Consider the following 51,170-nt stretch of genomic DNA (forward strand, 5'->3'; position numbering starts at 1 on the left):
AGAGCATTGGAATCATCGTCAAGCTTCAAACAGGAAACCCCGATCTGGAAACAGGTCGGGGTTTTTTCTTGGTGGCTCCCCATCGCGCAGGAGCGGCGTGCCAAGAGGCGGTGGGTTGATGTTGGCCCTGGGGCTGGCTGCGGGAAGACTTTTGTAGCCGTTAGCGCAGCCCCCTCGTTCAGGCGCTGCAATGATGACACTGGAAGTCGTGTCAGGGCGAAGCCGTCAGAGCAGCGGGCTCATGAAGAACATCAACCGTTCCAGCACCCGGGCTGGCTTTTTGCGCTGGCCCCAGCGTTCTGGTTCGAGGCGCTCGCTGACGGTTTCGTAGCTGCTCAGGAGCTGACCTACTTCTTCGCAGCTATCCGGTGCAAAGAGAGCGACAGTGAGCTCGAAGTTGAGCTGGAAGCTGCGGATATCCAGATTGACGCTGCCCACCAGGGCCAGTTTGTTGTCCATGAGCATGGCTTTGGTATGCAGGAGGCCGCCATCGAATAAGAGGATCTGCACACCCGATTCCAGCAGAACATCGAAATAGGATCGGCTAGCCCAGCCCACCATCAGCGAGTCGTTCTTGCGGGGCACCAGCAGCTTTACTTCCACGCCGCGTTCTGCCGCCTGGCAGAGCGCCTCGAGCACCGATTCAGAAGGGACGAAATACGGTGTGCTGATCACGATACTTTCGTTGGCTCGATAGATACTGACCAGTACGGTCTGGTTTATCAGATCCCCGAGGCCTGGGCCGGAAGGGATGATCGACAACCAATGCCGGGGCTCACCACGCTCCTCCTTCATCAGGGGGAATTCCCGTTCTCCGGTCTCGACCTCCCAATCCCAGGCGAAAACCTTTGCCAGTCCGGCAGCCGCCTCACCCTCCAGCCGCAGCATCATGTCGATCCACTGGCCGACGCGGGCTTCCCGTTTGAAGTACGCCGGGTCGGCGATATTCATCGAGCCGGTGTAAGCGATGCAGTCGTCTATGACCAGCAATTTGCGGTGCATGCGCAGATCGATCCTTTGCACCAGGGCGCGGAAGAGGCGCACGGGGAGGGCGGCGACCACTTTTATGCCAGCGGCCCTCATGGCCTGACATGAGCGCGACCGGAAAAAGCGTCGGCTGCCGGCGTGATCTATCAGAAGCTTGATCTTGACGCCGCGGCGTGCGGCATTGATCAGTTCATCGGTCAGCAATTCGACGTAACCGCCCGGATGCCAGATATAAGTCTCCAGGTTGACGCTGCGGCGGGCGTGGCGGACGTCTTGGAGCATCCTCTCGAATATCTGCTGAGGAGTGCAGAGCACTTCCAGGTCACCATAGTTGAGCGCACCTATGCCCACCTGGGTATCCATCAGCCGATTGATGGCAAGACCCAGCTCACCCCCCGGCAACGCTCCTGCGTAACCCTGAAACTGGGTCGTCAGATTATTGAGATAGGGTTCCAGCATCTGTCCGGACCGGGAGGCGCGCTTTCGTCCCAGGTTGAGTTCGCCGAACAGGATGTACAGGATTGCTCCGATGAAGGGAACGATATAGATGATCAGCAGCCACGCCAGCGTGACGCTGACAGGCCGCCGTCGTGCAATGATGCGAATGGTGACCGCTGCGATGACCAGCCAGTAGAGGCCCGCGTAGATCCAACCGACGACACTGTGCAGATATTCCATCGCAACCTGCTTTATCGGGTTATAGGCAGTTGTCCGGCTTTGGCAGGCCGGCAAGTTTGCTTGCCAGTTTGGCCGGGCTGCCCGGAAATAGCGAGAGCAGGTACATGCTGCTGCCTTTTTCCTTTCCCAGCTCCTGAGCTACATATTTCACCAGTGGTCGCATGGCCGGCGACAGTTGAAACTGAGAGTGGAACTGACGCAGGAGATATAAAATTTCCAGATGCGCCGCGCTCAATTCCAGTCCCTCGCTCCGGGCGAGATGGTGCGCCACTGCTTCCGACCAGTCGGACAGGTGAACCAGAAACCCCTCGGCGTCGAGTTCTATGTGTTTGCCGTCGATCTGCAGGATACTCACCAGCTCACCACCTTGTGATGCTCGACCGTGAGCTCGACCATCATTGCATAATTGATGATCGTTGCTCTGGTCGGAACATCGTCCAGAGCAAGGCCCCGGGCCTGGAGGTCGACGTCGAGAGCATAGAGTCTGACAGTAGCAGGCAGGTATTCCAGCGCGCTGCGGCTGGATGTACCGGGAAACAGCCCATAAACGGCATCTTCTATCAGCAGAAGGCTCTGGCCCGCATTGATGGTGCGCAGGCAACTGGCAAAGCAGGATTGCGCGTGGGGGGAATGGCGCAGGATATGCAGCATCGGTCAGCCCTCTTCAGAGAGACAGCACCTGATCGTAATGCTCGATCAGGCCGGCAAGTTCGGCATTGTTCATCACGCGGGCGTCCAGGATGCACTGACTGACCTGGAGGCCCCGCTCCCCGAGGGAGTGCTGGCAGACCAATATGTCTTCCACTCCGTAGAGCGAAAGCGCCTGCAGGTTGGCAGCCAGCGACTTCTGGTCGATCAGGGCTGCGTCCTGCCCTTTGAGCAGTTGAAAGACCCCGTCATCCATGAACAGAATGCCGCAGGGCACTCCGAAGGCAGCGGCAGAAAGTACCACGTCGAGTGCTTCACGGGCCTGCCTCCGGGTGGGCGGGTGGCGGCTGATGACCAACAGGCTTTTCATGTCAGGTTCCGAATGTGATCGCACGGTCAGCGGTCTGCAGCGCGTCGACCCATTGCCCCAGGCCAGAGAACTCCCAGGGGGCGTCGGTATTGGCAACCGGGCGATCCCAGCGATCGGCCTCGGCCTTGTTCAGGATACCGCGGCGCAGCGCGGCGGCAATGCAGACCACGGCATCAAGCTGATGCTCTGCGATGAATTCTCGCCACTCCGCGCTGATGTCCTTCTCGTCCTGGGGCTGGACGCCCAGGGCCGAAGCCAGCTGCACGGCATCCCGATAAAAGAATAAACGGCTTATCCGGTGGCCGGAGGCGAGTACGGCCCGGGCAAATTCCAGGGCACTGCGAGCAGCGGGGTCTTGTGGTCCCGCCAACAGGGCAATGGCAAAATTCATGGGGTTGGCAATTCACCAGAGAGAAACAAGGAGGCTCGCCAATGGCGAGCCTCCGGATTATAGCCGATGAGGCCGGTTCAGTCGCTGCTGAACACACCCAGCAGCTGCAACAGGCTGAGGAAGAGGTTGTAGATGGAAACGAACAGGGTGACTGTGGCCAGAATATAGTTGTCTTCACCGCCATGGATGATGGCACTGGTCTGATACAGAATCACAGCGGAGGAAAACAGTACGAAGCCGGCCGAAATGGCCAGCTGAAGCCCGCTCATCTGGACGAAGAAGCTGGCAACCACAGCGCAGAGCAGGACGACGAAACCGGCCATGATGAAACCGGACAGGAAGCTGAAGTCCTTGCGGGTCATGATCGCATAGGCCGACAGACCGAAAAACACCAAGGCGGTCATGCCGAGCGCCATGGAGACGATCTGGCCGCCATTGGGCAGCCCGAGGTACATGTTGAGCAGCGGCCCAAGTGTGTAGCCCATGAAGCCGGTGAGGGCGAAGGTCAGTACGAGCCCCATGCCGGAGTTGCGAGTCTTGTGGATACCGAACAACAGTCCGTAGAACCCGACGAGGGTGAGGATCAGGCCGGGGTGGGGGAGCCGCAGGCTCATGGAAATGAAGGCCACCACGGCGCTGAAGGCCAGGGTCATGGCCAGCAACGAGTAGGTGTTGCGAAACAGTTTGCTTACTTCCGCCTCGTTTACGCCGGCCTGCTGCAGGCTTTGATGACGATCTTGCATTTGCATGGTTGGTCGCTCCAATGGTGTTTCACGCGGATGTTATTGATTTCCGATCATACTAGCTAAGACGCATCAAGCAAAACAGCCAAGGGCGAAAAACGTTACCTGATGCGTCTTTTGTGATTGACTGCGGTGAAGTTTCCGGTAGTATTGCCCGCCGTGGAGGGTTGGCAGAGCGGTTGAATGCACCGGTCTTGAAAACCGGCAAGGGTTAACGCCCTTCCAGGGTTCGAATCCCTGATCCTCCGCCAACTTCTCGCACCGGTAGTCTGGCGCTGCCGGTGCGCAACCAATCCGCACTTCACCCCTAGATGTCGGTCCAAACTCAGGTATCCATCCCATTCGAGGAGATCCCCATGCGACCGACTTTTCTGTTGATTCCCTTTTTCGCACTGTTGCTTGCCGGTTGTGGACCGGATGCCGACGATCGGATTGACGAGCCCGATGCCATGCCGCCTTCGGCAGAGCCGGAGAATACTGTTCCCCGTGAAGGCAATCTGCATGATCCGGAAACTGATCCGGCGCCCGGTACACAGGGTTAGATGCTGTCACAACCGCACGTTTACCGAGAGTTGAATGCAGAGCGCCCCGGCTTGCCGGGGCGCTCTGCATAATGCTTACTGAGGGTCAGAAGCGGTGGGTCAACTGGACGCCAAGGCCGTGGGCGCTGTTCTCATACTGGGCGTTGTATTCCGCTGTGGGGAAGTTCCCGGCCTGTTCCACACGCCCCTTGCTTTCGTCTACATAGGCGTAGGCGACGTCCAGGGTCCAGTCCGGATCAATGTTCCAACCCAGGCCAAGTGAGTAGATCTTGCGGTTGCTGACCGGGATGCGCACGGTACGATGTGCATTGCTGGTCGGAGATGCATCCATGGCGAAACCGCTGCGCAGGACCACCGCAGGGGCAACCTGATAGGAAACTCCGACCGCATGAGCCCAGGAGTTTTCCCAGTTCAACGGCTCCAGCGGGTTTGGCTGAGGGCCTTCATGAACAACCTCCAGTTCTTTCAGGCGACTCCAGCGTGTCCAGGTTGAGCCTGCGTACAGTGTCCATTTGTCATTGGCGCGGTAGGTGATGGAAGTGTCCACCGACTCTGGCATGGTGATATCGACGGTGCCGTCATGTCGACCTTCGTAGCCGAACCCCTGTGGAAAGTCGGAGTAGGAGATATGACCTTCCAGCTCGTAGTCCACTTTGGAGCGGTAGCTCAGGCCCCAGGTGAGGCGCTCGGTTACGTCAACCAGCACGCCCAGGTTGAAACCATAAGCAATATCGTCGCCCTTGATTCGGACATAGGAATCCGGGAGGCCGAGACTTGTGGTCGGATTGCTCGTCAGTTTGCCATCGATCTTGTTAATGGTAGGACCGAAGCCGACGGAAACTCGATCATTGATGCGGTAGCTCAGGGTGGGCTGCAGGGTGGTTACCTGTACCTTGCTGTATAAACCATGGTCCCGACCCTGAAACGACTTTTCGTAATCGCTGATCACACCGAACGGCACATACAGGCCCAGTCCAAAATGCCATTTCTCGTCCAGTGGTCGTACATAATAGGCGAAGGGTACTTGTGCGTCCGGTGCAATATTGCCCTTGTTTGTTCCTGGCGCAGCATTATCAGGAGAGGCTTCGATATCCGTCTCGGGCCAGATGGCAGCAACACCACCGCTGATCTCCGCGCGCTGCAGGCGTGACATGCCGGCAGGGTTGCCGAATACGGTGCTGGCGTCCTGGGCGGAAGAGGAGCGGCCGGCGAAGGAGGTGCCCATGCCGCTGACGCTTTGTTCGTTGACCGCGAGGCCGTTGGCCATGATTTGTCCAGAGGCCATGGCGACGGCTACTGCCAGTGAGCCCTTGAACCAGGTGCGTTTGATCATCGGTACTGTTCCTACTTGTTTTAACAGAGGCGCGAAACTATCAGGATTTGTCTGGCTGCGCCACGACTCAGGATCGCTGAAGTGGCCATAATTACATTTAAAAACCTAAACTTGCGAAAACTGCTCAGCGACCGATCAGTCGGCAATCGACCATGAAGACTCTGAGAGGGTTTAGAGGCGCGACAACCGTCCGCGGTTCAATCGGCGCCAGGTCGAGAGGCGATTGTTCAGTTCAGCGAGTGACTGGGTTCCTTCTCTGGCAAGGCGGTTTAGAAGGATGAGGAGAATTTCCGCAGTGGTCTGCGCATCGGCTGCCGCGTTGTGGCGCTCACTGTTGGTCAGCCGGAAATAACGCTGCCAATCATCGAGCGTGTGGCACTCCTGAGCCGCTTCCGGAAACAGCATGGGCGCCAGCTCCGCTACGTCAAGGTAGCGATGCTCCAGACGCAGCCTTAACTCTTCCTGAGCGCAGCGGGCGAGCATCCGCTGCTCGAAGCGGGCATGAAAGGCAACCATAACGCAGGGGCCAGCCCAGTTGAGAAAGGTTCGAAGCGCCACCGCTGCGGGGACGCCGCGCTGCATCCGCTGCGGGCTGATTTCATGCAGCACGGTCGCTTCGTTTGCCCGCAGGTGAGCCCGGTACAGGGTGCATTCAAACTGGTCCCCCATACGCAGCGCTCCGTTTTCGATGGCGACCGCACCGATGGATAGAATCTCGTCGCGATGGATATCCAGACCGGTCGTTTCAAGGTCCACCACCACCAGACGGGCCTTAACCACAGGACAGCTATCCAGCGCCTGGGGTGACGGCAGCGCCGAGTGTCCCCCGGCTTTTTGTCGAAATAGCCGATGGATCTTCACAGTTGATATCGCATGGCAAGACTGGCCTGCAGTCGGCGAGCCTGGCGCAAAGACTCTCGCAATATGCGCCTGTCCAGCTGGTTCAGTGTCGCCGGGTCGAGGCGGTTGCTATAGGGCAACTGTTGCTCTTCCTGCAATTGGTGCTGTTGCATGCGCAACAGCTGGATGAATTGGTAAGCCTCATCGTAGGCTTCAGCATCCAGTCTGCCGATCAGTTGACGGTTGCGCAGTTCGTCGAGTCGCTGCAGCGTGCCGGTGGCCTGTACTCCATTGGCAAGCGCAAGAACCCGTACCGCATCCACAAAGGGGGCCAGCCCCTGGATTTTGAGATCCAGAGTATGGCGGTGCTGTCCACTGCCTGGCATGACGAACTCGCGGAAAAAGCCCACCGGCGGACGGTTGCCCAGCGCGTTACGGGCCAGCAGATGCTGGAAATCCGGGGCGTCGGCAATCATCGCCAGCACGTCCTCGAACAGGCTGCTGGCGGCGGACGTGTCACCCCATACGGCTCGCAGATCGAAAAAAATGGACGATGCCAGCAGATTCCCCGGGGTGGCCGAGCGGATGCACTGGGCAAAGCGCCTGTGCCATTCGCGGCGGGACAGACACAGCTGTGGATTGCTCGCCATGATGTTGCCGGGGCAGAGGGCAAAGCCGCATTCGGCCAGTGTCTGATTGATCCTGCGCGCCAGCGGCAGCAGTTGCTGACGAATAGACTCGGCCTGCCGATCATCCTCCGCCTCGAACAGGATGCCATTGTCCTGATCGGTATGCAGCGTCTGTTCGCCCCGCGCCTCGCTGCCGAAGCACAGCCAGGTAAAGGGCGGTATCTGCGGATCGCCATGCGAACGCAGGCACAGCTCGATCACCCTGCAGACCGTCTGATCATTCAGCAAGGTGATGATATGGGTCAGCTGACTGGCTGATGCGCCGTGGGCGAGCATGCTGTCGACCAGCCGGTGTATCTCGCGGCGCAGTCTGACCAGCTCGGTGACGTCCGGACTGTTGGCTATGGCCCTTGCCAAATGGACCAGATCGACCCGTTGCAGCGCGAAGAGGTCCCGTTCCGAGACCACGCCAAGCAGTCGCTCTCCCTCCATCACGCATATATGGCCGATATGTTCTCGGGTCATCGCCATGGCGGCGTCAAAGGCGCTGGCGGTGGACGGCAGACAATAGGGGGCGGGCGTCATCACCCTGTCGATGGAAGCCTGCAGGTCGATGGCGCCCTCAGCAACCAGCCGACGCAGATCACGCAGGGTGAATATCCCCAGTGGCATCGCCGCTGTGCTGGTGATCACGACGCTGCCAACGGAGGCTTCGTGCATGTGCCTGACAGCCTGCTGGATGGGCGTATCCGGTGAGGCGGTTACCGGTTGGCGGATGGCGATGGCGCCCAGCGACTCGTCCAGTGACAGGGAACCAAGGGTCTGCCGGGCTTCGCGCTGGGCCTGTTTGTTGACCAGGTCAAGCAGGCTGCTTACCCCGCGCAGCGCAAAGTCGCGGAACGGAGGGGAGAGATTGACCAATTGGAGGAAGTCGGCGCGGGAGAGCATCAGGCAGAAAGTGTCTTCCGCTGCCTTATGCTCGGTGCGTGTAGCCCGCCCGCCTATCAGCGCGGCCAGCGGAAAGCACTCTCCCGTGCTTATCTCGAACGTGGTGTCCGGCTCCGGTTGCCCGGCTATCAGGCGCTCCCCGCGCACCAGACCCTGCTTGACGATATGGAAGAACTCTACCGGCCCGTCAGTGGGACGGATAATGGCGTCACCTCGGGCGAAGAAACGCAGCTGGCACCGCTCCACCATCCAGGCCAGGTGGCCGGGCTCCATGAGATCGAATGGCGAATGTGCGAACAGGAAATTCATGGTGCCATGAATGTTCTGTTTCACCGCGGTTCGACCAAGCTGATCAGACGACTGTTCTTTGCGCATTTGGCACCTCTCAAGCAGTTCAGCCCAATTCCGCGTGGTCGCCAATGAGACCTAGGTGGAATAGGTCAGTTCTGAAAGCGCGGACAGCGCGTCCGCTCCGGCGTCCGCCCGGCCAGTCATGGTGTGATCCGTTTCGCAAAACTCCATCTATTTGCTATCGTGATGCCGTCACCTGTTAATGCAGACGGTATCCTATCGCCCGTTGCGCTTACGAAAGGGGTTTGATTTGATCAAGGTATTGGTGGTTGATGATCACGACCTGGTACGCATGGGCATATCCAGGATGCTCAGTGATGTGGCCGGGTTGACGATAATAGGCGAAGCCAGCAGCGGCGAAGAAGCCATCAGTCAGGCCCGGGAACTGAAACCTGATGTGATATTGATGGATGTACGCATGCCGGGCATCGGCGGTCTGGAAGCTACCCGGAAACTGCTCCAGTATGACCGCAACATCAAGGTGATAGCGGTTACGGTGTGTGACGAAGAACCCTTTCCGAGCCGGCTGATGCAGGCGGGCGCTGTCGGCTACGTAAACAAGGGGGCGCCGTTGGACGAAATGGTCAATGCCATCCGCAAGGTGGCCGCCGGCCAGCGCCATATCAGTCCCGACATCGCTCAGCTGCTGCTCACCCGGATGTACGGTTCCGGCCAGGAAGGCCCTTTTGATTCTCTTTCCGAGCGCGAAATGCAGATTGCATTAATGATCGTGGGGTGCGAAAAGGTCCAGAGCATCTCGGAGAAACTGCACCTGAGCCCCAAGACCGTGAACACCTACCGCTACCGGATTTTCGAGAAGCTCGGCATCAGCAGCGACGTGGAGCTGACGCTGCTGGCTGTGCGTCACGGCATGATTGACGCCTCATCCGACCAGGCATGACCACGATCCCCTTCGATGCCACTGCTTTCCTCAAGGCGGTAACCAGCAAGCCGGGCGTCTACCGGATGTTCGATGCGGACGGCCAGTTGCTGTATGTAGGCAAGGCCAAGAATCTCAGGAAGCGTCTTTCCAGCTACTTTCGCAAGACCGGACTGAGTCCCAAGACAGCAGCGCTGGTAACACGCGTCCGGCATATTGATACCACCATCACTGCCAACGAGACCGAGGCACTGCTGTTCGAGCAGAGCCTGATCAAGACAGCGCGCCCACCGTACAACATTCTGCTGCGAGACGATAAGTCCTACCCCTACGTCTACCTTTCAAGCCAGGCCCCCTATCCGCGGCTGGGTCTGCACCGAGGCGCGAAGAAGGCCAAGGGGCGTTATTTCGGTCCCTACCCAAGCGCCGGCGCTATCCGCGAGAGCCTCGGCCTGCTGCAGAAGACCTTCAAGGTTCGCCAGTGCGAGGACAGCTACTTCCGGAATCGGCTGCGGCCCTGCCTGCAATATCAGATCAAGCGATGCAAGGCACCCTGCGTAGGATTTGTCAGCGAAGAGGAATATGCCGAAGATGTGCGGCACTCGGTCATGTTCCTCGAGGGCCGCAGCAGCGCCCTTACCGACGAACTGACCCGCGCCATGGAGGCAGCAGCCCAGAACCTCGAGTTCGAGCGTGCTGCGGAACTGCGCGACCAGATCGGCCAGTTGCGGCGGGTCCAGGACCAGCAGAACATTGATACCGAGCATGGCAACGTGGACGTGGTGGCCGCTGCCGTCATGCCTGGCGGTGCCTGTGTCCATGTCATCATGGTCAGGCAGGGCAGGGTGCTGGGCAGCCGCAACCATTTCCCCCGCGTCCCGATTGAACAGACACCCGGCGAGGTGCTCGCAGCCTTTCTTCCGCAGTATTACCTGGGAGGGGCGGAGCGCGAGTTGCCAGGAGAGATCATCGTCAACGCCGTCCACGACGACCTGCCGGTCATCGCCGACGCCCTTGCCCAGGCGCGTGGTTTCTCCGTCACCTTCAGCCATAACGTCCGGGGCACCCGCAGCCGCTGGCAGGGTATGGCGGTGGCCAATGCCGAGCAGGCGCTGGTCTCCATGCTCAGCAACCGGCAGAACATCCAGGCGCGCTTCGAAGCACTTCAGGAAGCCCTCGGCCTGGATGAAATGCCAACACGGCTGGAGTGCTACGACATCAGCCATACCAGCGGGGAGTCCACGGTGGCGTCCTGTGTGGTATTCGGCCCGGAAGGACCACTGAAAAGCGATTATCGGCGGTACAACATCGAAGATGTGACAGCCGGAGATGACTACGCCGCAATGCATCAGGTGCTGATGCGTCGCTTCACCCGACTGAAGGAAGGCGAGGGCAAGATGCCGGATATCCTGCTGGTGGATGGCGGCAAGGGGCAGATGAAGATGGCCCGGGAAGTTCTGCAGGAACTGGCCATCCATGACCTGACCCTGCTTGGAGTGGCAAAGGGCGTGACCCGAAAGGCCGGCCTGGAGACCCTCTATCTGAACGACCCGCATCATGAGCTGGTGCTTCCCGGGCACTCCCCGGCCCTGCACCTCATCCAGCATATCCGCGATGAGGCTCACCGCTTTGCGATTACCGGCCACCGTCAGCGTCGAAGCAAGACCCGCACCACTTCGCCATTGGAAGGGATCCCCGGCGTGGGCCCCACACGTCGCCGTGAGCTGCTCAGGCACTTCGCGGGTCTGCAGGAGCTGATGCGGGCGAGCGAAGCGGAAATAGCCAAAGTGCCGGGCATCAGCAAAAAACTGGCCGAACAGATATATACTGCCCTGCATAGCGACTAGAATGCTGTCACCGTCCATGTCATAGAGCCGTCATGAACATACCGAATATGCTTACCCTGATGCGGGTCGCCCTGATCCCCATCTTCATTCTTCTTTACTACCTGCCATTTCACTGGAGCTATCTTGCCGCCGCCGTCGTCTTCACCCTGGCCAGCGTTACCGACTGGCTGGACGGCTACCTGGCCAGAAAATGGCAGCAGAGCACGCCATTCGGTGCCTTTCTCGACCCGGTAGCCGACAAGTTGATGGTGGCGGTGGCACTGGTACTGCTGGTGCAGAGCCACGCGAACTTCTGGGTCACCGCCCCGGCGGTGGTGATCATCGGGCGTGAGATCGTGATTTCCGCGCTGCGTGAATGGATGGCGGAGATGGGCGCTCGCGCCCAGGTGGCGGTATCCAGTCTGGGCAAGTACAAGACCGCTGCGCAGATGGTTGCCCTGATCGTACTCCTGGCCAACCCGGCTGCACCTGCCAGCGCCTGGGTGATCCTCGGATATGTGCTGTTGGCCGTTTCCGCTGTGCTTACGCTGTGGTCGATGGTCAATTACCTGAGCGCTGCCTGGCCCCATTTACGCCCGGAAGGCACTGAAACCAACGATCGATAAACTTTTTCGAATCAATGACTTGACAGGGCGCCGGAGAAAGATAGAATGGGCGCCGTTCCAAAGCGGGAATAGCTCAGTTGGTAGAGCGCAACCTTGCCAAGGTTGAGGTCGCGAGTTCGAGCCTCGTTTCCCGCTCCAATTTCGTCCGGCTGCGTTCGCAGCCAGACAGCCCCCTTTAGAGGCCGGGTGGCAGAGTGGTCATGCAGCGGATTGCAAATCCGTCAACGCCGGTTCGATTCCGACCTCGGCCTCCATTTTCAAGCAGCAAGCCCAGCCAGCCCGGATGGCGAAACTGGTAGACGCAAGGGACTTAAAATCCCTCGAAGGGTAACCTTCGTGCCGGTTCGACCCCGGCTCCGGGCACCATTCTAGAGCAGTTTGTAAGCTTACCTCACAGCATCATCATTTCCGCACATTTTGATCTTTTCCGCACATTCTATTTTGTCGGTGTGATTTTCTTCCCTTTCCGGTTGCGCACATAGTGCTCTGTCATAGTTACCGTGGTGTGTCCGAGCTGATCCCGAGCCTGGACGATGTCACCGCTGGACTCGGCCTTGTCGGTAGCCGCCTTGGCTCGTAAATCACGCAGCTGGAACGCACTTTTTGGCACGCCTGCATCCTCACGTGCTTTATCAAATCGCGTCCGTAACATGCTGTACGACATCGGCTCGCCTTCTGCTGTCACGATCAGTCGAGTGGATCGGACAACATGGGTGGCCTTGCGCGCTCTGATCCTCTTGATCAGCGCCGCTAAATCGCCCATCAGCTCGATGCGCCGCTTTGCCGAGGTCTTTCCCTGCTTGATCCAGATTTGCCCATCCCTGATATCTCGTTCGTCCATCAAGCGCACGTCCGTTACACGCTGACCGGTCAGATAGGCCAAATCCATTGCATCCTGGAGGCCGACCTCCGCTTTGTCATACACTGCCTTGTAAAGCGAGTCCTCAATGTACACATCCCGGCCAGCTTCTTTGTTTCCCTTCACGCCGGCACACGGGTTAGCCAAGGCCGTATAGCCCATCTCCCTGGCAAAGTTCCAGATTGCTGACAGCAGTGCTTTTTCCCGATTTGCACGTACCGGCGCCGAGCTGCGCCATCTCAGATACTGGCGCACGTGCTGGGGCTGGATCGCATCGAGCGGGGCGGGCGGGTCATTGAAGAATGCCAGAAGGTTTTTCAGTTCGCGCAGGTTGTCCTTCTGGGTTGCCGGGGATTTAGTGGGCAGCACCTCCACCAGGTACCGGTCAGCGACGTACTTGAAAGTGATTACCTCTTGCACTCGGGCGTCGGCGGTCCGGTCACGCTCGAACTCTGCGTATTTCATGATCGCGAGCCCGTAGTCACTGCCCAGCGGTATTTCTTTCCGGTTTTTGCGTCCACCGGTGTCGTAGTAATAGTAGGTTTTATCGCCCCGCCTCCGAACCCTGAAGCGGGGAATTTTCCCGATACGCATAGATTTCCCTCTGTTCTAAGATGCCTTCCTCGGCCTCCACGCAAGCGGCTCCCCTTGGTCGGCGTGCCCTTGGATGACCGCTGCCTTCGTTACGCTCGGCCATCCGTTGCGCTTGATCGTGTGCCGAACTCCGTTCCGGCGCAAATTTTCCAGCTGACCGGCTTTGGTTCTTGCCCCGGTCAACTCACAGACTTCTTCATGAGTCAGGAACATGATTGCCTCCCGGCTTATAGGGTGATGCTCAAAATGATGAGTGTGGATGATCAGGGCAGCGCGCTATCTCGGCGCAGCTCGTCTTGCTCGAGCATGTCGCCATGAAATGCGCCTTCGCCCACTTCCTCCATGGCCAGGTGCAAGCTCACCAGCGCTGCCCGCAGGGACTTCAGCGCTGCCGTCTGCTGCTTCAGACGCTGGCGCAGCTCCTTGTTTCGGGCCTTCAGCTCGGTGACTTCGGGGCTGTCTGTGAAAAGGTCAGTTGTCATGGCTGGGCTCCTGCTTCCCGATAAATCCGATATATCCGTTCAGAATGCCTTCCTTGATCGCCTCGAACTCCCAGCAGTGGATCTGCGCATCGACGAAAACTCGCAGGCCCTTGGGGTAGTCGTGCTTTTTCCTGGATATGAACGCCTCGGCAGCCTCCCGTGTGAAGTGGGAGTTGATGTGTTCCCACGATTCGGCAAATCCTGTAACCGTGTGGTCCTCCAGCTCGCCAAGCACGCCCCACTGATCATGCTCGGCGAGGTCAAGAAAGTTGCAATCCTCAGCATCCAGTGCGGCCAGGTCGAGAGTGGCCTGCTGCTCGCTATCAGCGTCATCCCAGTACGCCTTCGGGTTGAACCACTCGTCATCCTCCCAGATGACTACGAGATTATCTGTGTAGTCCCTATCGATGCCGTAGACGATCCGGCGAGCCTGAACAGTGAAGATGGCGCTGGCAGTGCAATGCTCCTGAACGCCATCACCTTTGCAGGTGTGATGCAGGCGCTTTACGAAGTCGGCCCAGGTCGCCGCAGTGATTGGTTCTCCAGTAGCTAGGCTCATACCCCGCCTCCTTGGTTGCGATGGGCGGCGAGGGCTTCGCGCGCCGCTTCACATAGATCTGCGCAAAGTCTGCTGCGACTCCCATTCAATTCCGGGTCACAGCCTGGATTGCAGGGCTTCCAGAACGGCAGAGGCCCGGCATCTTCCACCAGCCCCGCCACGTCCGGCGCGGGCTGCTGCTCTGCTGCAACCTTCTGGAGTTTCATTAGCTTCGGGTACAGGTGACGCCATGCCTCGAAGGCAAAAGTGCGCTCGTAGTCACCGCCACCGGCCCGGCAGAACTGCCCATGCTGTTCCCACCATGCACGGAACTCGGCGGCGAACAGCTCATCGGGTACGGGCGTGAGTGAATAATCAGCAGGTGCCTGCTGCTCTGCGGGCTGCGGGGCGGCTATCGCCTGGTCGAGCAGGGCGTAAATTTCTGGTGGGCAGTTACGCTTCACGTTCCGGCGCAAAGTCCGGACTTGAGAAGGGTGCAAAGGCCGGCCCGCCACCGGCTCCCCCTGCACAGCGGGTGCGGCCAGTTCCAGCAGCTCGAATGCCGCCTCATATATCCAGTCGGGCAAATCGTCCCGGTCCGGCTCGATCCGGGCGCCGTTGCGCAGGAAGATCTCGCGGATCTGCGGGCGGCCAACCTTTTTGCTGGCCTCGGCAATATGGTTATTCATGACTCGCTACCTCGTCTGGATACTCGAAAAAGCATGGCGTGGCGGGATGTCTCACCGGCGTCTCCGTGATCCGCTGGGCATCGATCGCGTGCTGGTGGATCTGCCGGGCCATGTCCAGCAGCTCGGTTTTCGTCAGGTAGTCGTCCGGCCCTGGCAGGTTGCCCAGGTTCGTTACGGCCTGGCCGTCCTGCAGGGTGTGCAGGGCTGTGATGGTTCTGGTCATGCTGCCTTCCTCACTGGTTTGGCCCAGGGATTGTTGGCTGCCGCGATGGCTGCCATGGGCGGCGGGCTGACGCTGTTGCCGCACATATGGACCTGCTCGGTTTTGGTGAACCGGCGGCCGTCGTGACCGCGGTCGATGATGTAGTTCGATGGGAAGCCTTGGGCGGCGTACAGCTCATGGGGCTGCAGCATCCGCAGGCAGATATCGACGATCACGTATGGGTCGCCGCCGATCCAGACGGTGACCAGAGCCAGGCGGTCGCGGGTGGTGATAGTGTCGAGCGGCTGCTCGACGCTTCGGGCGTCTCCATTGCCGTAGTAGTTGATCATGAATGCCGCGCAGCGCAGGGCGCCTTCCTGCTGCTCCTGCGACAGCTTGAGCTCTACCAGCGCCGATTTGCCCCCGCCGCCGGCGGTAACGGTGGGTGCGGGCTCATCGATACCCTGGCCGACGCTGGCGCCGAACTGGCGAGACAGGAACGCGGTGACCAACTGCTGCTGGCTACCGGTGTTCGTGACGGTCGTCATGGGTTCATCCATGCCCTTAGAGTGCGTGGTGTTGAAGCCGCCGTTGGCCTGGGCAAGGAAAGCAGTGGCTACCGAATGGCCGCCGCTACCCCCGGCGGTAACCGTGCCGATTGGCTGATCTGCAGCTTTGCTGCCTCGGCCCCAGCGCTGGACCCCTCCGGGTCGGCCTTCACCATGCGAAGCACTGACCATGACCGGAGAGGCCAGCGCAAACGAGCCGCCCCGCGGCCACGCCGTGATGGTGTTCAGCGGCGCATCCGTGGTATGCACCGCCTCGCGGGACCAGTTTGCGATCGGCACAATGAACGGCTGGGCCCGCTCGATCACCTCGCGTTGAATGCCCCGGGCAATCCTTCGCATGGTGGCTTCTGCCAGCGGCCGCTTGCGCCCAAAAATGCTTTGGCTGGGCACGCTCCAGTCAATGCACTCCGCAGCGGTGCGGTACGGCTGCTGGCCTTTGGTCGGCTTCGCTGCATGGGTCGGCTCAGGCCAGACAATCGGCTGACCGTCACGCCGCGCCACCAGGAATAACCGCTCCCGACTGGTCGGGGCGCCGTAGTCACAGGCTTTCAGCAGGCGATACTCGACCTCGTAGCCCAGCGCCTTCAGCTCAGCCAGGAAGCGCCTCCAAGTAGAACCCCGGCGCTTGGGATCTGGTATCAGAAACTGCTGTTCACGCGGCACGCGCTCGCCAGGAGCCGCCACGGTGCCGTCCAACTTCACTACCCGCCGGGTCAACTTGCAGCGCTTCGCGATGAGAGGGCCCCAGCTCCGGATCTGCTTCACGTTCTCCAAGCTGATGATCCGCGGCTTGCCAATGCCGGCCCACTTGATCGTCACCCAGGACAGGTCACGGATCTCTTTTTTGCGGGGCTGACCGCCGGCGGCCTGGCTGTGGTGTGTGCAATCTGGACTGGCGTGGAACCAGCCCAAGCGCCGGCCGGCCAGCACCTGGACGGGGTCGACCTCCCACACATCCGTTTGCAGGTGCAGGGCGCCGGGGTGATTCGCTTGGTGCATGCTGATCGCCGCCGGGTTGTGGTTGATAGCGATGTGTACCGGCCGGCCCAGGCCCATCTCGAGCCCGGTGCTGGCACCGCCGCCACCGGCAAACAGGTCGACGTTTATCTCTTCGTCGATTTCAGACAAGGGGAGGCCGTACTGCCCGCGGAACAGCAGGGCAGGGGTGTTCATTGATGTCATTGGGGCAGTCCTCAAAACAGAGCTGGCCATTCACTGGCACTGCAGATATCGTTTTGAAACTGGCGCGGGGCCAGCAAAAGAAAGAGGGATGCGAAATGTCAGTAGATCTATCTAACGGGCGGTTCGATGTTTACGCCGGAAGAGGTCCGCTAGAGCGATGGGTTGGACGCATCGATCACGATGAGTTTGTCCGTGACGCCGCAGGCGGCCTCATATACCGCACAGACGGCGATGAGTTTTACGATATGAAGGGGACATATGTCGGTGAGATTGAGAAAGTCGAAGAAAATTTCATGGTTGTATCGAGAGGCCCCTCGGGTGTGACATGTCTCTTTGTGATCCGTCCTGAATAACACCTGCTGATTGATGGTGAATACGCCCACCCTGGCTTTCTTCGCCATCAGCCATGCTCTCACTCAAAACTACGCGGCAGGGAGTGCATATGGGACGCACGTTCGTTGGGAATTATCGTGGGCATGAATTCAGCATCCTGTGTAAGGACTGGCCGAACGGCTGGGTAGTGGAGGTGGGGTTTCAAATACCGGGAATCCCTACGCGTCGTTTCGACGATGAGCTTTTCCTCAGTTATGACGAGGCTAGAGCGTATGCGGAGCGCGAAGCCAAGGCGTTGATTGACGATCTCATTGACAACGGGGCAATCCAGGCTTTGTAGCGTCCACGAAAAGCTTATTGCTTTATGTGCTTGTCTAGGGCAAATCATGGGCAGAGAAGCTCGCGAGCTGAGCGTTGCTTCTCCCTGAATTCCAATCTGCTGGCATGCTCTAGACCTGCCACCAATCATCAGCAAAACAAGGAGGCGTAGCGGTGAACCGTGAGCGAATCGAAAAGAACAAAGAGTTGATGGCTGCCATCCGAGCCGCCATGGATGCAATAGAAGAGCATGACCGACAGTTTGAGAGCGACAGCCTCCCTCCCTCGGGTGACGATTACTGGCGTAAACGGCTCGAGCTGGGTAGAGAGCTCTCAAAAGCCCACCACAAATGGCAGGCGCACGTAGAAGAATCTGCTAAATGACGCCAAATGCAGACGGCCTGCGGGCCGCCTGCGCTCTCTACCGGCATGCTCAGGAAAGTGCTGGAGCACCCAAGGTGCCAGCCGAAACTTGGATCCGTGATAACGGATAACGGGCGCGTTGATGGTCATGGTTGCCTCAGAGAATGCTGGCCAGTTGCCCAGTCATAAGCTACTTTCAAGAGACCGGCATGAAGCCGGCAATAATGTAAGCCCAGCCGGGCAGGGAGATAGGTATGAAGGTATTGCTGATTGCTTTATCGCTGATGATGGTGAGCTCGACGGCGTTGGCCCACGGCGGCGGGTGCCGTAAGAGCTCGCCTCCGGGCCAGTGCTGCCACATGGATAACAGTAAAGGCACTGTTCACTGTCACTGATTGGGTGAAGGGGCGGCCCTCAGGCCGCCTTCTCGAGCTCCCAAGCCCCCACCGCATCCAGCAGGGCGTCCATGTGGCGCTCATCAATATCGACAAGGTTCGGCACCAGCAGCCAGGCCATATCAACCACGTGCCGGGGATTGCAGCTCGCCCTGAACCGCTCGACGTGAAAGTCCATCACCGACACCTTCCTGCCGTCCGGTTGCTCGATCAGGTAGCGCTCATCTATGCCGCCGAGCTGACTGCTGGAGTAGATATCCGGCACTTTAACTGTCTCGAACTGGATATAGCGCTTTCCCATCTGGTCCCTGCACAGGGCAATCGGGAATAATGTCCAGCCCCTCAGCGGGGCGTACATGAGCGCGTCAACCGTGGCAGCGCCGGGGGTGATCGGCTGCATGGTTTTCCAGTTGATCAGGCCTTGCTGGGTCGGCGTGTGGATGATCGAAATGCGCTGGGTGCGAAACAGCGACTGGATGGCTTTGAGGCCATGCGGTTTGAATTTGATCTTCACTCCCACTCCTCCCGCAGTTCCGCATTGTTGCGTGCCTGACGTGTACCTCTGCGAGACTGCAGAGGTATCTCAATGCCGTGCTCCTGCCCGATCTTGTCCACCGTGCCGGCCGCTACGCCGATGGTTTTCGCGATGTGGGACCGAATCACGCCAAGCTCGGCGAGCTGTCTGACCTTGGGTGCCAGTGCTGCCCGGTTGGCTTGGTGCTTTGCAGCCCGGGCCGCGCTCAGTCGATCCGCTACATCCTTCTTTGATGGCTTTGTTCTGGCGCGCTTGCGTTCTGGCTTGGGCGGCAGATCACCATTCAGCTTGGCCTGCCATCTGGCCTCGTCTTCCTCGGTCCACGTCATGTTCTTGATGGGTGCCAGGCTATTGCCCAGCTTCTGGATTTTTCCGCCATCAGAAAGGTATGCGTTCACGGCGCGGGCAATGGCTTCCCGCTCCGCCGCTTTGTGCTCGGATAAAGGGGTCATAATTCATTCCGTGACATACTGGCGTGACAGGTCAGGGCAGGGCGACCAGCTCCTGCAGCGCCGCGTCATCCAGGCGGTCGGCTGCGTGGATTAACCTGGTCACCAGATCCTGCTCTTCTTCGATATCCACCCGCTGCATGGTGCGCAGCAGGCGTTCATCTGTGGCGTGGTAAAGGTCGAGGGTTATGCGGCGGGACAGCAGGAGGGCTTCGCGCTCCTCCTGCCTGAGCTTGTCCCGGGCCCGCTGTTCGCGTTTTCGCTGGGCTGGGGATTTGGCCATGCTACCCCTCCGTCACTTGCTCAAACTCGCCATCGAACACGAACTCGTTGTCCTGCGGAATGCCAGCCTCTGCTGCCTCGTCAAGCACAACTGCTCGTTGAATCTCCACCGACACAGGCAGGTATTTGAACAGGCGGCGAATGGCGGTTTTCTTAGCCATCTCTTCCCAGTGACTTACCCAAGGGCCAGACTTTCCTGCCTTGCTCTGGGCTCTCACTGCCTCAACCTGGGCATGACTCATGACCTCGAACTGAACGCCGCCACCCTGCAGCCGAGCAACGGCGTAGACGTGCGTAATGGGGCCTGCATCCTCGCCTTCGTAGGGCTTGTGCGTCAGGTCTTCATGCAGACCAAGCTGGTAGTCGAACTCGTCATGCTGGCGCACGGTGCGGGCCGTCAGGCTGATGATCTGGCCGGATCGGCGGGCAAGGTCGATCATGCCGCGGTACCCGATGATCAGTTGTACCTGTTTTCCGTAGGGCAGCAGATAGGCGTGGCCGAGTGAGTTGCCCGGCTCGAGCCCTAGCTGGGCGCACTGGATGACCGAGCCGAGAAAGCTCTGCTGGTCACACTGCACCAGGGCAGGGGTTTTGCGGATCTCGGTAGTGATGATGCGAGCCATCCGCTCGGCTGTCATGTGCTTCGGCAGGGCGGCTGCGAGCTGCGCCTTCATCTTGGGACTGGAAAGCATGACCGCCAGATTGTCTGCAGGGGAGCGCGGCTTGACCTGCTTTCCAGTGGCTTCCATGTCCTTCTGTGAAAAGGGTGCTACGTTCTCGGTGCTCATCTCAGCTCCTTTGCCCAGTAGGGCAAACTCAATGTTTCCAGGCCAGACCACTCGCCCGTGCGGATGCACTCGGCATAGGTGGCCATGTCCTGCAGGTAGGTATCCCGGCCAACAGCTTTCGCTTGTTGATCCAGGGTGAAAATGCGAACGGGGTATTTGCCGCAGTCGATACTGGTGCTGACCACCAGAAATACGAATGCGGAGGGCTGCTCGCCAAAGTGAGCTTCGTATCCGTCGCAGTAGAAAGGGTCTTGGACGTGGTAGCGGTAGTCGTAGACAGACCGGGCAAACCGGTCCATATCGGCTGTTGTCTTCACGTCAGCGATCCAGCCCAGCGAGGGGATGGTTTTGTCCGGCCTGCATCGCGCCAGAAGGCCGGTGCTTTGCTCTTTCCAGTAGATGCTGGCCTCGGCATCACCTTCAGCCTCAACGAGCCATCTGGCGTGCGGGTGGGCCATCACGCTTTCACGAATCAGCTGAACCTTGCGACCTTCGTCTGCCGTGAGGATCGTTTGCCCGGTAACGCTAGCCTCGAACTCTTCCCACTGCTGCTTGCCGGCCTTGGTGCGCCGGTCACACTCAGGGGCAATCACGTACTGCTCGCCGAACCGGTGCGGCTCCAGAAGAATCGCGTGCACCGCGTCGCCGATATTCAGCGCGGACTTCTTTTCTTCGTCTTCTGGGGCTGCCTTGCTCCACTGGAACAAGGCAGGGCTTTTATTGATCAGGTCGAGCTGGGATTTCGATATGCCTGGACCTTTGTGATAATCGTCATTGCTCAGGTCCTGGTAATAACCGGGCTCCATTTCACACCTCGGAAGCAATAGCCAGGGCCGCGATGATGCCGCCCCAGAGAATGAGAAAAATGGTCAGTTCGTGGCAGAAGCGGCGGAGGGTCATGATCTGGGCACCCCCTCCGGAGCATCAACGGCACTGCCTGTATCCGGGTCGTGCAGGACCAGAATCCGCGTACCGCCGCGCCGGATCATTGTGGCTGGGGCCATGCCGGCATTTACGACGTGGAACAGGCTCGGTTTGCCCTGCCACTCGGACAGAAGAACCAGCTCCCGGGCGAGCTGCCGCAGATACTCTTTGCGGTCTGCTTTCTCCTTCTCGATGCTTTCCAGAAGGGGCGGGTCTGTTGTCTCGATGTAGCCGTTGCCGTCGCACGTCGGGCAATCAATGGCGCCATCACAGTTAGGGCATCCGCAGTCGCAATCCCGGCTGCCGTCACCGTGGCAGTCGGGGCACTCATATTCCTGCGGGTCTGGCTCATCGCCGCTCAGCAAGAACTCGCATGCCTTCCTGCCAGCCTCTGCGATCCGGTCTTCGCGCCATTGCTCGAATGGTTTGATGATCATGGCTCCCTCCCTATCTTCCGAGCCTTCGCCGTAGCGATGTGGTTCATATGCCCGGTCTCGATGATGTCCAGCAGATCCCGAGCCAGCGCCTTGAGGTCGGCAATCTCTCGCCGCCGGGCCGTATCCAGCAGCGCTGAGTACCGGTCATGGCGGATCTGATCAATGTGGCTCAGCAGCAGCTGAACTGTTGTTTTGGCCGCGGGATCGCATTTGATGTGCGGCAGGTCGGTGGTCAGGCTGCGGATGATGTCGTCTGCTTGGGCGATCTGGTCTAGCTGGTCGTCGGTGGTGGACGGGACAGGATTCCTCATCACACACCCCTCAGCCACACAGCGGCGGCTCCGATCATCAGGCCCAGGCCGATGGCAATGCTCAGCGCCACGTAGGCGCCCAGAGCAATGCCAGCGATGGTTGTCAGGTTCTTCGTCACAGCCTGCCCTCCTTCTTCATGTCGGCTTTCCATGCCTCGCCCAGGGTCTCGCCGGCGATCTGTTCCAGCGCCTTCCTGAACGGCTTGGCGGCGTCCCGGGTATTCAGGTCCAGGCTCACCGAGCACTGGCGCAGGAACTCGAACACGACCTCGGAATCGACCAGGTCATAGATGCGCTCGCTGGCCACCTGCTTGAACTGCTCGTACCTGACCAGGTCGGTGTCCTGGCCATTGAGAAGGTCGATTTCCTCGAAGTAGAAGTCGGGCTCTTCCGGCGGGTCTTCCGGCGGCAGCATGTTGTCGTAGGCCAGCTGGGCCGACCGCAATGCAATAGCGTTCTGCACGTGTGAATACATGGTCGTGTCCTCATGGAGTAGCCACTGGTGAATGCCCGCACGCCAATACGTTTGCCTCCGTATGTTGACGAGCAACAAGGCGCGAGAAGCCGGGCATTCCCGGTGGCTGCTGAGAAAAGAAAGGGGGAAGAGGCCCGTGACGTGGGCTAGGCGCATCGAATCGCCCCGGTGATGAGCCGGGAAAGGGGTCTCACGAAACCCTGGCTACGGATTACCCCTGGTGCGCCTTGCCCCGCCGTGAAGAAGGGCGTGCCGTGTTAGGTGCCGGCGGCTAACAGTCAGAGGGGGCCGCATCCGTTGGAGCGGTACTGCTGGGTAAAGGGTGCCGGTTACGGCTCCGGCGCGGAGGGGAGAGCTGCTATCTGTCCAGCGGGGCCCACTGGCGGAACACCGCGGGCGTGGTGAAGGTTCCCCCGGCCTTCTCAAGACAGATCGTGTCGAAAAGCTCTGGGGCCGTTTGCAATCGGTAACCCGGCGAAACCTTCGGCATTTCCTCCGCCTCAAACTTCGCTATTCGGTCGGCGATGTCTTGCTGTGTCGGGTATTTGCCAACGCCCATGCCGATAGTTACTTCGGCGCGCTTATCGTCATCCTCGGTGTGAATCAGATGAACCACGATATCGAACTGGGCCGGTCCGTGAACCGGGCTTAGGGAGCTCATGTTGTCGTCCTCGCTGTTTTGTCTTCCCGGATGGCCCTGTCGCCAAGGCCATCGAGGAAAACTTGCCCATACCAAACCGCCTGGGTGGGGCGGGGCGCATTGCTTGCCGGGTCATTCGCTCGGTTCGGTCATACCAACCTCGTCAGCCGTCACAGTTGTCTGTGCGTGGGCAGGCTACATGCCTGTCTGATCGCCGGTCGCCGGTAGAGGCAATGCGGTCTGTTTCATGCGCTTTTACATTCAGCCGCGCATGGCCGGAAGCTGGGGCCTACTGCCGGCGCGCTGCCGGTATCAGCCCGTTTCATTCCCCAAGTTGTGCAAGAACGGTCCGGTTGCCCGGTAGCGCGGTGTTCTGCGCTGTTGGGAGTAAATATAGGCATACCTGTAATCTCTGTCAACAGGTATTCCTATAAAAATATAGGCGAGGTGCTTAGAGGGATTGCGTAGTTGCTGATATACGCCCCGGCAGATGCGGATAGCGCGCGGAACGTGGCGCTTTGATATGCTTGAGGCTTCACAAGAATATGGAGAAGGTCATGAGTAAGGGGGCAATGGGATTCTGGGTAGGCGTGTCATGGGTAATGGCGATTGCCACTGTTTTTGCGGCGCTGCTTCTATGTATTGGATACGGTGTTATAGAGGTTCAGGGGCGGTACATCACCAAAACTGTGGTGAACTGGCCTCTGGTGGCTGGGTGTGCGATAAGCGCTGCATATGCGGTGATGTTTGCCGTAGCTATGAGCATGATGAGAATCTCCGCGCTGAATACTCGGGCAATGTTCCAGCGGATCTTGGAGCAGGAAGCGAGGGCTGCAGAGGAGCTGAGTCCGGGCCAGGATCCCGGCGCTGAATAGCCATATGGCCCAGCGGCTGCTTGTGGCGCGGAAAGAGGGCAGCGTGCTGACACTGGCCCGAGATAGCGCTCATCTGTGACCCTGTTCCGCGCCCATCGCGGACTGATTCGCAAATCGGGAAGGGGGCGCGGAGGAACTACGCGCTGGCTGGTACGCTCTGGAAATCGTTATTTCTGGAGGCTGACATGAAAAATGATCTTCGACTGATCGCGGCTTGGCTCACCATTCCGGTACTGCTGGGGGTCGGCTCTACTGTCTGGCTTATGGGGATGCCCGAAGAGCAGCTGGCCGGGCCGATCTTCCACTTGGCATTCGGCGCGCTTCAGCTGGGGATGTGTCTGACCTGCGTTGCGGGGACGGTGGTGGTCATGAAGCTGCTGAGACAGCGGAGGGAAGGGCGGGCGTAAAAAAGCCCGCTCGGGGCGGGCGTTCGGGAGTGCGACTCTGGCTATCCACCAGGAATGAAGCGTGCCGCAGTAAATGCGATTCCAGCAAGAACACCGGCAACTGCGATGAATTTCCACGTCTGCTCATTCACCGCTTTGTAAACGTCAACCTTCAAATCGGCGATATCGCTTTTGGTCGCCATCACGCCACCAATACCGTCGAGCTTGGTTTCGACGCGAGCAAGTCTCTCCCGAATCTCCGGGATAGCTTTCTCCAGCTCTTGAACGCGTTTTTCCAAGTCGTCACCTCCGGGTGGCTGGCCTCCAGTATGGCCACTATTCGCCTTCCTGTCACCCCAGCTGCCGCGGATCACATTATTGCTCATTCTTGGTTCCCTCCGGCTTCGCCCTCCTATACCTTTCGATGGCAAATACGTTTAAAAACTCCATGTGCGAACACTGATCGCACTCGATAGCCACCACTGGAAGGTATTTGTCCGTGATCTGATGGGTCTGTATACCAACTATTGGCATATGGAAAACCGCCATCCACCGCTTACGCATGTCACCCGATTCCGAGTCTCCAATGTCAGGGGAGCCCGGATCCAGATGGAATCTCCAGTCACGATCTTCTTGGCCGCACGTCGGGCATTTATTGCTTCGTTGGGTGTAATCAAGAAAATCCAACATTTCCTGAAAAGTGATTGGGGAATTGAAAACACTGTATTCATCCATAAAGAATCTCCAGAAGCGCAGCCATCTCACTCGATGCCAGCCCTCAAAACACCTCATATTTCCCAATCACCACACCACAGATGGTCGCATTCCCATTGATGCGGATGATCTGATCCGGCCAGTTCGGGTTCAGCGCCTTCAAGTAGCGCTCCTCGCCCTCAATGACCAGCTGCTTGAATGTGGCTTCTTGGCTGTCGTCCAGCTTCGCGATCACTGGTGAGCCGTTCTCGGCCAGCTTGTCGGGGTCGACGAAGATAATGTCGCCATCGCGGAATGACCGGCGCTCATGCGGGTTGAACATCGACTCGCCCCGGACGCGCAGTGCATAGGTCCGGGGACCATGTGAGGTCGGGCAGGGCATCCACTCTTCAGCGTCACCCACCGCATACAGATCTTCTACCTCGCACCACGCTCCAGCCTGGACCCACGAGATAAGCGGGACACGGCCCCTGATATCGGGGCCGGGTTCTACGTTGGAATCGGAAGGCAGCATCCGGCCGCGGCCTGTTTCCAGCCACACAGGATCGACACCGCACGCCTTGGCAATGGTGGCGTTATATGTGGAGGACAGGGATTTACCGGTCTCCAGTTCGGAAATAGAGGCTTGCTTAATACCCACAGCATCCGCCAGGGCGGCCTGTGTGAGCTTGGCATGTTTCCGTGCTGCCTTAACTCGATCTTTGTATTCCATGACCACTTTATAAAGGTTCGCCTATACGCTTGCAAACAGGTATACCTGTGCCCATAATTACAGGCATCCCTATAAGGAGCTGCATATGAATATTTACGAAAAGCTCGTAAAGCATTTCGACGGCCAGGTGAAGACCGCAACCGCTCTTGGTGTCGAGCAGGGGACTGTTTCGGGGTGGGTGCGGGGGAAGCATGGCATGAACCCCATCACCGCTCTCAAGGCAGAGCAGGCGACGGGCGGGCTGTTCAAAGCCTCCGATCTTTGCCCGTCCCTGCGCAGCGTCAGCGTCCCTGCCGCGTGACAAACCCATTCTGCGCCACCCGGCGCCACAGGAAAACTAGAACATGAAAAAGCATCTGCTAGAGACGCGGCGCGAAGTGATGAAGGCGGTAACCAGCGAATTTGCCGGCGGCCAGGCCTGCGCAGCCGCTCATCTGGGCATCAAGCCCAAGCGCCTGCAGAACCAGGTCTACGAGACGGCCGGCTGCATGCCGCTGAGCGATACCGAGATCCAGGCGCTGGAAGCCGTCACCGGCACCACCCACCTCCCTGACTACATCTGCGCCATGTATGGCGGCGTGTTTGTTCCGATGCCCCAGAGCGACCTCGACAACGTGGACCTGTACTCCCGGGCCATCAAGACCCAGACCGCGCGCGGGAAAGTCGACCTGATGATCCAGGCGGCACTGGCAGACGGGGAGATCGACGAGGCGGAAGCGCAAGAAATCAGGGCAGTACACAACAAGCACGTCGCGGCGCGGCATGCCGAAGTGGAAGCGGTGATTGCGCTGCACGCGAAGGGCTGAATTTCAGGCAAGAAAAAGCCCAGCTGGCGGGCTGGGCTCGGGTACTACCAAACAGTGAAGGAACAATAAATGACTATCGTGACTTCGTCAAACGTGAGAATCGGAAGCGTGACCATCAGGCGTGACACTGAGGGTCGCTTTCGTCTGAACGACCTGCACAAAGCGTCCGGAGGTGAGAAGCGTCACGGCCCAAGTTACTGGCTATCGAACCAACAGACGATCGACCTGATCACCCTTTTGCAAACTACCGGAAATCCGGTAGTTACTCTGGAAGGCCGTAATGGCGGCACTTATGTGGTGAAAGAGCTGGTTTACGCCTACGCCATGTGGGTGAGTGCCGAATTTCATCTCCACGTCATCCAGACCTTCGATCGCCTGGTTGAAGCGCAATCAGAGATCGCTGAGGCTAAAGCTGCCCGCCAGCGCGCCCGCCTGGAAGCTCCATTCCTCACCGACGCCGTCAAGTACAACCGGCTCGCCGCCGGCAAAGACCTCAAGCCATACCACTTCAGCAACGAATTCGACCTGATCAACCGGGTTGTTCTCGGCTGCTCATCCAAACAGTACCGGGCTGCCCATGGCCTGGCTGCAAATGATCCTGTGCGTGACACCCTGACGCCGGCCGAGATCCGGGCGGTGGAGCACATGCAGCGCCTGAACGCCTCCCTGATCGACATCGGTATGCCGTTCGACCAGCGCAAGGCCCGGCTCCACCAGGTATTCATGCTGCGCCACCAGCGCGCCCTGATAGCCGAAACCGTTCGGCTGGAGGCATAACCGGCCATGCAATACACGCTGACCATCAGCCAGACCAAGGCCCTTGAGTGGGGCTTGAATGCCCAACAGGCCCTGCTGTTCTCGTTCGTTTACGAGTGCCCGAGCTGGGCGAACCCGATCACCACGGATAACGGTGTTTTCTACGCGCTGAGCAAGGCCAAGATCGTCGAGGAGCTGCCTCTGCTTACCGACAAGCCGGACACCGCTTACCGCCTGCTGAAACAGCTGGAGGCTGCAGGGACCATTGAGCTTTCCCACACCGCCGGCATCACTCTGGTGCGCCTCACCGAGAAGGGGAAGGAGTGGAACAAAGCGCTCGATGGGTCGGAAAAATATCCGAGCAAGAAGGCTGCACAGGGTCGGAAAAATATCCGAGGTACCTCGGAAAAATCTCCGAGCAAGGTCGGAAAAAAATCCGAGGTAGGGTCGGAAAAATCTCCGACAAATCAGGATACCAGTAATCAGGGTACCAATCAGGATACCAGTCATAGTTTGCCGGTCGCCGCTGACGCTGCTCGCGGCGAGGCGCAGTTGAGCGCTGCGCCACGGGTCGAGATCCCCAGCGACATGCCAGGACCCAAAGACCCTTCCTGCAAAACCTACAAGGCCTGGGCGAACTACGCATTCGCCTATCGCCGCCGCTACAGCGCCTGGCCAGTGTGGAATGCCAAAGCTGGCGGCCAGCTAGGTCAACTGATCGACCGCCTTGGTGCCGAGGCCGCGCCGCAGGTCGCCGCGTTCTACGTCGGGGTCAACGACGCCCGGCTGATCAGCGACTGCCACAGCCTGAACGGCCTGCTGGCCAGGGCTGAATCACTGCACACCCAGTGGCTGACCGGCCGCCAGATGAACGGCCGCACCGCCCGGCAGCTGGAGGACACCCAGGCAAACATCAACGCGGCACAGGACGCTGCCAGCCGCATCCAGGGAGGTGCCATCGATGCAAACCCTTTCCTCTGACCAGATCGCCCAGCTGGCCGCCGCCATCATCGCCACGGCCGAGACCCTGGGGCAGACCATGAGTGCCAATGCGGCGCAGCTGATGGCCCAGGACCTGGCCGAGCATCCTGCTGATCACGTTGCCGCCGCGCTGCGGGCCTGCCGCCGGGAGCTGACCGGCAGGCTGACACTGGCTGCCATCCTCGAACGCACCCAGGCAGCAGACGGCCGCCCGGGGCGTGATGAGGCATGGGCCATTGCCCTGGCAAGCGCCGATGAGTTCAACACCGTGGTGATGACCGATGAGATCCGGCAGGCCATGGGTGTAGCGGCACCGATTCTGGAGGCCGGCGACAAGGTGGGCGCTCGTATGGCGTTCCTGTCGGCCTATGACCGCCTGGTTACCGATGCTCGCGCCGAGAAACGCCAGACAAACTGGACGGTGTCGCTCGGGTTTGACCCAGACCTTCGCGCCCGGGCCATCGAGGATGCCGTGCGGCTGAAGCAGCTGCCGCGCCATGTGGCCGATCAGGAGCTGGCGCGCCTGAGCTATGACGCTCCGCCGAGCGCCGACGGCCTGGCAATTGCTGGCCTGCTGACCGGCAAAGTGGCACGGCCCAGCGAGGAAAACCGTGAGCGATTCCAACAGCTCAAGCAACACATCGAGGAGGCCGAGGAGGCACGGCTGCAGCGCGAGGCCGCGGAGCGCGACGCGCGGATCGCTGAATTCGAGAAGCGCAGAGCTCAGGCGCTGAGCGAGCTTGAGAAACGCGAGGGGGCGAGGGCATGAAGCTCACCAAATGGCACTTCGAGCTCCACGACGGCAAAGGCGGAATCGTCATCTACGGCCAGCCGGTGAGTAAGGAGCAGGTAATCGAGGACTGCCAGGCGCGGTTCGGGGAAGAGAGATTGAGGGAGGTGACACATGGCTGACGAAGTGGATATCAGCACGGACAGGATTCTTCGGGCAGCTGAAGAGCGCACAGCCGCCATTCGGGCCAGCCTTCAGGGCGAGGGACAAGACTGGTGCGAAGACTGCGGCGAGGACCTGACCCCGGAGCGCCGGAAGGCCGCGCCATGGGCAATCCGCTGCGCTCCCTGCCAGGGCGTGTTCGAGGAAAAGGGGAGGGTGTGGGCATGAAGTGCTTCACGGAGTCTGAGCTGATGGAGAAGCTGGTCGAGGCGTACCGGCGTGGAGTCAGCGACTGTGAGTCATTCGGCCTGGCCGTGGTTGACGAGGCATGTGCTGAGCAGATCGAGAGCCGCCTCACTGACATGATCCACGAAGACGCCGGCGGGCATGACGGATGGGGGAAGAAGCGTGGCTGAGCGCGTATCCGTCAACAGTGCGGCAAAGCTGTCCGAGGCCATCACCAAGCTGACCGCGATGTTCCGCGAGAAAAAGTATGTGGTGGTCAGCCTGCGCCCCGGGAAGGACCGCACGCTGGATCAGAACGCGCTGTGGTTCGCCCTGTACCAGCGCATCGCTCAGATGACCGAGATCGGCGACGTGGAAGAGGCGCGCAAGTACTGCAAGCTGCATTTCGGCGTGCCGATCATGCGCGCCGCTGATGCTGACTTCCGTGACGGTTGGAATCGGCTTTTCCTGCATCTCGACTATGAGCAGAAGCTGGAGCTGATGGGGCCGTGCGCCCTGTTCGGTCCCGATGGTTTCCCGGTAACCCGGCTGTTCAACCGCGCCCAAGGTATCGCATACACAGATCAGATCGTTGCCGAGTTCAGCGCCCGGGGCGTGGTGTTTGATGACCTGCTGGGGGAGGTGGCGGCATGACCCGAATCGTAAGCAAAAAACTCCGAGACAGCGCGCGCGGCCAGGATTGCACTCTGCGCCTGCCGGGCTGCCGGTTCAATCCCGAATACACCGTGCTCTGCCACCTGCCGGTCGGCATGAAGGGCATGAGCATGAAGAGCCCGGACCTGTTCGCCGCATTCGGCTGCGACCACTGCCATGGGGTTATCGATGGCCGCATCAAGGGGGAGTACGACCATTCCGACCTGCTGCGGGCCTTGGCTGAAACGCAAATGAAGTGGGTCCAGATGGGCCTGCTCACAGTGAAGGGGGTTGCATGACCGCGCACGAGATTCTGGCAGCAGCACAGAGCCACATGAAGGACCGGGCCGCAACGTACGACAGGCCGGAAGGCGAGCGCAGTATGTGTGCCACTGTGGAGGCGTTCAGGGCGATTACCGGTATCAGAGTTACCCAGGAGCAGGGCTGGCTGTTCATGGCGCTGCTGAAGGCGGTGCGCAGCCAACAGGGCGCATACCGGGCGGACAGCTACGAAGATGGCGCGGCGTACTTCGCGCTGGCTGGCGAGGCGGCCGGGCGGTATCACAAGAGGCCAGTCATCCGTGAGCTGTACACCGAGGCGGACGAGAATCGCATGGACGTGGTGGGCTCCAACGGCAATTGCGGAATCCATTATGTCGATCCGCACGGATGATCTGCGGTGAGTGCTGGATCAGCGGAGCTGGCGCGCTGGATTGCAGCCGGCCCGAACACCTGGCGCATCGGCAAATGGACGGTATACCGCTCCCTGCTTCCGCAACCGGTGTTCTGGGTCAGCTCGGGCTCTGGCAGGCCGAAGCGGGTGGAGACGAGGGAGCAGGTGCTGGAGATGATCAATGAAAATCGGGATTGACCCAGGTTGTAGCGGGGCGCTGGCGGTTATGGACGGCGAGGGCCGACACGTTGCCCATCTGCTGATGCCCACGATCAAGGTTGGCACCAAGAGCCGGGTAAACGGTGCGGCGGTCGGTGCGTTCCTTCGCGAGAACGTCACGGCTGACTGTCACGCATACCTTGAGCAGGTCGGCGCCATGCCGGGCCAGGGCGTATCCAGCATGTTCACCTTCGGGCATGCCGCGGGCGTTGTTGAAGGACTGCTGCAGGGGCTGGGTATTCCATACACGCTGGTCACGCCGCAGGCCTGGAAGAAGCGGGCAGGGCTGATCGGTAAGGACAAGGACGCTGCTCGTTCCCGGGCCATTCAGCTGTACCCCGAGTTGCGGGTACTGGATCTGAAAGGGAAGGGGCAGGCGGTGGCGGATGCATTGTTGATTGCGCGATTCGGGGAGGTGACAGCATGAGACTCACAACGGCGCGGGCGGCGTGGCATGACTCCAGTTACGTCATGACCAGGGGCGGTTTGTCAGGTCTTGCTGACCGGGCAAGGCTGGGGGTGGCTGTGCAGACCACCTCTCGGGGCAACACGGCCGACCATGCGGTGCACGCGGCGCTGGCCGGGATGATCCAGTCGGTGATCGCCAAGCTGCATCCGCAGATCCGGGTATTCGGTGAGTTCATGTACTCGGCGCTGCAGGATGATGCGATACGGGAAGCTGCGGAGGATGTGGTTTTCGCTGCCACCATGAGCAAGGCCAAGCGCATGACCGAGGCAAAGCGGGAGCGCGCCTTCTACGTGGTAAAGGGAGTGATGCATCGGTACCGGTACATGCACCAGGGCGGGCAGTCGGCAAACCCTGACCCGCTGGCCAAGCCGGAGGCGTTCAGGGCTTGGCTGTTTGACGAGTATGGCGTGAGGCTGGAGTCAATGCAGTGGGCTCGGGAGTGGGACGAGTTCATCGACAACTGCTTCGCTTGTTGCGAAGAGCTCGACCGCCGAGCGTTGAGCCCGGTGGCCGCTGTGATTTATGAGGCAAAGGAGGTGGCATGAGTATGGTTGAACACAGCGAGACGCAATCAGACACATGGGTGTTGACTTCCCGTCCGGCTGGAGGCATCATTTCGCTATCTTAGAATTTTTGCCTTTGGCAAACACGGCCCCCACACAGAGAAATCTGGCGCTGGGGGTTTTTCATTTCGAGCCTCGCCATTGTGCGGGGCTTTTTTGTGCCCGAGAGGATCTCCCATGGCCGAGCCGAGCAGCACATCAATACTGGCGGCCATCTTCGGAGCGGGTCTGGCTGGCGTACTGGCAGGCTTCGACGGTTCTGCCGCAGCAGGTGCTCTGTGCGGAGCGCTGATTTATTTCGCGTCAGCCCATGAGCTGCCAATGCCGCGGCGCATCATGTTCTTCTGTATCTCATTCGTGATGGGGTATCTGTCTGCCCCGGCGGTGGCCCGCGCTGAGGTATTCGGCATCGGCCCTATCGAGCTGCCGGCGCTGGCTGCATTCATCTGTTCCGCCCTGATCGTCACCGTAACCCTGGCCGCCATACGGACGCGGGGACAGGCGTCGCCCCGGGAGGGCTGACACCATGCTGACCACTATCACCCTGATCCTGTGCATCGTCCTGTTCGTCCGGTTGTTCACCTACCGGCGCCAGGGTGCTCAGTACCGCCCCGGCATGTCATGGCTGGCAGTGCTTGTCATGGCCAGTTCGGGCGCGGCATCGATATTCATCCTGGACGGGCAGCTGAAGATCCAGACACTGGCCTGGCCGCTGGTGATCCTGCTGGGCGTGCTCACTGCTGCGGCTGTCCGCTGCGAAGGCAATCTGAGCGCAGTCATGAAAGGTCCGGAACACTGGCGAGCTCGCGGGAAGCGGAAGCATTAGAAAGCGCCGGCCAGAAAACCATGACCTAGTGGTCACAATTGGAACGAGACTGCTCTAGCTCAAGCTTTGTCGTGGTATGGTCAGCCCCTTTGTTCGGCAAATGGGTGGCCTACCGTGACGATAAAACAAGAACTCATTCCAACTTTGACGAGCGGGGAGTTCGCTCGGCTGATGACCGAGGTGTTGGAGAGGGAACTCAAGGGTTGGGCGGCGAAGGGGATACTGGTCCGCATTCAGGGAGTAATTTCCAACCTCGAAGCCCAGCGGCAGATGGCTGAGGCGAAAAACTACCCGAAGATCTACAACATCGAGCTCAATGCAGACGGGCCTGTCACTCTGCTGGGGGCACGCGCAGTCTTTGAGGGCTGTAGCGACGGCGAGCTCGTTGAGGTAATCGGTTATCCGATCATCAACATTTTCCGCGGCGCGGTGACCGTCCAGGTCGAAGCGCTGGGCATCAAGAATGCGGAGTCGGAAGAACAACAGGCACAACGGCGCACACTCAATGCCAACCTGGCCGCCCTTTCTTCGCTGAAGCCTGCTCGGAACGCTTTCCCATTGTTGCCGATGGTCAGTGTCGATCTGATCCACTCCGCAGCTAGCTCCGCACAGGTGGACGCTGACTTCTTCAATGGCCTGGGTGGACTAATAGAGCGCTGCAGTGTGAACCGAGTACCGGTGCGCATCACCTCGGCTCAAGAGATTGCGGCAGCGATCCGAGAGAGTGAAGCCGACATCCTGGTGATTATCAGGGGTGGCGGGCCGGAGAGCGACTTCGCCGTCTTCAACGATGCCGAGGTCTTGAGCGCTATGGCAGAAAAGACCAGTTACCGAGTTACGGGTATTGGCCACAGCGGCAACACAACACTACTTGACCTGGTAGCGGATTATTCCGCCCCGGTGCCGGCAGAGGCTGGCGCACATATCAGAGATCAGCTGGCTCTCCTTGTTGGTCTGGTCTCGCGGTACGAAAAAACCATCAAGGCGCGAGAAACTCAGATTGAAGAGTTGAGCGTTGATATGGAGTTGATTCAGGATAAGGCCGAGAAAGAGATCGAGCGCCTGCACTCCAGCCTGCAAAGCGTTACCAAGTCGCAGCCTGCACGCCAGCCACAGCCGGCCAGCGAGTCCAAGCTTCCTTGGGTGGTAGCTTGTGTCCTGGCGGTTATCGTGATCCTGCAGTTCTTCCTGTAAGCGCCCCTCCCACGATAGGGCGCCACGGAATGGGGCCCTGCACAGCTGCGATTGACCCATCAGCGGTTTAATCGAGAGGAGTACCCGATGTCTGGCCCTAAGGTTGTCGAGCTCCGGCAAGAGGGCTGGCGCGACGGCATCACCGCGCTCAAGCAGATCATCGCTGATCTGGAGTCCGGCGAGCTGGAGCCCATCCAGTCGGGCGTGCTGGTGCTGATGGGCAAGGACGGCGGCATAGAGACCTTCGCATTCGGCCCCAGGGGCGACGATGTGACCTCGCTGGGCCTGCTGCGGATAGGCGAGCGGATCATTGTTGATTCGGCGCTGGGGGAGGAGTGATGGCAAAGCATCCCACCATCACCCTTCAGGTCCGCGTGGTCTGGTGGCTCAAGTGGTATATGGCAGGCGTAATCCTGATGTGCTGGCTCACTGGCCTGGACTTCGATGAGGTCAAGGTGAGGCAATATGTCCGCCGCGGGCTGAGAGCCAAAGTCATCCGCCACCCCTAATCCAAAACAACCCCATGTAACCCTGTGAGGTCTGTATGGCCCATTGCGGCGCAAAGACGCGCAGTGGCCAGCCTTGCAAAGCCCATGCAATGCCCAATGGCCGCTGCCGAAAGCATGGCGGCGCCAGTACCGGCGCGCCAAAAGGGAATCAGAACGCCCGGACCCACGGCATCTACTCTGACGCGATAGGCGAGGACGAGAAGGCGCTGTGGGATGACATTGAGATCGGCAATCTGGACCATGCGATCAAGGTTGCTCATCTCCAGCTGCGCCGGGCGATGATTGCCCAGCAGAAGGCGGAGGCTGTCGACGGTCTCGACCTCGACCTTGAAAGCATCAACGCCTCTGAGCCCGGCGGCGAGCTGGAGCCTGGCGATGAGCCCTCAGAGCAGTCGCGCCGGACAACCACTGTCCAGCGTCGCCGGCGTCCCTATGAGGACATCATCAACCGCCTGCTTGGTCGAATTGGTGACCTTGAGGCCAAGCGTGCAGACATTGCCAGCAAGTCTGGCCCTGCTGCTGACATGACTGACCTGCTGTCGGACCTGATCGCGAAACTACCGTCATGAGCACCGGAAACCTGATATTGGACCGGCAGCTGGCGCGCTGGTATCCGCTGAAAGACCACCCTGTACAGCTGGCCCTGCTGGATGCTGTGCCCGGCGGTGTGAGATTCCCCTTGGTGCCGGCTGGTCGGCGTAGCGGCAAGACTGAGCGCTTCAAGCGGTTTCTGGTCAAGCAGGCCAATGCCTACCCGGGCATCTACTTCGCTGCAGCGCCGACCCACGACCAGGCGAAGAAAATCTTCTGGGATGACCTGAAGGCTTTCACGCTGTCCTGCATGCACAAGAAGCGGCCCAGCGAGTCAGACCGGATCATCTTCATGCCGAACGGCAGTGAGATTCATGTCATCGGGCTTGATAAGCCCCAGCGCATTGAGGGCATCCCCTGGACCGGTGGCGGCATAGACGAGTTCGCTGATGTGAAGTCGGACGCATGGGAGGCCAACATTCTCCCGGCGCTGAACACCGTCAACCCGACCAGGCCGGATTACCGCGCCTGGTGCTGGCTGCTGGGTGTGCCGGACGGCCTGAACCACTATTACGACTTGTGCCAGAAAGCAGAGACCGGTGAAGACCCGAACTTTGCCGTGTTCCACTGGAAGTCTGCAGAGATCCTGCCGGATGACGTGATCGCCGCAATGAAGCGCGCCATGTCGGCCAAGCAGTTCAAGCAAGAGTTCGAGGCCAGCTTCGAGACAGCCGCCGGGCGGATCTACGAGGATTACAGCAAGGCGAACCACACCCGGGAGCGCATCCAGCCGCATGAGCAGCTGCTGTGGATGCATGACCAGAACTACACGCCCCTGTCGTCGGCTGTGGGTGTGCGCCGCGGCAAGGATGGGAACGACCTGTACCTGCTGGATGAGATCGTCCTGACCAGCGCAGTGTCACGCCAGTCAGCGCTGGAGTTCGTCGAGAAATTCCAGAACCACCAGAACAAGCATGTGCTGATCTACGGTGACCCCGCTGGCAAGGCCGGCGAGAAGCATGGTCACGCATCGGACTACACCGACATTGAGGGTGTGTTGAAGGCCAATGGCTGGACCTACACCCGCAAGGTCAGGCCGGCCCACCCGGCGATCAAGGACAGGCAGAATGCCGTCCGGGCCAAGATCTGCACTGCCGACGGCCACCGCAGCCTGTTCGTGAATCCGGTGACGGCGCCTTGGTGTGACAAAGGCCTGGCCACCGTCCAGCTGAAGGATGGCTCGTCATTTCAGGAAGACGACAAGAACAAGTATCAGCACATCACGACCGCCATTGGTTACTGCGTGGATCGTGAGTGGCCGATCAGAAACCAGATAGCCGGCACCCGCCGCATCCGAGGACTTACATAATGCCGGTGCAATCCACCAACCCTGACTATGATCGTCACCTGCCTGAATGGGAGCTGATGGACGCCGCTCTGGACGGCGAGCAGGCGATCAAGGCGAATCCGCGCAACCTGCCCAAGCCGAGCGGCATGGTCGAGGCGGAAAAGCAGGACGGGGAGGGTAACCGGTACCTGTACGAGGGCTATGTGGCCCGGGCTCAGTACGAACACTGGGTCCGAGACAGTCTGCGCTCCATGATGGGCCTGGTATCGCGCCTGCAGCCGGAGATCGAGCTGCCCAGCGGCATGCAGGGCATGCTGGAGAACGCCACCGCCGACGGCTTCGGCCTGAAGCAGCTGTTCTTCCGTGTGGTGCGCCAGATCGTGTCCCATGGCCGGGCGCCGCTGGTGGCGAACATCGACGACAACGGTCTGCCGTACTTCTCGACCTATGCGGCAGTCAACGCCATCAACTGGAAGATTGCCAGTCAGAGCGGGCGGCAGGACCTGGTGCTGGCCGTGTTCCGCGAATTCCGAGAGAAGGACGACAGCGACGAGTTCGGTCACGACTGCGAGCCGGTATATCGCATCTACCGCATGCGTGATGGCATCTGCCACACCGAGGTGGTGAACGATAAGGAAGAGGTGCTCGAAGAAGAGCGGCCGCTGGGTACCACTGGTGCGGACCAGCGCCTCGTCAAAGGCCTGGGCTATCTGCCGATCATCTACTGCGGCTCGACCGACAACAGCCCTGACGTGGACGAGGTGCCGCTGCTGAGCATGGCGCGCGCGGCGCTGAAGTCGTACCAATTGAGTGCCGACTATTTCACGGCGCTGCACCAGACCAGCCACCCGCAGCCGTGGGTATCGGGACTGGAAGGTGATGTCGAACTATCGGTCACCGGCCCCTCTGCAGCCTGGGATCTCGGACCCAACGGCTCATGCGGTTACCTGGAGTTCCAGGGCGCCGGCATCGAGGCCGTTCGCCAGGCCATGGATGACCAGAAGAACGCCGCCCTCGAGGCTGGCGCGAAGGTAATGGATATCGGCGGCAGCGAATCCGGCGAGGCCCGCAAGGCACGCCAGAATGATCAGCATGCCACGCTGCATAGCATGGTCATCACCGCTGCTGAGGGAATAGAGCAGGGTCTGCGCTACCTTGCCGACTGGCTGGGATTCGACGAAAAGCTGGTATCGTTCACGGTCAAGCCGGACTTCACCTCTGTCGGGGTTGACGCCCAGCTGGCGGCGCAGCTGCTGACCGCGGCCCAGGCCGGCATCGTCAGCCACGATTCGTTCTGGCTGTACATCAGCACCGGCAGGCTGCCTGATCGTGATTGGCAGGCAGAACTGGAGCTTATCCAGCAGCAGGGGCCTGCACTGGGCGGCCTCGGTCTTGAGGGGCTGAACAATGGCGAGCGCGAATGATCGACTTTCTGACCTCGCCATCGGCCACCAGATCTACCTGCAGCGGTACGGCGGTGGCGTAGCCCGGAAGATCATCGCTCTGCTGAATCGCGTCGATGCTGACCTGTATCGCCAGCTGACCGAGGCGCTGGAACGGCTGCCCCGGGAGGCGTTCACTGTGCAGCGGCTGGATCAGCTGCTTGTAAGCGTGCAGCGGCTCAATGCCGACGTATACCGCGACGCCGGCGAGGAGCTGGACCGGGCTCTGATGGAGCTGGCAGGCTACGAGGCGAGCTGGCAACACAGGGCGATCCAGTCTGCGCTGCCCGCGGCGGTGGCTGAGAAATTGTCACTGAACACTGTCACGGCATCGCAAGCGCACGCAGCGGCCATGGCCAGGCCATTCCAAGGCAAGCTGCTGCGGGAGGCGCTGACAGGCATCGAGCAGGCACGGGCGTACCGGATCCGCGACACCATCCGCATGGGCTTCATTGAGGGCCTGACCATCGATCAGATGGTGCGCCGGCTGCGCGGAACCCGGGCGCTGGGTTATGCCGACGGCCTGATGGAAGTCGACAGGCGCGGTGCCGAGGCGCTGGTGCGAACCGCGGTCAACCACACGGCCAACTATGCGCGGCAGGCGATGTTCGAGGCCAATGCTGATCTGATCAGTGAGTGGGAGTTTGTCGCAACGCTCGACGGGCGCACCACATTGACCTGCGCCAGCCTGTCCGGCAAGACGTTCAAGCTGGGTACCGGCCCGCAGCCGCCCCGGCATTGGGGATGCCGCAGCACGGCCGTGCCGGTGCTGAAGTCGGCATGGGAGGCGCTGGGCCTGAGCAAGTCCGAGATCGACCCGGGCACCCAGGCGAGCATGGACGGACAGGTCGCTGGCGATATCAGCTATGGCCAGTGGCTCAAGTCCAAGCCGGCGGCATTCCAAGACGAAGTGCTGGGGCCCGAGCGCGGCAAGCTGTTCCGCGATGGCGGCCTGAATGTGGACCGCTTCACGGATCAGCGCGGCAAGGTCTACACCCTGGACGAGCTGCGCAAGCGGGACGCGGATGCCTTCGAAAAAGCTGGTATGCTGGCGGCATGACCAAAAAGCCACCACTCCACGTGATCGAAGGCTCGCCCGAGCAGACGAACACTGACAAGCTCAAGAAGGCCCGCAAGGACAACCCGGCGGCGGCCCACCTGCTGACGTGCCACCGGTGCGGCGGCGCTGAGGTCATCGAGACCAAGGTCGGCATGATCTTCAAGAACGGCAAGGCCCAGGGTGGCACCAGGCAGATACTGTGTGCGGGTTGCTTCATGAAGGGACAGAGGGTGGTGTTGTGTTGATCCGGAGCCGGGCTTCATGATTGTTGTTTTCGCCGCCTCCTTAGCTTCGATCTTGATCGCATGCCTGGCATTCGCACTAGGGGCGTCGTTGGGAGCCTCTGCGGGAAGCGTTGAGATGTTCTTGAGCGTAACCGTGCCGACGCTGGCAGCAATTGGCGGATGGGTGTCTGGGATAGGGGCTTTGGCTGCCGTATTTGCAACCATTCGGATTTCGGCGCGACGCGAAGCCGAAGACTCAGAAAATTTGAGGCTTCAGGTGAGAACTCTCCTTCATTCTGATAATCCTCATCCTCTGCTCGGTTTAACGGTTACTTCCACTGGTAAGCGCCCGATAGTGGTGACTAGCGTAGTGTTTCAGATAGATGGGGAGCCGCATGTTCTGCAGCCCAGCAACCTAGTCCCTGGTAGCGAGAGGCTGCCCAAACGAATGGTGTATGGAGAGCAGTTTTCACAATATTTTTATCCGCGGCTGGTTGTTAAGCTATTCGAGATGTATGAACAGAGTGGCCAAGACCAGTTAAAAGCAAAGGCCATTGTCGAGTCGACAACACGTCAATTTGAGGTGGCTATCGCGGCAGAAACGCTTCATGCACTGATATGCCACTACAGAGAAAACCAGACAAGTTAAGCATGACTATTCAGTAGCCCTGACTCCGGTCGGGGCTTTTCATTTCTGGCCCGCCATCGTGCGGGTTTTTTTATGCCTGCAAGGCAGGCGCAACACTCCCGAGGGGATCGCAATGCCATTTGAATTTGATGCAGCAGCACTTGGACTGGACGACGAAAAAGCCGCGGCCCTCAAGGAGGCGCTCGGCGGTCAGGTTCAGGAATACTTGGACAAAGAAGTCTCCGGTCTGAAATCGAAGAATCAGGAGCTGCTGGGCAGCCTGAAAACCACCAAGACCGAGCTGGACGGCCTGAAAGGGCAGTTCGAAGGCTTGGACATCGAGGCGGTCAAGGGTTTGCTGCAGCGCGCCAACCAGGACGAAGAGACCCGCCTGATTGCCGAGGGCAAGCTGGACGAGGTGGTCACCAAGCGCACCGAGCGGCTGCGCAACGACATGGAGAAGCAGCTCAAGGCTGAGCAGGAGCGCGCGGACAAGGCTGAGGCCTTTGCCAAGCGCTTCAGCGACAAGGTGCTGGCTGATTCCATCCGTGCTGCCGCATTGAAGGCTGGGGCACTGCCCGAGGCATCCGAGGACATCATCCTCCGCGCCCGGGGCACGTTCACCCTCGACGAAAACGGCGAGGCAGTCGCTGTCGACGCAGATGGCCAGGTCATCTACGGCAAGGACGGCAAAACCCCGCTGAACCCGCTCGAGTGGGCGGAATCGCTGCGTGAAGCAGCACCTCACCTCTGGCCAAGGGCTCAGGGTGCCGGTCCGACCGGCGACAACGGTGGCAAGGCCACAAAGAAATGGGGTGATTACACCGAGACCGAGCGCGCTGCGCTGGCCCGGGACAACCCCGAAGCGTTCAAGAAACTTCTGGCCACCAAAGGAACATAACCCATGGCAACTACTCAGCTTTCCGACATCTTCGTCGGCGATTACTACGCGACCCTGGAGCCGGTTAACAGCCCGGAGAAGACCGCTGTCTACGACTCCGGCATCATCACCCGCTCGCCTGTGCTGGACGCCATTGCCAATGGCAGCCAAGGCACTGCCGAGGTGAGCTACTGGCAGGACCTGGACGCCGACGAGGCGCCCAACATCTCCAACGACGACCCGGATGACCTGGGTGAAGTCGGCAAGGCCAGCCAGGCGAGCATGACTGCCCGCGTGCTGTACCTGAACAAAGGTTACGGCGTGGCTGACTTGACTGCTGAGCTGGCGAACAGCGAGCCCATGCAGCACATCCGCAACCGCTTCGGCACCTACTGGACCCGCCAGTGGCAGCGCTACACCCTGGGCGCCGCCCGCGGCATCATCGCCTCCAACATCGCGAACAACGATGGAGACATGGTGATTGACGCCGGTGCCAGCATCAGTGCTGAAGCATTCCAGGATGCCGCTTTCACCGCCGGCGATGCGGCTGACCAGTTCGGCGCCATTGGCGTGCACTCGGTGGTCATGAACCAAATGGTCAAGCAGGACCTGATCGAGTATCTGCGCGACTCCGAAGGCCGAATCATTCTGGCCACCTACCTGGGCAAACCGGTCTTCATGGACGACAGCCTGACCTACGCGCCGGGCCAGTACCTGTCGGTGTTCTTCGGCAATGGCGCTTTCGGCTACGGCGAAGGCACCCCGAAAATGCCGGTAGAGCTAGAGCGTAAGCCCTCCGGTGGTAACGGTGGCGGCGCCGAGGTGCTGTGGGAGCGCAAGACCTACATCCTGCAGCCAGCCGGCTTCAGCTGGAAAGGCGCGAACGCGCAGAACGCTTCCCCGACTGCCGCTCAGTACGCCAGCGCGGCGAACTGGGAGCGCGTCTTCGACCGCAAGCAGGTTCCGTTCGCCGCCGTCATCAGCGGTACCGCGGCTGGCGGCTAACCCACACTCGAGCCAGGGACGGCTCAACTCCCCAGGAGATAGATCATGAAAGTCGTTTATACCGACCAGCCGGGCAACGAGCGCGGCGTGTGCTACCGCACCAAATTCCTCGGCGTTATCAGCGGCGCGACAGCTGTTGAGATCGAGGGTGACTTCCCCGGCGTGGCTGAGGCCTACGAGCGTGCCGGCATTGCCGTCAGTGGCAGCAAGCAGGGCGCAGGCAAGCAGGATGGCGACGAAACCGATCCCCACAAGATGAAAGTGGCGGACCTGAAAGAGTGGCTGACCGAGCAGGGAATCGAGTTCGACCCCTCCGCGAAGAAGGAAGAGCTGCAAGGCCTGATCCCGCAGCAGGATGGCGGCGAGACCGAGCCGAAAACCGAGGACTGATGCATGACCGACTTCATCACCGCAGCCGATGTAAACACCCTGCTTGGTCCTGGCTGGGCCGGCGGCGGTGATGAGACACTTGCCGTGACCATGGCCAATGCCTGGTTGACGGCCAAGATTACGCGACCTGTGCCCGAGCCGACCCCGAATGAGGTCAAGCTGGCCGGGGCACAGATCGCAAAGGAAGCTGCAGCGGGGCGAATCTTCGCTGCAGAGGATCGCGAGGTGGTGAGCACAAGCGTCACCGCCGGGCCGGTCACCACCGCCAAGACCTTCGCCAAGGGCTCCAAGCCGACCACATCCGGCGAGTCGTTTGCGCTGGCGCTGCTGGCGCCCTGGACTCGGCGGACCGGCACCATGATGCTCAGGAGGGTCTGACATGAGCCTACGCGCTGAAATCCTCGACGGCATGGCCGAGGCGGCTGCGGTGGTTGCTGAAATCGGCGACCTGGTGACGCTGGAAGTCTCAACGCCGGGCGGCTACGACCCGGTAACCGGTGTGACCACGCCGGGTGAAATCAAGACCCAGCTGGCCCGGGCCATCCTCGACAACTACAACCTGCAGTCGTCCGGTACCCAGTTCGCCGACGGCACACAGATCTTGCGGGACGACAAGAAGCTGTTCCTGCCGGCCATGCAGGATGTGGACATCACTGGAGCAATGAAGCCGCTCGACTGGGCGCCGACCTTGGAAACGAAGGTGACCGCAGCAGGCCAGCTCTGGAAGGTCATTTCCATCCAGACCATCAATCCCACCGGTGACCTGCTGGCGTACGAGCTGCAAGTGAGGCGCTGATGAGCTTTTCAGGTGATATGCAGCGGTTCATCACCAAGACGACCACCGCGCACAACACGATTGCCCGGGTGGCCACTCTTGAGCTGTTCAGTGGGGTGATCCGTGCCACGCCGGTGGACACGGGCCGGGCGAGAGGCGGCTGGCAAACCGGCGTCGGCAGCGCCCCGAAGGGCGATAACAAGCGACTGGACAAGACGGCAGCTGAGCCGCTGGCAGAGGTGGAGCGCAATACGCCGCCCGGAGCCGGTCAGGTGACCTATCTGGCAAACAACGTGCCGTACATCATGAATTTGGAGCAGGGCACGTCCAGGCAGGCGCCGGAAGGCATGGTCCGCAAAAACATGGACCGGGTCCAGAAGATGGTCGACGCGGCCATCCGCAAGAACAGGGTTTAACCCCAAGAGCACCAGAGCCCCGCCATCGAGCGGGGTTTTTTATGCGCCATGCCCGGCGCGAAACCACGGAGTCCTCATCAGAAAGAGTCCTGGAGAGCATCAGCTGTTGCTCTGTGGGGCTGATGTTTCTGGGCAACAGGACTCTTTTTCATGAGGAAACTGTGATGAGCAATATCATCCCCTTTCACTATCAGGGCCGGCCGGTACGATTCAATAGCGATGGCTGGATCAATGCTACTGATATAGCCACCCGTGAGGGGCGGAGGGTCGATAAGTGGTTGGCGACCCAAGAAACACAGGAATATATCAGCGCCCTGATGCGACATTTAAATACCCCGAAAAAGGGGGATTTGATTCAGGCCCGGCGCGGGCGCGGTGGGGGTACTTGGCTCCACCCGAAACTATCCGTCGCTTTCGCTCGCTGGATATCGCCAGACTTTGCTGTCTGGTGTGACCTACATATTGACGCACTGCTGCGCGGCGAGCTCACGGAGAAGCAGCAGTTCGACCGAGCCTGCAAGCGGCTTTCCGATGCCAAGGATGTCGCCAGTCTGAGCGGCAGGGAGTTGGCCAAGTTCCGATGGGCAAAGCCAGCCCTTGAGCGCGATGTCGACCACTGGCGCCGCCAGCTACAGCTAACTCTGGGGCTGGACGCGGCATGAGCGAAATCAAGATCAACGCCGCGCTGGTGTCTGCCTACCTGGCCTGCGGGGTGATGCCCCGGGAGCGCACGGCCTTCGAAGGGGTCGGATTCACACCAGTGGCCGGCCAAAGCTGGGCGCGGATCACCGACCTGCCAAGCTCGAACGACCCGGCAGGCCTCGGCCGGCATGCACCCGACGAGCGCCTGGGCATCCTGCAGATTGATCTGTTCCATCCGAAGGGCACCGGCACTGCCCCAATTCTGGGGGATGCCCAGTGGGTGCTGCAGTACTTCAACAAGGGTCGCCGGCTTGAGTACGACGGACAGGTCGTGAAGATCCGCAAATCCCAGCGCAGCCAGATCAGGACGGAAGAGCTCTGGCAGTCAGTGAGCGTCGACGTTCACTACATGGCTTGGACGTTCCCCCAGTAACCCACCCGCAGCATCCGCTTGCCCGCCTTGTGCGGGTTTTTTCATTTCTGGAGATCGAAAAATGGCTTACGCACAAGGCGTCAACGAAGACAGCTACATCAAACTGGAAGGCCCGGACGGCGCCCTGGACCCGGCCACCCCCTGGCAGCCCCTGCGCCTGATCAATAACGGGCTGTCGCAAACCTTCGAAGAGCTGGAGTCTGACGAGAAGCTGCCCGGCCGCCACACCGCCGAATCACGCCGCGGCGCCGCCAGTGTCACCGGCGATCTGGAAGCCGAGCTGACGTTCGGGACTTTCGACATGCTGCTGGAAGCCGCTTTCCACGGCACCTGGGAGAGCGACACGCTCCGCACCGGCAGCACCCGCCGCAGCTTCGCCATCCTGAAGCACAACGCGGACATTGGCCGCTGGCTGATCTATCGCGGCTGCGAAGCCGGTAGCGTGGCCATCGACTGCCCGCTGCAGGGCAAGATCGGCGTCACCTTCTCGATGATCGGCAAGAAGGAAGAGATCTACGCCTTCGACTCCGGCGCCGAGTCCCTGGCCGAGCCTACCGAAACCGTGATGATGACCACCTTCGAAGGTGATCTGCTGGAAGGCGGTACCGGGCTGAACCACGCGACCGCCCTGAACATCAACCTGGACAACGGCATGGAGGCTATCTACCGCCTGTTCAGCCGTGACCCGTATGACGTGAAGCTGGGCCGCATCAACCTGAGCGGCAGCCTGTCTGCTTACATCGAGGATGACCGGCTCAGGGCCAAGTACCTGGGCGAGACCAAGACCCCGTTGGTAGTGACGTTGACCGACGGTGACAACTCGTACCAGATCAGCATGACCCAGGCCAAACTCACCACCGCCACCGAAGAAGGTAGCGGCGACGACCCGATCATTCAGAACTACGACTTCCGAGCGTTTAACGACCCGACGCTGGATACCGAGATCACCATCACACGGATTGCAGCATGAAGCCGAGCGACTTTTTCACCCGTAACAAGGCGAACGAGGGCGAGCGCATGCCGCTCTCGCTCCCTGATGGCACGCCCACCGATGAATGGCTGCTGATCCGGGGCATTGACTCGGATGAGTTCCGCGCGGCCATGGACGAGCACCGGAGGGCGGTTCTGGCCAACGTAGCGATCGAGGATGAAGCGGAGCGGGCCGAGAAGAACCGGCAGGCTGGGCTGAAGCTGCACTGCGCGCTGGTGGCAGGCTGGTCTTTTGAGGCGGAGCTTACGCCCGAGGCAGTCGAAGAGCTGTTTCGTGAAGCGCCGCACCTGGCTATCGAGGCCGACAACTTCGCGTCGGATCGCAAGCGTTTTTTTCGGAAAGGCTCGGCGAGCTCAGCGAAGGACTGATTGCGTTCGCCGAGCATCAGCTGGGGCTGCTGAAGCCGGCCGGGCCAAAGCCGAAGAAAGGGCCGGACAAGCGCATCACCATTCGAGCCCAGCTGGAAGCGATAGCCAAGAAGACCGGCAAACGGCCGGCCAGGCTGGATGGCCCGCCGCTACCGGATGAGGTCGCCTATATCTGGCAGTGGTATTGCTCGGCCAGGCCGATAGATTCGCTGGCCGAGCTGAAAGCATGGGCCGATTTGCACGGGCGCAGGCTCAAGCCACACGAGATCGACTTGATGCGGCGACTGGCCTCGGCTGAGGATCGGGTGGCTGCACAATGATCGTCGCGGCTTAGCTCATGCTTGGCCGTTTTCATTTTTTTTAAGCGCAGGGGCTCGACGAGCCTCTTGCCTTCTCAGCAGCTCCCTCGCCTTCGGAAGTCTGGCAAGTATCGCTTGTGAGCGGGCGCTCTGATGCACCAATGCCGCCTGGCTAGACTTGCCTCTGGTTTGAATCCGGTAATCATCAACAATTGCTTGCCATTGAGCGCAGATGTCTATCTCGCTAGCGTAGTCTTTGGCCTTGCGATGGAGGATGGCGGCACGCTCAAAATAAAATGGCGCGGCGCAGGCTCGATCGCCTTCCGGCTGGCCCCAATAGGTGTCGGACTCAGCTTTGCAGCACTTCAACATGACATCCAGATCGTTCTTGCTTTGTGCTGCGTATTCATAGGTCGGTTTACCTGCGACCTTTGCGACGCCGCTAGAGGAGCAGCTCTGCCGAATAGGCGTGCGCCCGGGTTTGCGCTGTGCATCATGCTCCCTGACAATTTCGGTCCAATGCCTTCCAGGTTTTACTGGTTGATCATTGATCAGAGCCTGAACTCGAGCAGCGTTTGCTTCGATCTCAACGCGCTCCCGAGCGAGTTGGGCCAACTCTTTCGACGCAGCCGCATGCTCCCGTAGCTTTCTGATCAGCTGAGCGAGGAGAACAAGGGGAATAACGAATGCGGTGAGTGCAGCAAAGAACGAAATCGCGCCGGAAAAACTTACCCACAAACAGATGGCCAGAATCTCAACCGCTATCGCAGCGATGGTTCTTTCTATTGGAGAATATTCGCGAGGCGGCGCCGAAACCCGTCTTCTCCCGGCAGGCTTATACAGGTGAGTCGCGGACAAACCGGTGCCAGGTATGCTAGCGGTAACTCTTGTGCCACGCTTACTCAGGTTAACGGTTGCTCCGCGCACCCCAATGGAGGTGCTGATTCCTTTCTTGCCGAAGTTTACCCGGACACCGGGTATGATTTTTACGCTCTTCCTGAATCGTATGGCCATCAGAGCCTCCCTTGCTGATGTGCTTTCACGAAACGCTTAACGCTATCATCAGGCCATTAGGTCCGGAACTGGCTGTGCATACAGGCAGCATGTCGTGGGATGGCGGCGGCTGCTTTGGTATGCTCAAGCTTTTCGGGGAGGGAAGGTATGCGATTTTCAAGGATTGCCGTATTGGCCGTACTGCTAGCCAGCCAGGCCGGGTGCAGCGAAAGCCAGACGCCCGAGCAGCGTGCGCAGGCGACGTGTGAAGACGAGCATGATGCTTTCTGGATCTCACAGGATTTCGTAAAGCGAGCCCTCAAGGCGCCGAGCACTGCGGAGTTTCCAGCTACGATGCGCAATGACGGTATCCGCTCCAACTACCTGGGCGACTGCGTCCATGAAATCTGGGCTTATGTTGACTCGCAAAACAGCTACGGAGCGATGATCCGCACCACCTATTACGCGAAAGTGCAAAACCGGAAGGGAACCGATAATTGGAGCCTTCTGGATCTCAAGCTTTAACTGCACCTGATTTGGAACAGACCCGCTTCGGCGGGTTTTTTATTGCCCAGAGGAAAGCATGAAAAAAGAAGATTTCTACACCGTCCCGAAGGCCAACGCCGGCATTAAGCTGCCACTCCTCAAGGAAGACGGCTCTGATTCAGGGCAATGGCTGCTGGTGCGAGGCACCGATTCCGATGCGTTCCGCAAATCCAGCTTTGAGTCATCCCAAGCAGTAAGCAAGCTGCCGGAAGACATGGACGACTGGGAGCGCTCAAGAGCCATCGACGAAGTGATCCTGAATGACCTCGTCGCACTGGTTGCCGGGTGGTCATTCAAGGAGGCGTGCACGCCCGATGCTGTACGCGAGTTTCTCAAGAACGCCCCGCAAATCGCCGCGGCAATTGATCAGGTCGCTGCAGACCGCACGAAGTTCTATGGCGCGAAGCCTGCCAAATAACCCCAGAACCCCGATGGAGCATAGTGATGACTGAGTATGCGAAGTTGGTCGTCGCTGTCGACTCGACTCAAGTCAAGAGGTCCACCGATGACCTGCGCGGGCTGGCTGTCGAGTCAAGGAGGGTGGAAGGTGCCGCCGGCGCGCTGAAATCGGCCTTGCGCCCCCTCGCTGGCATTTTCGCCACGCTCAAGGTGAGCCAGCTGGTTCAAGAAACCACCTTGCTGAGCTCACGCTATGGCGAGCTGGGCATTGTAATGGAGGTGGTGGGCCGAAACGCCGGGTACAGCCGGCTCGAGCTGGATGCACTTGAGGATGGGCTCAAGCGCACCGGGATCTCCGCTATCGAGTCGCGCAACAACATTGCTCGGATGATCTCGGCGAACATTGACCTGGCCAAAGCAACCGAGCTGGCTCGGCTAGCACAGGACGCTGCGGTAATCGGCGGCCTGAACTCGTCTGACGCGTTCCAGCGGCTGGTGCGAGGTATCCAGACTGCAGAAATCGAGACGCTGCGCAATATCGGGCTGAACGTCAGCTTCGAGCGCAGCTATGAAGAGCTGGCGCAGCAGCTCGGCAAAACCGCCAGCGAGCTGACCGAGCTGGAGAAAGTGCAGGCACGCACCAATGGTGTGCTGCAGGCTGCTCCGAATATCGCGGGAGCTTATGAGGCCTCGCTGGATAACGCAGGGAAGGCGCTGCGTTCCAGCACTCGATATCTGGAGGATTTCCAGGTAAAGCTGGGGGAAGCGACCCAGCCGGCCTTCGCGAAGGGTGTCGAAGCGTACTCTGATTCGCTCAAGTTTCTGTCCCAGAACGTGGATGGCGTCATTCAGGTGCTGGAAACAGGCCTGTATGTCGCCCTGGCGCGGGGCGCTACTGCGATAACAACCAGCACCACAGCAATGGTGCTGCAGGCCGCCCAGCAAGCCAAATCGAACCAGCTGACCGCCCAGGCTGCTGCGTTTGAGGTACGTAAAGCCGAGGCTGCTAAGGTCAGTGCGCTTGCGGAGCTGAACAAAGCGCGAGCAACCGAAGCGGCTGCACTGGCCACCTTGGCGCAGAACCGGGCGGAGCAGCAGCGTTTTGCCCTGCAGGTCGCGCTCGCCAAGGGAACTGCCGAATACGCTGCGCTGAGCAGTGGGCTGGCTACAGTGAACCGCAACCTGGCTGCGTCCGAACAAGCAGTCGCCGCGGCAACCAGTGCGCGCACTGCAGCAACGGCAGCTGCTGCCGGAGCTGCCGCCACACTGAGTAAGGCATCGGCTGCGGCCGCTGCTGCAAACACCGCTGCTGCCGCATCCAGTGCCACCCTCGCAGGGGCCATGCGGGTCGTCACAGGCGTGGGCGGCCGCCTTCTCGGGCTGCTGGGTGGCCCTGTAGGGCTCCTCTTCACGGTCGGCGCGGTTGCCTTGTCATTTGTCGATTTCTCCGACAAGGCTGACGACGCAAAACGCTCCACCGATCGCTTGAGCGGTAGCCTGGATCGGCTCCGCACTACTGCCGAAATCGCCGAGCAGCGCTTTGCTGGTGCAACCGCAAACCTCGGCCGGATGAACAAGGCCGAAGTGGAGCAGGTCGCTGAGCGGCTGCAATTGGTAATGCGCCGCGAGGAGCAGGATCTCAAGCGTTTCCAGCGCCTGTATGAGGCCGGCAACAAGGGCATTACCCGTGGCTTGATACAGCAAAAGCAGGACAATATCGCTGCCATCAAAGAGCAGCTTGAGGTCCTCGGGGCTGCTACAACCGAGCAGGAGAACGCCAGCACCAAGGAGGGACAGGCGTACATCAAGCGCCTCAATGAGCAGCTCGTGATGCTCGGCGCTATTACTGAGGAAGAAAAGGTAAGGGCCCAGATTCGCGAGGGCTTAATCAAGGTCAGCCCGGCTGAGCAAGAGCGGCTTCTCATAATGGCTCGAGAAATCGATGCCAAGAGAGAGCTTGAGGAGGCGGATGATCGTCGCAAGCGGTCTCTCGAAGGGTTGGCCTCCACCTATCAGTCGATCGCCTCCAACCTGCATCGCGAAATCAATCTGCATGAAGATGCTGGCGAGGTTGCAAAGCTTCGTTATGAGATCGAGAACGGCAGCCTGCAGGGGTTGGCGACCCGGCAAATCCAGTATCTGGAAGGTCTTGCTCGCGAACTCGACGCCAAACGCGACCTGACCGAGCAGGAGCAGCGCCGAATTGAAATCCTCCGCGAGTCCGGCCAGTTGCGCGCCGCCAACGATGCTCAATTTGAGCTTGAGTATGCAGCCAAGATTGCTGAATACGAGAGACAGGGCAATCAGGAAGCCTTGCAGCGACTGGAGACACTCAGGCGCATTCGGGAAGTACAGCTTGCCGCTGATCAGGCGCCAGGGACGGTGGAAGGGGTTTCCCAAGCGCCGCGTAGCCAAGGCATTGATGCGATGTTTGGCGGTGCCACAGGCGAACTTCTCAAGCTGCAGGAGCAGGCTGCTGAGCTGGAAGCATGGCGCCAAACCGAGCTGGAGAAGCAGCAAGGGTTTCTCGAGGCGAAGGCGATCAATGAAGAGGTCTACGCCGAGCGCGTTCGGAATATCCACGAGCAGAACCAGGCGCAGCTCGCCAACCTTGAGCAAGCCCGTACTCAGCTGGCGCTGGCATCGACGGAACAGTTATTCGGCAGCCTCACAAGCATGGCCTCCACATTCGCTGGAGAGCAGTCCGGTATCTACCGAGCGATGTTCGCTGTCCAGAAGGCGGCCGCCATTGCGCAGTCAATCATTGCTATCCAGCAGGGTATTGCGATGGCCGCAGCGAATCCGTGGCCGGCCAACCTGGGGGCGATGGCATCGGTGGCTGCGGCGACCGCCGGCATTGTGAGCAATATTGCATCTGTCCAGAGCTTCGACGGCGGCGGTTATACCGGCAACGGCCCGCGGTCCGGCGGACTGGACGGCAAGGGCGGCTTCATGGCCATGGTCCATCCCCAAGAGACCATCATCGACCACACCAAGCAGAAGCCCGGGAGAGCCGGCGGCCCGCCGGAAGTCAATTTCACTGCTCAAGTGGTCATTGAGGCTCAGGCGGGAATGTCTCCAGAGGAAACGCGAGCGCAAGGTGAGATGGCAGCCGGGGCAATGCGAGCCACCTTCATGTCCATGATCGAGAAGGAATCCCGCCCCGGCGGCTTGCTCTGGAGTTTGTAC

At 60.1% G+C, this 51,170-nt stretch carries 76 protein-coding genes and 4 tRNA genes (1 of these 80 running past the window's edge); 51 read left to right on the forward strand and 29 right to left on the reverse strand.

Annotated features, from left to right (window positions below):
• Positions 1–225 precede the first annotated feature (225 nt).
• From cls to IEW63_RS12015, 6 genes are all read right to left on the reverse strand, one after another.
• Positions 226–1,665, reverse strand: a complete 1,440-nt coding sequence (gene cls, locus IEW63_RS11990; RefSeq protein WP_188636874.1) for a cardiolipin synthase — start codon at positions 1,663–1,665, stop codon at positions 226–228.
• A 19-nt stretch (positions 1,666–1,684) separates the two neighbouring features.
• Complete coding sequence (locus tag IEW63_RS11995; RefSeq protein WP_188636875.1) at positions 1,685–2,020, reverse strand: TusE/DsrC/DsvC family sulfur relay protein; 336 nt, start codon at positions 2,018–2,020, stop codon at positions 1,685–1,687.
• Positions 2,017–2,316, reverse strand: coding sequence for a sulfurtransferase complex subunit TusB (gene tusB / locus IEW63_RS12000; RefSeq protein ID WP_188636876.1), 300 nt, complete (start codon positions 2,314–2,316; stop codon positions 2,017–2,019). Before tusB ends, IEW63_RS11995 begins: the two co-directional genes overlap by 4 nt.
• Positions 2,317–2,329: 13 nt before the next feature.
• Positions 2,330–2,683: a sulfurtransferase complex subunit TusC gene (gene tusC / locus IEW63_RS12005; protein WP_188636877.1), complete on the reverse strand. Its 354-nt coding sequence runs from the start codon at positions 2,681–2,683 to the stop codon at positions 2,330–2,332.
• A 1-nt stretch (position 2,684) separates the two neighbouring features.
• Complete coding sequence (gene tusD / locus IEW63_RS12010; protein ID WP_188636878.1) at positions 2,685–3,074, reverse strand: sulfurtransferase complex subunit TusD; 390 nt, start codon at positions 3,072–3,074, stop codon at positions 2,685–2,687.
• Positions 3,075–3,151: 77 nt separating this feature from the next.
• Positions 3,152–3,817 carry a Bax inhibitor-1/YccA family protein gene (locus tag IEW63_RS12015; RefSeq protein WP_188637041.1) on the reverse strand — a complete coding sequence of 222 codons (666 nt, stop codon included), beginning with the start codon at positions 3,815–3,817 and terminating at the stop codon, positions 3,152–3,154.
• Between the two features lie 161 nt (positions 3,818–3,978).
• Between IEW63_RS12015 and IEW63_RS12020 the strand changes: the two genes are divergently transcribed.
• Positions 3,979–4,068 (forward strand) — tRNA-Ser (locus IEW63_RS12020).
• A gap of 105 nt (positions 4,069–4,173) precedes the next feature.
• Entirely contained in the window at positions 4,174–4,359 is a 186-nt protein-coding gene (locus tag IEW63_RS12025; protein ID WP_188636879.1) for a hypothetical protein, read from the forward strand.
• Between the two features lie 85 nt (positions 4,360–4,444).
• Here IEW63_RS12025 and IEW63_RS12030 read toward each other — a convergent pair whose 3' ends face one another.
• The 3 genes from IEW63_RS12030 to IEW63_RS12040 form a co-directional block, all read right to left on the reverse strand.
• Positions 4,445–5,689, reverse strand: coding sequence for an OmpP1/FadL family transporter (locus IEW63_RS12030; RefSeq protein WP_188637042.1), 1,245 nt, complete (start codon positions 5,687–5,689; stop codon positions 4,445–4,447).
• A gap of 174 nt (positions 5,690–5,863) precedes the next feature.
• Positions 5,864–6,553: a 3'-5' exonuclease gene (locus tag IEW63_RS12035; RefSeq protein WP_188636880.1), complete on the reverse strand. Its 690-nt coding sequence runs from the start codon at positions 6,551–6,553 to the stop codon at positions 5,864–5,866.
• The gene (locus IEW63_RS12040; protein WP_188636881.1) at positions 6,550–8,484 is read right to left on the reverse strand and encodes a DUF294 nucleotidyltransferase-like domain-containing protein; all 1,935 of its coding nucleotides are present in this window, start codon (positions 8,482–8,484) and stop codon (positions 6,550–6,552) included. The genes IEW63_RS12035 and IEW63_RS12040 overlap by 4 nt, the downstream gene beginning before the upstream one ends.
• Before the next feature lie 226 nt (positions 8,485–8,710).
• On the opposite strand from IEW63_RS12040, the gene uvrY reads away from it, so the two are divergent.
• From uvrY to IEW63_RS12070, 6 genes are all read left to right on the forward strand, one after another.
• The gene (gene uvrY / locus IEW63_RS12045) at positions 8,711–9,361 is read left to right on the forward strand and encodes a UvrY/SirA/GacA family response regulator transcription factor (RefSeq protein ID WP_188636882.1); all 651 of its coding nucleotides are present in this window, start codon (positions 8,711–8,713) and stop codon (positions 9,359–9,361) included.
• Positions 9,358–11,187 carry an excinuclease ABC subunit UvrC gene (gene uvrC, locus IEW63_RS12050; RefSeq protein WP_188636883.1) on the forward strand — a complete coding sequence of 610 codons (1,830 nt, stop codon included), beginning with the start codon at positions 9,358–9,360 and terminating at the stop codon, positions 11,185–11,187. Before uvrY ends, uvrC begins: the two co-directional genes overlap by 4 nt.
• 32 nt (positions 11,188–11,219) lie before the next feature.
• Positions 11,220–11,792, forward strand: coding sequence for a CDP-diacylglycerol--glycerol-3-phosphate 3-phosphatidyltransferase (pgsA, locus tag IEW63_RS12055; RefSeq protein ID WP_188636884.1), 573 nt, complete (start codon positions 11,220–11,222; stop codon positions 11,790–11,792).
• A 62-nt stretch (positions 11,793–11,854) separates the two neighbouring features.
• Positions 11,855–11,930, forward strand: a tRNA-Gly gene (locus IEW63_RS12060).
• A gap of 42 nt (positions 11,931–11,972) precedes the next feature.
• Positions 11,973–12,046, forward strand: a tRNA-Cys gene (locus tag IEW63_RS12065).
• 23 nt (positions 12,047–12,069) lie between these two features.
• Positions 12,070–12,158: transfer RNA gene (locus tag IEW63_RS12070), tRNA-Leu, on the forward strand.
• 70 nt (positions 12,159–12,228) lie between these two features.
• On the opposite strand, the gene IEW63_RS12075 is transcribed toward IEW63_RS12070, so the two are convergent.
• From IEW63_RS12075 to IEW63_RS12110, 8 genes are all read right to left on the reverse strand, one after another.
• Positions 12,229–13,245 (reverse strand): tyrosine-type recombinase/integrase, encoded by a 1,017-nt coding sequence (locus IEW63_RS12075; RefSeq protein WP_188636885.1) that lies wholly within the window; start codon positions 13,243–13,245, stop codon positions 12,229–12,231.
• A gap of 15 nt (positions 13,246–13,260) precedes the next feature.
• Complete coding sequence (locus IEW63_RS12080; RefSeq protein WP_188636886.1) at positions 13,261–13,458, reverse strand: DUF4224 domain-containing protein; 198 nt, start codon at positions 13,456–13,458, stop codon at positions 13,261–13,263.
• 50 nt (positions 13,459–13,508) lie between these two features.
• Positions 13,509–13,727 carry a hypothetical protein gene (locus tag IEW63_RS12085; RefSeq protein ID WP_188636887.1) on the reverse strand — a complete coding sequence of 73 codons (219 nt, stop codon included), beginning with the start codon at positions 13,725–13,727 and terminating at the stop codon, positions 13,509–13,511.
• On the reverse strand, positions 13,717–14,286 hold the full coding sequence (locus IEW63_RS12090) for a hypothetical protein (RefSeq protein ID WP_188636888.1): 570 nt from the start codon (positions 14,284–14,286) through the stop codon (positions 13,717–13,719). Before IEW63_RS12090 ends, IEW63_RS12085 begins: the two co-directional genes overlap by 11 nt.
• Entirely contained in the window at positions 14,283–14,954 is a 672-nt protein-coding gene (locus IEW63_RS12095) for a hypothetical protein (protein ID WP_188636889.1), read from the reverse strand. The genes IEW63_RS12090 and IEW63_RS12095 overlap by 4 nt, the downstream gene beginning before the upstream one ends.
• On the reverse strand, positions 14,947–15,177 hold the full coding sequence (locus IEW63_RS12100; protein WP_188636890.1) for a hypothetical protein: 231 nt from the start codon (positions 15,175–15,177) through the stop codon (positions 14,947–14,949). Before IEW63_RS12100 ends, IEW63_RS12095 begins: the two co-directional genes overlap by 8 nt.
• Entirely contained in the window at positions 15,174–16,907 is a 1,734-nt protein-coding gene (locus tag IEW63_RS12105; protein WP_188636891.1) for a DNA cytosine methyltransferase, read from the reverse strand. The genes IEW63_RS12100 and IEW63_RS12105 overlap by 4 nt, the downstream gene beginning before the upstream one ends.
• A gap of 149 nt (positions 16,908–17,056) precedes the next feature.
• The gene (locus IEW63_RS12110; RefSeq protein ID WP_188636892.1) at positions 17,057–17,308 is read right to left on the reverse strand and encodes a hypothetical protein; all 252 of its coding nucleotides are present in this window, start codon (positions 17,306–17,308) and stop codon (positions 17,057–17,059) included.
• Positions 17,309–17,349: 41 nt separating this feature from the next.
• On the opposite strand from IEW63_RS12110, the gene IEW63_RS12115 reads away from it, so the two are divergent.
• Together IEW63_RS12115 and IEW63_RS12120 are read left to right on the forward strand one after the other, a co-directional pair.
• Complete coding sequence (locus tag IEW63_RS12115; protein WP_188636893.1) at positions 17,350–17,580, forward strand: hypothetical protein; 231 nt, start codon at positions 17,350–17,352, stop codon at positions 17,578–17,580.
• Between the two features lie 152 nt (positions 17,581–17,732).
• Complete coding sequence (locus tag IEW63_RS12120) at positions 17,733–17,942, forward strand: hypothetical protein (RefSeq protein ID WP_188636894.1); 210 nt, start codon at positions 17,733–17,735, stop codon at positions 17,940–17,942.
• Between the two features lie 393 nt (positions 17,943–18,335).
• Here IEW63_RS12120 and IEW63_RS12125 read toward each other — a convergent pair whose 3' ends face one another.
• From IEW63_RS12125 to IEW63_RS12165, 9 genes are all read right to left on the reverse strand, one after another.
• On the reverse strand, positions 18,336–18,830 hold the full coding sequence (locus IEW63_RS12125) for a hypothetical protein (protein WP_188636895.1): 495 nt from the start codon (positions 18,828–18,830) through the stop codon (positions 18,336–18,338).
• The gene (locus IEW63_RS12130; protein ID WP_188636896.1) at positions 18,827–19,303 is read right to left on the reverse strand and encodes a hypothetical protein; all 477 of its coding nucleotides are present in this window, start codon (positions 19,301–19,303) and stop codon (positions 18,827–18,829) included. The genes IEW63_RS12125 and IEW63_RS12130 overlap by 4 nt, the downstream gene beginning before the upstream one ends.
• A 31-nt stretch (positions 19,304–19,334) precedes the next feature.
• Entirely contained in the window at positions 19,335–19,583 is a 249-nt protein-coding gene (locus IEW63_RS12135) for a hypothetical protein (protein WP_188636897.1), read from the reverse strand.
• Position 19,584: 1 nt separating this feature from the next.
• The gene (recT, locus tag IEW63_RS12140) at positions 19,585–20,370 is read right to left on the reverse strand and encodes a recombination protein RecT (protein ID WP_188636898.1); all 786 of its coding nucleotides are present in this window, start codon (positions 20,368–20,370) and stop codon (positions 19,585–19,587) included.
• On the reverse strand, positions 20,367–21,176 hold the full coding sequence (locus IEW63_RS12145; protein WP_188636899.1) for a PD-(D/E)XK nuclease-like domain-containing protein: 810 nt from the start codon (positions 21,174–21,176) through the stop codon (positions 20,367–20,369). The genes recT and IEW63_RS12145 overlap by 4 nt, the downstream gene beginning before the upstream one ends.
• A gap of 90 nt (positions 21,177–21,266) precedes the next feature.
• On the reverse strand, positions 21,267–21,731 hold the full coding sequence (locus tag IEW63_RS12150; protein ID WP_188636900.1) for a hypothetical protein: 465 nt from the start codon (positions 21,729–21,731) through the stop codon (positions 21,267–21,269).
• The gene (locus tag IEW63_RS12155) at positions 21,728–22,042 is read right to left on the reverse strand and encodes a hypothetical protein (protein ID WP_188636901.1); all 315 of its coding nucleotides are present in this window, start codon (positions 22,040–22,042) and stop codon (positions 21,728–21,730) included. Before IEW63_RS12155 ends, IEW63_RS12150 begins: the two co-directional genes overlap by 4 nt.
• A gap of 115 nt (positions 22,043–22,157) precedes the next feature.
• On the reverse strand, positions 22,158–22,517 hold the full coding sequence (locus IEW63_RS12160; protein WP_188636902.1) for a hypothetical protein: 360 nt from the start codon (positions 22,515–22,517) through the stop codon (positions 22,158–22,160).
• A 358-nt stretch (positions 22,518–22,875) separates the two neighbouring features.
• A complete protein-coding gene (locus IEW63_RS12165) occupies positions 22,876–23,178 on the reverse strand; it encodes a hypothetical protein (protein ID WP_229710501.1) in 303 nt (100 codons plus the stop codon).
• A gap of 536 nt (positions 23,179–23,714) precedes the next feature.
• On the opposite strand from IEW63_RS12165, the gene IEW63_RS12170 reads away from it, so the two are divergent.
• Together IEW63_RS12170 and IEW63_RS12175 are read left to right on the forward strand one after the other, a co-directional pair.
• The gene (locus IEW63_RS12170; protein WP_188636903.1) at positions 23,715–24,032 is read left to right on the forward strand and encodes a hypothetical protein; all 318 of its coding nucleotides are present in this window, start codon (positions 23,715–23,717) and stop codon (positions 24,030–24,032) included.
• A gap of 185 nt (positions 24,033–24,217) precedes the next feature.
• Positions 24,218–24,439, forward strand: a complete 222-nt coding sequence (locus IEW63_RS12175) for a hypothetical protein (protein ID WP_188636904.1) — start codon at positions 24,218–24,220, stop codon at positions 24,437–24,439.
• Between the two features lie 41 nt (positions 24,440–24,480).
• Here IEW63_RS12175 and IEW63_RS12180 read toward each other — a convergent pair whose 3' ends face one another.
• Entirely contained in the window at positions 24,481–24,804 is a 324-nt protein-coding gene (locus tag IEW63_RS12180; RefSeq protein ID WP_188636905.1) for a hypothetical protein, read from the reverse strand.
• 392 nt (positions 24,805–25,196) lie between these two features.
• The gene (locus tag IEW63_RS12185) at positions 25,197–25,844 is read right to left on the reverse strand and encodes a LexA family protein (protein ID WP_188636906.1); all 648 of its coding nucleotides are present in this window, start codon (positions 25,842–25,844) and stop codon (positions 25,197–25,199) included.
• Positions 25,845–25,929: 85 nt separating this feature from the next.
• Here IEW63_RS12185 and IEW63_RS12190 point away from each other — a divergent pair, with 85 nt between their 5' ends.
• From IEW63_RS12190 to IEW63_RS14790, 36 genes are all read left to right on the forward strand, one after another.
• A complete protein-coding gene (locus tag IEW63_RS12190) occupies positions 25,930–26,145 on the forward strand; it encodes a helix-turn-helix domain-containing protein (RefSeq protein ID WP_188636907.1) in 216 nt (71 codons plus the stop codon).
• Between the two features lie 43 nt (positions 26,146–26,188).
• Positions 26,189–26,650, forward strand: coding sequence for a YmfL family putative regulatory protein (locus IEW63_RS12195; protein WP_188636908.1), 462 nt, complete (start codon positions 26,189–26,191; stop codon positions 26,648–26,650).
• Positions 26,651–26,719: 69 nt separating this feature from the next.
• Positions 26,720–27,427: a KilA-N domain-containing protein gene (locus tag IEW63_RS12200; RefSeq protein ID WP_188636909.1), complete on the forward strand. Its 708-nt coding sequence runs from the start codon at positions 26,720–26,722 to the stop codon at positions 27,425–27,427.
• Positions 27,428–27,433: 6 nt separating this feature from the next.
• The gene (locus IEW63_RS12205; RefSeq protein ID WP_188636910.1) at positions 27,434–28,387 is read left to right on the forward strand and encodes a phage replication protein; all 954 of its coding nucleotides are present in this window, start codon (positions 27,434–27,436) and stop codon (positions 28,385–28,387) included.
• A complete protein-coding gene (locus IEW63_RS12210; RefSeq protein ID WP_188636911.1) occupies positions 28,368–29,156 on the forward strand; it encodes a hypothetical protein in 789 nt (262 codons plus the stop codon). Before IEW63_RS12205 ends, IEW63_RS12210 begins: the two co-directional genes overlap by 20 nt.
• Entirely contained in the window at positions 29,153–29,299 is a 147-nt protein-coding gene (locus IEW63_RS12215; protein WP_188636912.1) for a hypothetical protein, read from the forward strand. Before IEW63_RS12210 ends, IEW63_RS12215 begins: the two co-directional genes overlap by 4 nt.
• A complete protein-coding gene (locus tag IEW63_RS12220; RefSeq protein WP_188636913.1) occupies positions 29,292–29,507 on the forward strand; it encodes a TraR/DksA C4-type zinc finger protein in 216 nt (71 codons plus the stop codon). The genes IEW63_RS12215 and IEW63_RS12220 overlap by 8 nt, the downstream gene beginning before the upstream one ends.
• On the forward strand, positions 29,504–29,695 hold the full coding sequence (locus IEW63_RS12225) for a hypothetical protein (protein WP_188636914.1): 192 nt from the start codon (positions 29,504–29,506) through the stop codon (positions 29,693–29,695). Before IEW63_RS12220 ends, IEW63_RS12225 begins: the two co-directional genes overlap by 4 nt.
• Positions 29,688–30,158 carry a hypothetical protein gene (locus IEW63_RS12230; protein WP_188636915.1) on the forward strand — a complete coding sequence of 157 codons (471 nt, stop codon included), beginning with the start codon at positions 29,688–29,690 and terminating at the stop codon, positions 30,156–30,158. The genes IEW63_RS12225 and IEW63_RS12230 overlap by 8 nt, the downstream gene beginning before the upstream one ends.
• Positions 30,155–30,457 (forward strand): nuclease domain-containing protein, encoded by a 303-nt coding sequence (locus IEW63_RS12235; RefSeq protein ID WP_188636916.1) that lies wholly within the window; start codon positions 30,155–30,157, stop codon positions 30,455–30,457. The genes IEW63_RS12230 and IEW63_RS12235 overlap by 4 nt, the downstream gene beginning before the upstream one ends.
• Positions 30,454–30,831 (forward strand): DUF6378 domain-containing protein, encoded by a 378-nt coding sequence (locus IEW63_RS12240; RefSeq protein WP_229710503.1) that lies wholly within the window; start codon positions 30,454–30,456, stop codon positions 30,829–30,831. Before IEW63_RS12235 ends, IEW63_RS12240 begins: the two co-directional genes overlap by 4 nt.
• Positions 30,832–30,837: 6 nt before the next feature.
• Positions 30,838–31,029: a hypothetical protein gene (locus IEW63_RS12245; protein WP_188636917.1), complete on the forward strand. Its 192-nt coding sequence runs from the start codon at positions 30,838–30,840 to the stop codon at positions 31,027–31,029.
• Positions 31,013–31,477, forward strand: coding sequence for a RuvC family protein (locus IEW63_RS12250; protein ID WP_188636918.1), 465 nt, complete (start codon positions 31,013–31,015; stop codon positions 31,475–31,477). The genes IEW63_RS12245 and IEW63_RS12250 overlap by 17 nt, the downstream gene beginning before the upstream one ends.
• A complete protein-coding gene (locus IEW63_RS12255; RefSeq protein ID WP_188636919.1) occupies positions 31,474–32,064 on the forward strand; it encodes a hypothetical protein in 591 nt (196 codons plus the stop codon). Before IEW63_RS12250 ends, IEW63_RS12255 begins: the two co-directional genes overlap by 4 nt.
• A 195-nt stretch (positions 32,065–32,259) precedes the next feature.
• Complete coding sequence (locus IEW63_RS12260) at positions 32,260–32,604, forward strand: putative holin (RefSeq protein WP_188636920.1); 345 nt, start codon at positions 32,260–32,262, stop codon at positions 32,602–32,604.
• A gap of 4 nt (positions 32,605–32,608) precedes the next feature.
• On the forward strand, positions 32,609–32,908 hold the full coding sequence (locus IEW63_RS12265; RefSeq protein ID WP_188636921.1) for a phage holin family protein: 300 nt from the start codon (positions 32,609–32,611) through the stop codon (positions 32,906–32,908).
• 171 nt (positions 32,909–33,079) lie between these two features.
• Positions 33,080–34,102 (forward strand): exodeoxyribonuclease VII large subunit, encoded by a 1,023-nt coding sequence (locus IEW63_RS12270; protein WP_188636922.1) that lies wholly within the window; start codon positions 33,080–33,082, stop codon positions 34,100–34,102.
• A gap of 87 nt (positions 34,103–34,189) precedes the next feature.
• Positions 34,190–34,441, forward strand: a complete 252-nt coding sequence (locus IEW63_RS12275) for a hypothetical protein (RefSeq protein WP_188636923.1) — start codon at positions 34,190–34,192, stop codon at positions 34,439–34,441.
• Positions 34,441–34,611, forward strand: a complete 171-nt coding sequence (locus IEW63_RS12280) for a hypothetical protein (protein ID WP_188636924.1) — start codon at positions 34,441–34,443, stop codon at positions 34,609–34,611. Before IEW63_RS12275 ends, IEW63_RS12280 begins: the two co-directional genes overlap by 1 nt.
• A 35-nt stretch (positions 34,612–34,646) precedes the next feature.
• Positions 34,647–35,180 carry an HGGxSTG domain-containing protein gene (locus IEW63_RS12285; RefSeq protein WP_272872596.1) on the forward strand — a complete coding sequence of 178 codons (534 nt, stop codon included), beginning with the start codon at positions 34,647–34,649 and terminating at the stop codon, positions 35,178–35,180.
• Positions 35,177–36,511 carry a terminase large subunit domain-containing protein gene (locus IEW63_RS12290; protein WP_188636926.1) on the forward strand — a complete coding sequence of 445 codons (1,335 nt, stop codon included), beginning with the start codon at positions 35,177–35,179 and terminating at the stop codon, positions 36,509–36,511. Before IEW63_RS12285 ends, IEW63_RS12290 begins: the two co-directional genes overlap by 4 nt.
• The gene (locus IEW63_RS12295) at positions 36,511–37,914 is read left to right on the forward strand and encodes a DUF4055 domain-containing protein (RefSeq protein ID WP_188636927.1); all 1,404 of its coding nucleotides are present in this window, start codon (positions 36,511–36,513) and stop codon (positions 37,912–37,914) included. The genes IEW63_RS12290 and IEW63_RS12295 overlap by 1 nt, the downstream gene beginning before the upstream one ends.
• Complete coding sequence (locus IEW63_RS12300) at positions 37,898–38,992, forward strand: minor capsid protein (protein WP_188636928.1); 1,095 nt, start codon at positions 37,898–37,900, stop codon at positions 38,990–38,992. Before IEW63_RS12295 ends, IEW63_RS12300 begins: the two co-directional genes overlap by 17 nt.
• A complete protein-coding gene (locus IEW63_RS12305; RefSeq protein ID WP_188636929.1) occupies positions 38,989–39,237 on the forward strand; it encodes a hypothetical protein in 249 nt (82 codons plus the stop codon). Before IEW63_RS12300 ends, IEW63_RS12305 begins: the two co-directional genes overlap by 4 nt.
• A 16-nt stretch (positions 39,238–39,253) precedes the next feature.
• Positions 39,254–39,865 (forward strand): hypothetical protein, encoded by a 612-nt coding sequence (locus tag IEW63_RS12310; protein WP_188636930.1) that lies wholly within the window; start codon positions 39,254–39,256, stop codon positions 39,863–39,865.
• 112 nt (positions 39,866–39,977) lie between these two features.
• A complete protein-coding gene (locus tag IEW63_RS12315; RefSeq protein WP_188636931.1) occupies positions 39,978–40,745 on the forward strand; it encodes a hypothetical protein in 768 nt (255 codons plus the stop codon).
• Between the two features lie 3 nt (positions 40,746–40,748).
• Complete coding sequence (locus tag IEW63_RS12320) at positions 40,749–41,729, forward strand: major capsid protein (RefSeq protein WP_188636932.1); 981 nt, start codon at positions 40,749–40,751, stop codon at positions 41,727–41,729.
• 45 nt (positions 41,730–41,774) lie between these two features.
• On the forward strand, positions 41,775–42,119 hold the full coding sequence (locus tag IEW63_RS12325; protein ID WP_188636933.1) for a HeH/LEM domain-containing protein: 345 nt from the start codon (positions 41,775–41,777) through the stop codon (positions 42,117–42,119).
• A gap of 3 nt (positions 42,120–42,122) precedes the next feature.
• Complete coding sequence (locus tag IEW63_RS12330; protein WP_188636934.1) at positions 42,123–42,497, forward strand: hypothetical protein; 375 nt, start codon at positions 42,123–42,125, stop codon at positions 42,495–42,497.
• A 1-nt stretch (position 42,498) separates the two neighbouring features.
• Complete coding sequence (locus IEW63_RS12335; RefSeq protein ID WP_188636935.1) at positions 42,499–42,915, forward strand: hypothetical protein; 417 nt, start codon at positions 42,499–42,501, stop codon at positions 42,913–42,915.
• Positions 42,915–43,310, forward strand: a complete 396-nt coding sequence (locus IEW63_RS12340; RefSeq protein WP_188636936.1) for a hypothetical protein — start codon at positions 42,915–42,917, stop codon at positions 43,308–43,310. Before IEW63_RS12335 ends, IEW63_RS12340 begins: the two co-directional genes overlap by 1 nt.
• A gap of 164 nt (positions 43,311–43,474) precedes the next feature.
• Complete coding sequence (locus tag IEW63_RS12345) at positions 43,475–43,972, forward strand: KilA-N domain-containing protein (protein ID WP_188636937.1); 498 nt, start codon at positions 43,475–43,477, stop codon at positions 43,970–43,972.
• The gene (locus tag IEW63_RS12350; RefSeq protein WP_188636938.1) at positions 43,969–44,385 is read left to right on the forward strand and encodes a phage tail terminator-like protein; all 417 of its coding nucleotides are present in this window, start codon (positions 43,969–43,971) and stop codon (positions 44,383–44,385) included. Before IEW63_RS12345 ends, IEW63_RS12350 begins: the two co-directional genes overlap by 4 nt.
• Before the next feature lie 61 nt (positions 44,386–44,446).
• Entirely contained in the window at positions 44,447–45,355 is a 909-nt protein-coding gene (locus tag IEW63_RS12355) for a phage tail tube protein (protein WP_188636939.1), read from the forward strand.
• The gene (locus IEW63_RS12360) at positions 45,352–45,744 is read left to right on the forward strand and encodes a phage tail assembly chaperone (RefSeq protein ID WP_188636940.1); all 393 of its coding nucleotides are present in this window, start codon (positions 45,352–45,354) and stop codon (positions 45,742–45,744) included. Before IEW63_RS12355 ends, IEW63_RS12360 begins: the two co-directional genes overlap by 4 nt.
• Positions 45,745–45,845: 101 nt before the next feature.
• The gene (locus IEW63_RS14790; RefSeq protein ID WP_444542580.1) at positions 45,846–46,064 is read left to right on the forward strand and encodes a phage tail assembly chaperone; all 219 of its coding nucleotides are present in this window, start codon (positions 45,846–45,848) and stop codon (positions 46,062–46,064) included.
• Positions 46,065–46,079: 15 nt separating this feature from the next.
• On the opposite strand, the gene IEW63_RS12365 is transcribed toward IEW63_RS14790, so the two are convergent.
• Entirely contained in the window at positions 46,080–47,057 is a 978-nt protein-coding gene (locus IEW63_RS12365) for a DUF4236 domain-containing protein (RefSeq protein ID WP_188636941.1), read from the reverse strand.
• Between the two features lie 147 nt (positions 47,058–47,204).
• Between IEW63_RS12365 and IEW63_RS12370 the strand changes: the two genes are divergently transcribed.
• The 3 genes in view from IEW63_RS12370 to IEW63_RS12380 are tightly spaced (at most 58 nt apart) and all read left to right on the forward strand, a layout consistent with a single transcriptional unit that may run on beyond the window.
• On the forward strand, positions 47,205–47,561 hold the full coding sequence (locus IEW63_RS12370) for a hypothetical protein (RefSeq protein ID WP_229710505.1): 357 nt from the start codon (positions 47,205–47,207) through the stop codon (positions 47,559–47,561).
• Between the two features lie 58 nt (positions 47,562–47,619).
• A complete protein-coding gene (locus IEW63_RS12375) occupies positions 47,620–48,000 on the forward strand; it encodes a hypothetical protein (RefSeq protein WP_188636943.1) in 381 nt (126 codons plus the stop codon).
• 26 nt (positions 48,001–48,026) lie between these two features.
• Positions 48,027–51,170, forward strand: partial view of a hypothetical protein gene (locus IEW63_RS12380; RefSeq protein WP_188636944.1) — the 5' portion only. The gene runs 15 nt beyond the window's last position; 3,144 of the gene's 3,159 nt are visible here — the first part of the coding sequence; its start codon is at positions 48,027–48,029; its stop codon lies beyond the right edge, outside the window.

The sequence above is a fragment of the Halopseudomonas pertucinogena genome (genome assembly GCF_014646575.1).
Classification (GTDB): Bacteria; Pseudomonadota; Gammaproteobacteria; order Pseudomonadales; family Pseudomonadaceae; genus Halopseudomonas; species Halopseudomonas pertucinogena.

Bases quoted from the DNA above. Each gene is read 5' to 3' on its own strand.
- IEW63_RS12290 (WP_188636926.1), top strand. From the start codon at position 35,177: ATGAGCACCGGAAACCTGATATTGGACCGGCAGCTGGCGCGCTGGTAT.
- IEW63_RS12130 (WP_188636896.1), bottom strand. From the start codon at position 19,303: ATGACCCCTTTATCCGAGCACAAAGCGGCGGAGCGGGAAGCCATTGCC.
- IEW63_RS12355 (WP_188636939.1), top strand. From the start codon at position 44,447: ATGGCTTACGCACAAGGCGTCAACGAAGACAGCTACATCAAACTGGAA.
- IEW63_RS12175 (WP_188636904.1), top strand. From the start codon at position 24,218: ATGAAAAATGATCTTCGACTGATCGCGGCTTGGCTCACCATTCCGGTA.
- IEW63_RS12110 (WP_188636892.1), bottom strand. From the start codon at position 17,308: ATGGCGAAGAAAGCCAGGGTGGGCGTATTCACCATCAATCAGCAGGTG.
- IEW63_RS12195 (WP_188636908.1), top strand. From the start codon at position 26,189: ATGAAAAAGCATCTGCTAGAGACGCGGCGCGAAGTGATGAAGGCGGTA.
- IEW63_RS12235 (WP_188636916.1), top strand. From the start codon at position 30,155: ATGACCCGAATCGTAAGCAAAAAACTCCGAGACAGCGCGCGCGGCCAG.
- IEW63_RS12375 (WP_188636943.1), top strand. From the start codon at position 47,620: ATGAAAAAAGAAGATTTCTACACCGTCCCGAAGGCCAACGCCGGCATT.
- IEW63_RS12340 (WP_188636936.1), top strand. From the start codon at position 42,915: ATGAGCTTTTCAGGTGATATGCAGCGGTTCATCACCAAGACGACCACC.
- IEW63_RS12255 (WP_188636919.1), top strand. From the start codon at position 31,474: ATGAGACTCACAACGGCGCGGGCGGCGTGGCATGACTCCAGTTACGTC.
- pgsA (WP_188636884.1), top strand. From the start codon at position 11,220: ATGAACATACCGAATATGCTTACCCTGATGCGGGTCGCCCTGATCCCC.
- IEW63_RS12310 (WP_188636930.1), top strand. From the start codon at position 39,254: ATGATTGTTGTTTTCGCCGCCTCCTTAGCTTCGATCTTGATCGCATGC.
- IEW63_RS12280 (WP_188636924.1), top strand. From the start codon at position 34,441: ATGGCAAAGCATCCCACCATCACCCTTCAGGTCCGCGTGGTCTGGTGG.
- IEW63_RS12165 (WP_229710501.1), bottom strand. From the start codon at position 23,178: ATGAGCTCCCTAAGCCCGGTTCACGGACCGGCCCAGTTCGATATCGTG.
- IEW63_RS12205 (WP_188636910.1), top strand. From the start codon at position 27,434: ATGCAATACACGCTGACCATCAGCCAGACCAAGGCCCTTGAGTGGGGC.
- IEW63_RS12320 (WP_188636932.1), top strand. From the start codon at position 40,749: ATGGCAACTACTCAGCTTTCCGACATCTTCGTCGGCGATTACTACGCG.
- IEW63_RS12145 (WP_188636899.1), bottom strand. From the start codon at position 21,176: ATGGAGCCCGGTTATTACCAGGACCTGAGCAATGACGATTATCACAAA.
- IEW63_RS12075 (WP_188636885.1), bottom strand. From the start codon at position 13,245: ATGCGTATCGGGAAAATTCCCCGCTTCAGGGTTCGGAGGCGGGGCGAT.
- IEW63_RS12325 (WP_188636933.1), top strand. From the start codon at position 41,775: ATGAAAGTCGTTTATACCGACCAGCCGGGCAACGAGCGCGGCGTGTGC.
- IEW63_RS12270 (WP_188636922.1), top strand. From the start codon at position 33,080: ATGACCGAGGTGTTGGAGAGGGAACTCAAGGGTTGGGCGGCGAAGGGG.
- IEW63_RS12180 (WP_188636905.1), bottom strand. From the start codon at position 24,804: ATGAGCAATAATGTGATCCGCGGCAGCTGGGGTGACAGGAAGGCGAAT.
- recT (WP_188636898.1), bottom strand. From the start codon at position 20,370: ATGAGCACCGAGAACGTAGCACCCTTTTCACAGAAGGACATGGAAGCC.
- IEW63_RS12275 (WP_188636923.1), top strand. From the start codon at position 34,190: ATGTCTGGCCCTAAGGTTGTCGAGCTCCGGCAAGAGGGCTGGCGCGAC.
- IEW63_RS12265 (WP_188636921.1), top strand. From the start codon at position 32,609: ATGCTGACCACTATCACCCTGATCCTGTGCATCGTCCTGTTCGTCCGG.
- IEW63_RS12350 (WP_188636938.1), top strand. From the start codon at position 43,969: ATGAGCGAAATCAAGATCAACGCCGCGCTGGTGTCTGCCTACCTGGCC.
- tusD (WP_188636878.1), bottom strand. From the start codon at position 3,074: ATGAATTTTGCCATTGCCCTGTTGGCGGGACCACAAGACCCCGCTGCT.
- IEW63_RS12155 (WP_188636901.1), bottom strand. From the start codon at position 22,042: ATGAGGAATCCTGTCCCGTCCACCACCGACGACCAGCTAGACCAGATC.
- IEW63_RS12220 (WP_188636913.1), top strand. From the start codon at position 29,292: ATGGCTGACGAAGTGGATATCAGCACGGACAGGATTCTTCGGGCAGCT.
- IEW63_RS12360 (WP_188636940.1), top strand. From the start codon at position 45,352: ATGAAGCCGAGCGACTTTTTCACCCGTAACAAGGCGAACGAGGGCGAG.
- IEW63_RS12185 (WP_188636906.1), bottom strand. From the start codon at position 25,844: ATGGAATACAAAGATCGAGTTAAGGCAGCACGGAAACATGCCAAGCTC.
- IEW63_RS12225 (WP_188636914.1), top strand. From the start codon at position 29,504: ATGAAGTGCTTCACGGAGTCTGAGCTGATGGAGAAGCTGGTCGAGGCG.
- cls (WP_188636874.1), bottom strand. From the start codon at position 1,665: ATGGAATATCTGCACAGTGTCGTCGGTTGGATCTACGCGGGCCTCTAC.
- uvrC (WP_188636883.1), top strand. From the start codon at position 9,358: ATGACCACGATCCCCTTCGATGCCACTGCTTTCCTCAAGGCGGTAACC.
- IEW63_RS12015 (WP_188637041.1), bottom strand. From the start codon at position 3,817: ATGCAAGATCGTCATCAAAGCCTGCAGCAGGCCGGCGTAAACGAGGCG.
- IEW63_RS12100 (WP_188636890.1), bottom strand. From the start codon at position 15,177: ATGACCAGAACCATCACAGCCCTGCACACCCTGCAGGACGGCCAGGCC.
- IEW63_RS12250 (WP_188636918.1), top strand. From the start codon at position 31,013: ATGAAAATCGGGATTGACCCAGGTTGTAGCGGGGCGCTGGCGGTTATG.
- IEW63_RS12190 (WP_188636907.1), top strand. From the start codon at position 25,930: ATGAATATTTACGAAAAGCTCGTAAAGCATTTCGACGGCCAGGTGAAG.
- IEW63_RS12300 (WP_188636928.1), top strand. From the start codon at position 37,898: ATGGCGAGCGCGAATGATCGACTTTCTGACCTCGCCATCGGCCACCAG.
- IEW63_RS12170 (WP_188636903.1), top strand. From the start codon at position 23,715: ATGAGTAAGGGGGCAATGGGATTCTGGGTAGGCGTGTCATGGGTAATG.
- IEW63_RS12085 (WP_188636887.1), bottom strand. From the start codon at position 13,727: ATGACAACTGACCTTTTCACAGACAGCCCCGAAGTCACCGAGCTGAAG.
- IEW63_RS12305 (WP_188636929.1), top strand. From the start codon at position 38,989: ATGACCAAAAAGCCACCACTCCACGTGATCGAAGGCTCGCCCGAGCAG.
- IEW63_RS12295 (WP_188636927.1), top strand. From the start codon at position 36,511: ATGCCGGTGCAATCCACCAACCCTGACTATGATCGTCACCTGCCTGAA.
- IEW63_RS12370 (WP_229710505.1), top strand. From the start codon at position 47,205: ATGCGATTTTCAAGGATTGCCGTATTGGCCGTACTGCTAGCCAGCCAG.
- IEW63_RS12115 (WP_188636893.1), top strand. From the start codon at position 17,350: ATGGGACGCACGTTCGTTGGGAATTATCGTGGGCATGAATTCAGCATC.
- IEW63_RS12105 (WP_188636891.1), bottom strand. From the start codon at position 16,907: ATGACATCAATGAACACCCCTGCCCTGCTGTTCCGCGGGCAGTACGGC.
- tusC (WP_188636877.1), bottom strand. From the start codon at position 2,683: ATGAAAAGCCTGTTGGTCATCAGCCGCCACCCGCCCACCCGGAGGCAG.
- IEW63_RS12330 (WP_188636934.1), top strand. From the start codon at position 42,123: ATGACCGACTTCATCACCGCAGCCGATGTAAACACCCTGCTTGGTCCT.
- IEW63_RS12200 (WP_188636909.1), top strand. From the start codon at position 26,720: ATGACTATCGTGACTTCGTCAAACGTGAGAATCGGAAGCGTGACCATC.
- IEW63_RS12080 (WP_188636886.1), bottom strand. From the start codon at position 13,458: ATGTTCCTGACTCATGAAGAAGTCTGTGAGTTGACCGGGGCAAGAACC.
- IEW63_RS12285 (WP_272872596.1), top strand. From the start codon at position 34,647: ATGGCCCATTGCGGCGCAAAGACGCGCAGTGGCCAGCCTTGCAAAGCC.
- IEW63_RS12215 (WP_188636912.1), top strand. From the start codon at position 29,153: ATGAAGCTCACCAAATGGCACTTCGAGCTCCACGACGGCAAAGGCGGA.
- IEW63_RS12025 (WP_188636879.1), top strand. From the start codon at position 4,174: ATGCGACCGACTTTTCTGTTGATTCCCTTTTTCGCACTGTTGCTTGCC.
- IEW63_RS12095 (WP_188636889.1), bottom strand. From the start codon at position 14,954: ATGAATAACCATATTGCCGAGGCCAGCAAAAAGGTTGGCCGCCCGCAG.
- IEW63_RS12240 (WP_229710503.1), top strand. From the start codon at position 30,454: ATGACCGCGCACGAGATTCTGGCAGCAGCACAGAGCCACATGAAGGAC.
- tusB (WP_188636876.1), bottom strand. From the start codon at position 2,316: ATGCTGCATATCCTGCGCCATTCCCCCCACGCGCAATCCTGCTTTGCC.
- IEW63_RS12365 (WP_188636941.1), bottom strand. From the start codon at position 47,057: ATGGCCATACGATTCAGGAAGAGCGTAAAAATCATACCCGGTGTCCGG.
- IEW63_RS12040 (WP_188636881.1), bottom strand. From the start codon at position 8,484: ATGCGCAAAGAACAGTCGTCTGATCAGCTTGGTCGAACCGCGGTGAAA.
- IEW63_RS12135 (WP_188636897.1), bottom strand. From the start codon at position 19,583: ATGGCCAAATCCCCAGCCCAGCGAAAACGCGAACAGCGGGCCCGGGAC.
- IEW63_RS12210 (WP_188636911.1), top strand. From the start codon at position 28,368: ATGCAAACCCTTTCCTCTGACCAGATCGCCCAGCTGGCCGCCGCCATC.
- IEW63_RS12345 (WP_188636937.1), top strand. From the start codon at position 43,475: ATGAGCAATATCATCCCCTTTCACTATCAGGGCCGGCCGGTACGATTC.
- IEW63_RS12150 (WP_188636900.1), bottom strand. From the start codon at position 21,731: ATGATCATCAAACCATTCGAGCAATGGCGCGAAGACCGGATCGCAGAG.
- IEW63_RS12260 (WP_188636920.1), top strand. From the start codon at position 32,260: ATGGCCGAGCCGAGCAGCACATCAATACTGGCGGCCATCTTCGGAGCG.
- IEW63_RS12160 (WP_188636902.1), bottom strand. From the start codon at position 22,517: ATGTATTCACACGTGCAGAACGCTATTGCATTGCGGTCGGCCCAGCTG.
- IEW63_RS12335 (WP_188636935.1), top strand. From the start codon at position 42,499: ATGAGCCTACGCGCTGAAATCCTCGACGGCATGGCCGAGGCGGCTGCG.
- IEW63_RS12090 (WP_188636888.1), bottom strand. From the start codon at position 14,286: ATGAGCCTAGCTACTGGAGAACCAATCACTGCGGCGACCTGGGCCGAC.
- IEW63_RS12315 (WP_188636931.1), top strand. From the start codon at position 39,978: ATGCCATTTGAATTTGATGCAGCAGCACTTGGACTGGACGACGAAAAA.